At 40.1% G+C, this 57,671-nt stretch carries 60 protein-coding genes; 13 read left to right on the top strand and 47 right to left on the bottom strand.

Annotated elements, in window-relative coordinates; translation table 11 throughout:
* Positions 1-10 precede the first annotated feature (10 nt).
* From rpoD to IEV91_RS14415, 20 genes are all read right to left on the bottom strand, one after another.
* Positions 11-1,126, bottom strand: coding sequence for an RNA polymerase sigma factor RpoD (gene rpoD / locus IEV91_RS14510; RefSeq protein ID WP_188498142.1), 1,116 nt, complete (start codon positions 1,124-1,126; stop codon positions 11-13).
* Positions 1,127-1,159: 33 nt separating this feature from the next.
* Positions 1,160-2,971, bottom strand: coding sequence for a DNA primase (gene dnaG, locus IEV91_RS14505; RefSeq protein ID WP_308420040.1), 1,812 nt, complete (start codon positions 2,969-2,971; stop codon positions 1,160-1,162).
* A gap of 29 nt (positions 2,972-3,000) precedes the next feature.
* Positions 3,001-3,486, bottom strand: coding sequence for a YaiI/YqxD family protein (locus IEV91_RS14500; protein ID WP_188498140.1), 486 nt, complete (start codon positions 3,484-3,486; stop codon positions 3,001-3,003).
* Between the two features lie 178 nt (positions 3,487-3,664).
* Positions 3,665-4,477 carry a pyruvate, water dikinase regulatory protein gene (locus IEV91_RS14495; RefSeq protein WP_188498139.1) on the bottom strand — a complete coding sequence of 271 codons (813 nt, stop codon included), beginning with the start codon at positions 4,475-4,477 and terminating at the stop codon, positions 3,665-3,667.
* Positions 4,478-4,718: 241 nt separating this feature from the next.
* Positions 4,719-5,459 (bottom strand): DNA repair protein RecO, encoded by a 741-nt coding sequence (recO, locus tag IEV91_RS14490; protein WP_188498138.1) that lies wholly within the window; start codon positions 5,457-5,459, stop codon positions 4,719-4,721.
* A 15-nt stretch (positions 5,460-5,474) separates the two neighbouring features.
* On the bottom strand, positions 5,475-5,609 hold the full coding sequence (locus IEV91_RS14485; protein ID WP_188498137.1) for a YqzL family protein: 135 nt from the start codon (positions 5,607-5,609) through the stop codon (positions 5,475-5,477).
* A 106-nt stretch (positions 5,610-5,715) separates the two neighbouring features.
* Positions 5,716-6,627, bottom strand: coding sequence for a GTPase Era (era, locus tag IEV91_RS14480; protein ID WP_188498136.1), 912 nt, complete (start codon positions 6,625-6,627; stop codon positions 5,716-5,718).
* The gene (gene cdd / locus IEV91_RS14475; protein WP_188498135.1) at positions 6,620-7,024 is read right to left on the bottom strand and encodes a cytidine deaminase; all 405 of its coding nucleotides are present in this window, start codon (positions 7,022-7,024) and stop codon (positions 6,620-6,622) included. The genes era and cdd overlap by 8 nt, the downstream gene beginning before the upstream one ends.
* A 20-nt stretch (positions 7,025-7,044) precedes the next feature.
* The gene (locus IEV91_RS14470) at positions 7,045-7,407 is read right to left on the bottom strand and encodes a diacylglycerol kinase family protein (RefSeq protein ID WP_188498134.1); all 363 of its coding nucleotides are present in this window, start codon (positions 7,405-7,407) and stop codon (positions 7,045-7,047) included.
* 4 nt (positions 7,408-7,411) lie between these two features.
* Entirely contained in the window at positions 7,412-7,882 is a 471-nt protein-coding gene (gene ybeY / locus IEV91_RS14465; RefSeq protein ID WP_188498133.1) for an rRNA maturation RNase YbeY, read from the bottom strand.
* Between the two features lie 60 nt (positions 7,883-7,942).
* Complete coding sequence (locus IEV91_RS14460; RefSeq protein WP_188498132.1) at positions 7,943-10,132, bottom strand: HD family phosphohydrolase; 2,190 nt, start codon at positions 10,130-10,132, stop codon at positions 7,943-7,945.
* Positions 10,133-10,196: 64 nt separating this feature from the next.
* A complete protein-coding gene (locus tag IEV91_RS14455; protein ID WP_188498131.1) occupies positions 10,197-11,159 on the bottom strand; it encodes a PhoH family protein in 963 nt (320 codons plus the stop codon).
* A gap of 275 nt (positions 11,160-11,434) precedes the next feature.
* Complete coding sequence (gene yqfD, locus IEV91_RS14450; RefSeq protein ID WP_188498130.1) at positions 11,435-12,670, bottom strand: sporulation protein YqfD; 1,236 nt, start codon at positions 12,668-12,670, stop codon at positions 11,435-11,437.
* Positions 12,671-12,676: 6 nt separating this feature from the next.
* The gene (yqfC, locus tag IEV91_RS14445) at positions 12,677-12,967 is read right to left on the bottom strand and encodes a sporulation protein YqfC (protein ID WP_188498129.1); all 291 of its coding nucleotides are present in this window, start codon (positions 12,965-12,967) and stop codon (positions 12,677-12,679) included.
* A 100-nt stretch (positions 12,968-13,067) separates the two neighbouring features.
* The gene (locus IEV91_RS14440; RefSeq protein ID WP_188498128.1) at positions 13,068-13,241 is read right to left on the bottom strand and encodes a hypothetical protein; all 174 of its coding nucleotides are present in this window, start codon (positions 13,239-13,241) and stop codon (positions 13,068-13,070) included.
* Between the two features lie 22 nt (positions 13,242-13,263).
* The gene (locus IEV91_RS14435) at positions 13,264-13,716 is read right to left on the bottom strand and encodes a hypothetical protein (RefSeq protein WP_188498127.1); all 453 of its coding nucleotides are present in this window, start codon (positions 13,714-13,716) and stop codon (positions 13,264-13,266) included.
* Between the two features lie 55 nt (positions 13,717-13,771).
* Complete coding sequence (floA, locus tag IEV91_RS14430) at positions 13,772-14,758, bottom strand: flotillin-like protein FloA (protein ID WP_188498126.1); 987 nt, start codon at positions 14,756-14,758, stop codon at positions 13,772-13,774.
* Between the two features lie 230 nt (positions 14,759-14,988).
* Entirely contained in the window at positions 14,989-15,432 is a 444-nt protein-coding gene (locus IEV91_RS14425; RefSeq protein ID WP_188498125.1) for a GatB/YqeY domain-containing protein, read from the bottom strand.
* A gap of 15 nt (positions 15,433-15,447) precedes the next feature.
* Positions 15,448-15,621 (bottom strand): 30S ribosomal protein S21, encoded by a 174-nt coding sequence (gene rpsU / locus IEV91_RS14420; protein ID WP_188498124.1) that lies wholly within the window; start codon positions 15,619-15,621, stop codon positions 15,448-15,450.
* A gap of 300 nt (positions 15,622-15,921) precedes the next feature.
* Positions 15,922-16,326, bottom strand: coding sequence for an acyl-CoA thioesterase (locus IEV91_RS14415; protein WP_188498123.1), 405 nt, complete (start codon positions 16,324-16,326; stop codon positions 15,922-15,924).
* A gap of 84 nt (positions 16,327-16,410) precedes the next feature.
* Between IEV91_RS14415 and IEV91_RS14410 the strand changes: the two genes are divergently transcribed.
* Together IEV91_RS14410 and IEV91_RS14405 are read left to right on the top strand one after the other, a co-directional pair.
* Positions 16,411-17,337: a Na/Pi symporter gene (locus IEV91_RS14410; RefSeq protein ID WP_188498122.1), complete on the top strand. Its 927-nt coding sequence runs from the start codon at positions 16,411-16,413 to the stop codon at positions 17,335-17,337.
* Between the two features lie 32 nt (positions 17,338-17,369).
* Complete coding sequence (locus tag IEV91_RS14405) at positions 17,370-17,702, top strand: hypothetical protein (protein WP_188498121.1); 333 nt, start codon at positions 17,370-17,372, stop codon at positions 17,700-17,702.
* A 42-nt stretch (positions 17,703-17,744) separates the two neighbouring features.
* Here the strand turns inward: IEV91_RS14405 and deoC are convergent, their stop codons facing one another.
* From deoC to gpr, 12 genes are all read right to left on the bottom strand, one after another.
* Entirely contained in the window at positions 17,745-18,398 is a 654-nt protein-coding gene (gene deoC, locus IEV91_RS14400) for a deoxyribose-phosphate aldolase (RefSeq protein WP_188498120.1), read from the bottom strand.
* A gap of 112 nt (positions 18,399-18,510) precedes the next feature.
* A complete protein-coding gene (gene mtaB / locus IEV91_RS14395; RefSeq protein ID WP_188498119.1) occupies positions 18,511-19,857 on the bottom strand; it encodes a tRNA (N(6)-L-threonylcarbamoyladenosine(37)-C(2))-methylthiotransferase MtaB in 1,347 nt (448 codons plus the stop codon).
* Position 19,858: 1 nt separating this feature from the next.
* Entirely contained in the window at positions 19,859-20,626 is a 768-nt protein-coding gene (locus IEV91_RS14390; RefSeq protein WP_188498118.1) for a 16S rRNA (uracil(1498)-N(3))-methyltransferase, read from the bottom strand.
* Between the two features lie 17 nt (positions 20,627-20,643).
* Positions 20,644-21,579, bottom strand: a complete 936-nt coding sequence (prmA, locus tag IEV91_RS14385; RefSeq protein WP_188498117.1) for a 50S ribosomal protein L11 methyltransferase — start codon at positions 21,577-21,579, stop codon at positions 20,644-20,646.
* A gap of 17 nt (positions 21,580-21,596) precedes the next feature.
* Positions 21,597-22,736, bottom strand: a complete 1,140-nt coding sequence (gene dnaJ / locus IEV91_RS14380; protein WP_188498116.1) for a molecular chaperone DnaJ — start codon at positions 22,734-22,736, stop codon at positions 21,597-21,599.
* 248 nt (positions 22,737-22,984) lie between these two features.
* On the bottom strand, positions 22,985-24,829 hold the full coding sequence (gene dnaK / locus IEV91_RS14375) for a molecular chaperone DnaK (protein WP_188498115.1): 1,845 nt from the start codon (positions 24,827-24,829) through the stop codon (positions 22,985-22,987).
* 90 nt (positions 24,830-24,919) lie between these two features.
* Positions 24,920-25,549: a nucleotide exchange factor GrpE gene (gene grpE / locus IEV91_RS14370; RefSeq protein ID WP_188498114.1), complete on the bottom strand. Its 630-nt coding sequence runs from the start codon at positions 25,547-25,549 to the stop codon at positions 24,920-24,922.
* Between the two features lie 128 nt (positions 25,550-25,677).
* The gene (gene hrcA, locus IEV91_RS14365) at positions 25,678-26,712 is read right to left on the bottom strand and encodes a heat-inducible transcriptional repressor HrcA (RefSeq protein ID WP_188498113.1); all 1,035 of its coding nucleotides are present in this window, start codon (positions 26,710-26,712) and stop codon (positions 25,678-25,680) included.
* A gap of 86 nt (positions 26,713-26,798) precedes the next feature.
* Complete coding sequence (hemW, locus tag IEV91_RS14360) at positions 26,799-27,929, bottom strand: radical SAM family heme chaperone HemW (RefSeq protein WP_188498153.1); 1,131 nt, start codon at positions 27,927-27,929, stop codon at positions 26,799-26,801.
* 53 nt (positions 27,930-27,982) lie between these two features.
* Positions 27,983-29,809, bottom strand: coding sequence for a translation elongation factor 4 (gene lepA / locus IEV91_RS14355; protein ID WP_188498112.1), 1,827 nt, complete (start codon positions 29,807-29,809; stop codon positions 27,983-27,985).
* Positions 29,810-29,956: 147 nt separating this feature from the next.
* Complete coding sequence (locus IEV91_RS14350; RefSeq protein ID WP_188498111.1) at positions 29,957-30,370, bottom strand: DUF3679 domain-containing protein; 414 nt, start codon at positions 30,368-30,370, stop codon at positions 29,957-29,959.
* A gap of 110 nt (positions 30,371-30,480) precedes the next feature.
* Positions 30,481-31,587 (bottom strand): GPR endopeptidase, encoded by a 1,107-nt coding sequence (gpr, locus tag IEV91_RS14345; RefSeq protein ID WP_188498110.1) that lies wholly within the window; start codon positions 31,585-31,587, stop codon positions 30,481-30,483.
* A gap of 240 nt (positions 31,588-31,827) precedes the next feature.
* On the opposite strand from gpr, the gene rpsT reads away from it, so the two are divergent.
* Positions 31,828-32,094 carry a 30S ribosomal protein S20 gene (rpsT, locus tag IEV91_RS14340; protein WP_188498109.1) on the top strand — a complete coding sequence of 89 codons (267 nt, stop codon included), beginning with the start codon at positions 31,828-31,830 and terminating at the stop codon, positions 32,092-32,094.
* A 1,200-nt stretch (positions 32,095-33,294) separates the two neighbouring features.
* On the opposite strand, the gene holA is transcribed toward rpsT, so the two are convergent.
* Positions 33,295-34,302 (bottom strand): DNA polymerase III subunit delta, encoded by a 1,008-nt coding sequence (gene holA, locus IEV91_RS14335; RefSeq protein ID WP_188498108.1) that lies wholly within the window; start codon positions 34,300-34,302, stop codon positions 33,295-33,297.
* 328 nt (positions 34,303-34,630) lie between these two features.
* Here holA and IEV91_RS14330 point away from each other — a divergent pair, with 328 nt between their 5' ends.
* On the top strand, positions 34,631-34,765 hold the full coding sequence (locus IEV91_RS14330) for a YqzM family protein (RefSeq protein ID WP_188498107.1): 135 nt from the start codon (positions 34,631-34,633) through the stop codon (positions 34,763-34,765).
* 37 nt (positions 34,766-34,802) lie between these two features.
* Here IEV91_RS14330 and IEV91_RS14325 read toward each other — a convergent pair whose 3' ends face one another.
* From IEV91_RS14325 to IEV91_RS14315, 3 genes are all read right to left on the bottom strand, one after another.
* Entirely contained in the window at positions 34,803-37,073 is a 2,271-nt protein-coding gene (locus IEV91_RS14325; protein WP_268236402.1) for a DNA internalization-related competence protein ComEC/Rec2, read from the bottom strand.
* Positions 37,074-37,121: 48 nt separating this feature from the next.
* Positions 37,122-37,688, bottom strand: coding sequence for a ComE operon protein 2 (locus IEV91_RS14320; RefSeq protein ID WP_229745609.1), 567 nt, complete (start codon positions 37,686-37,688; stop codon positions 37,122-37,124).
* Positions 37,689-37,815: 127 nt separating this feature from the next.
* Positions 37,816-38,472, bottom strand: a complete 657-nt coding sequence (locus tag IEV91_RS14315; protein WP_188498104.1) for a helix-hairpin-helix domain-containing protein — start codon at positions 38,470-38,472, stop codon at positions 37,816-37,818.
* A gap of 103 nt (positions 38,473-38,575) precedes the next feature.
* Between IEV91_RS14315 and comER the strand changes: the two genes are divergently transcribed.
* Positions 38,576-39,427 (top strand): late competence protein ComER, encoded by an 852-nt coding sequence (gene comER / locus IEV91_RS14310; protein WP_308420041.1) that lies wholly within the window; start codon positions 38,576-38,578, stop codon positions 39,425-39,427.
* 200 nt (positions 39,428-39,627) lie between these two features.
* Here comER and IEV91_RS14305 read toward each other — a convergent pair whose 3' ends face one another.
* From IEV91_RS14305 to IEV91_RS14270, 8 genes are read right to left on the bottom strand one after another with little or no spacing between them, the layout of a single operon-like run.
* Positions 39,628-40,395, bottom strand: coding sequence for a class I SAM-dependent DNA methyltransferase (locus tag IEV91_RS14305; protein ID WP_229745608.1), 768 nt, complete (start codon positions 40,393-40,395; stop codon positions 39,628-39,630).
* Positions 40,373-40,735 carry a ribosome silencing factor gene (gene rsfS, locus IEV91_RS14300; protein ID WP_188498102.1) on the bottom strand — a complete coding sequence of 121 codons (363 nt, stop codon included), beginning with the start codon at positions 40,733-40,735 and terminating at the stop codon, positions 40,373-40,375. Before rsfS ends, IEV91_RS14305 begins: the two co-directional genes overlap by 23 nt.
* Before the next feature lie 19 nt (positions 40,736-40,754).
* Positions 40,755-41,345 carry a bis(5'-nucleosyl)-tetraphosphatase (symmetrical) YqeK gene (yqeK, locus tag IEV91_RS14295; protein ID WP_188498101.1) on the bottom strand — a complete coding sequence of 197 codons (591 nt, stop codon included), beginning with the start codon at positions 41,343-41,345 and terminating at the stop codon, positions 40,755-40,757.
* On the bottom strand, positions 41,338-41,922 hold the full coding sequence (locus IEV91_RS14290) for a nicotinate-nucleotide adenylyltransferase (RefSeq protein WP_188498100.1): 585 nt from the start codon (positions 41,920-41,922) through the stop codon (positions 41,338-41,340). The genes yqeK and IEV91_RS14290 overlap by 8 nt, the downstream gene beginning before the upstream one ends.
* A 40-nt stretch (positions 41,923-41,962) precedes the next feature.
* A complete protein-coding gene (gene yhbY, locus IEV91_RS14285; protein WP_188498099.1) occupies positions 41,963-42,256 on the bottom strand; it encodes a ribosome assembly RNA-binding protein YhbY in 294 nt (97 codons plus the stop codon).
* Between the two features lie 16 nt (positions 42,257-42,272).
* The gene (gene aroE, locus IEV91_RS14280; RefSeq protein ID WP_188498098.1) at positions 42,273-43,121 is read right to left on the bottom strand and encodes a shikimate dehydrogenase; all 849 of its coding nucleotides are present in this window, start codon (positions 43,119-43,121) and stop codon (positions 42,273-42,275) included.
* A 6-nt stretch (positions 43,122-43,127) separates the two neighbouring features.
* Positions 43,128-44,234, bottom strand: coding sequence for a ribosome biogenesis GTPase YqeH (yqeH, locus tag IEV91_RS14275; protein ID WP_188498097.1), 1,107 nt, complete (start codon positions 44,232-44,234; stop codon positions 43,128-43,130).
* Positions 44,235-44,236: 2 nt separating this feature from the next.
* Positions 44,237-44,752: a YqeG family HAD IIIA-type phosphatase gene (locus IEV91_RS14270; RefSeq protein ID WP_188498096.1), complete on the bottom strand. Its 516-nt coding sequence runs from the start codon at positions 44,750-44,752 to the stop codon at positions 44,237-44,239.
* Between the two features lie 736 nt (positions 44,753-45,488).
* Here IEV91_RS14270 and IEV91_RS14265 point away from each other — a divergent pair.
* The 4 genes from IEV91_RS14265 to IEV91_RS14250 all read left to right on the top strand — a co-directional run bounded on the left by IEV91_RS14265 (position 45,489) and on the right by IEV91_RS14250 (position 49,354).
* Positions 45,489-45,629 carry a sporulation histidine kinase inhibitor Sda gene (locus IEV91_RS14265; RefSeq protein ID WP_188498095.1) on the top strand — a complete coding sequence of 47 codons (141 nt, stop codon included), beginning with the start codon at positions 45,489-45,491 and terminating at the stop codon, positions 45,627-45,629.
* 1,093 nt (positions 45,630-46,722) lie between these two features.
* On the top strand, positions 46,723-47,193 hold the full coding sequence (locus IEV91_RS14260) for a hypothetical protein (RefSeq protein WP_188498094.1): 471 nt from the start codon (positions 46,723-46,725) through the stop codon (positions 47,191-47,193).
* A 57-nt stretch (positions 47,194-47,250) separates the two neighbouring features.
* Complete coding sequence (locus tag IEV91_RS14255; protein WP_188498093.1) at positions 47,251-48,549, top strand: ArsB/NhaD family transporter; 1,299 nt, start codon at positions 47,251-47,253, stop codon at positions 48,547-48,549.
* Between the two features lie 202 nt (positions 48,550-48,751).
* Positions 48,752-49,354, top strand: coding sequence for a nitroreductase family protein (locus tag IEV91_RS14250; RefSeq protein WP_188498092.1), 603 nt, complete (start codon positions 48,752-48,754; stop codon positions 49,352-49,354).
* 46 nt (positions 49,355-49,400) lie between these two features.
* Here IEV91_RS14250 and sigK read toward each other — a convergent pair whose 3' ends face one another.
* Positions 49,401-50,111, bottom strand: a complete 711-nt coding sequence (gene sigK / locus IEV91_RS14245) for an RNA polymerase sporulation sigma factor SigK (RefSeq protein WP_188498091.1) — start codon at positions 50,109-50,111, stop codon at positions 49,401-49,403.
* 254 nt (positions 50,112-50,365) lie between these two features.
* Between sigK and IEV91_RS14240 the strand changes: the two genes are divergently transcribed.
* Complete coding sequence (locus IEV91_RS14240; protein ID WP_188498090.1) at positions 50,366-51,433, top strand: thermonuclease family protein; 1,068 nt, start codon at positions 50,366-50,368, stop codon at positions 51,431-51,433.
* Between the two features lie 97 nt (positions 51,434-51,530).
* On the opposite strand, the gene IEV91_RS14235 is transcribed toward IEV91_RS14240, so the two are convergent.
* Together IEV91_RS14235 and IEV91_RS14230 are read right to left on the bottom strand one after the other, a co-directional pair.
* Positions 51,531-52,814 carry an MFS transporter gene (locus tag IEV91_RS14235; protein ID WP_188498089.1) on the bottom strand — a complete coding sequence of 428 codons (1,284 nt, stop codon included), beginning with the start codon at positions 52,812-52,814 and terminating at the stop codon, positions 51,531-51,533.
* A 185-nt stretch (positions 52,815-52,999) separates the two neighbouring features.
* Positions 53,000-53,140: a YrzI family small protein gene (locus IEV91_RS14230; RefSeq protein WP_188498088.1), complete on the bottom strand. Its 141-nt coding sequence runs from the start codon at positions 53,138-53,140 to the stop codon at positions 53,000-53,002.
* Positions 53,141-53,777: 637 nt separating this feature from the next.
* Between IEV91_RS14230 and IEV91_RS14225 the strand changes: the two genes are divergently transcribed.
* From IEV91_RS14225 to IEV91_RS14215, 3 genes are all read left to right on the top strand, one after another.
* Positions 53,778-54,974, top strand: a complete 1,197-nt coding sequence (locus IEV91_RS14225) for a coiled-coil domain-containing protein (RefSeq protein WP_188498087.1) — start codon at positions 53,778-53,780, stop codon at positions 54,972-54,974.
* A gap of 292 nt (positions 54,975-55,266) precedes the next feature.
* On the top strand, positions 55,267-56,805 hold the full coding sequence (locus IEV91_RS14220) for a hypothetical protein (protein ID WP_188498086.1): 1,539 nt from the start codon (positions 55,267-55,269) through the stop codon (positions 56,803-56,805).
* A complete protein-coding gene (locus IEV91_RS14215; protein ID WP_188498085.1) occupies positions 56,802-57,494 on the top strand; it encodes an OmpA/MotB family protein in 693 nt (230 codons plus the stop codon). The genes IEV91_RS14220 and IEV91_RS14215 overlap by 4 nt, the downstream gene beginning before the upstream one ends.
* Positions 57,495-57,671: the final 177 nt, after the last annotated feature.

Raw genomic sequence — 57,671 nt, 5'->3', positions numbered from 1 at the left:
ATGAGCTTTCCTATTCCAAAAAGTCTTTGAGTTGTTTACTACGACTAGGGTGTCTAAGCTTACGCAGTGCCTTAGCCTCAATTTGGCGAATTCTCTCCCGAGTGACTCCAAATACCTTTCCAACTTCTTCAAGAGTCCTTGTTCGACCGTCATCCAATCCAAAACGTAAACGAAGAACATTTTCTTCTCGGTCGGTCAGCGTATCAAGGACATCTTCAAGTTGCTCCTTAAGTAACTCGTAGGCTGCAGCATCCGAAGGAGCTTGAGCATCTTGGTCCTCGATAAAATCTCCAAGGTGGGAGTCATCTTCTTCGCCAATTGGTGTTTCAAGAGAAACCGGTTCTTGAGCAATCTTTAATATTTCTCGAACTTTATCAGGCGGTAACTCCATTTCTTTACCGATTTCTTCTGGCGATGGTTCACGTCCTAGGTCTTGTAACATTTGACGTTGAACACGAATAAGTTTATTAATGGTTTCTACCATATGAACTGGAATCCGAATGGTTCTGGCTTGGTCAGCAATAGCACGTGTGATCGCTTGGCGAATCCACCAGGTTGCATAAGTACTGAACTTATAACCTTTACGATAGTCAAATTTCTCAACGGCCTTGATTAAACCCATGTTTCCTTCTTGAATAAGATCTAAGAAGAGCATACCGCGTCCAACATAGCGTTTAGCGATACTTACAACAAGCCTAAGATTGGCTTCAGCTAATCTTCGTTTAGCTTCTTCGTCATCTTTTTCAATCCGCTTGGCGAGCTCTATTTCTTCTTCAGCGGAAAGTAAATCCACTCGGCCAATTTCTTTGAGATACATTCTAACAGGATCGTTGATTTTCACGCCAGGTGGTACACTTAAATCGTTGAGATCAAATTCCTCTTCTTTACTCTCAACACGAATTCCATTAGGTTCATTTCCCCCCTCAAGGACATCAATGCCTTGATCCCCTAGGAATTCGTAAAACTCATCCATTTGTTCTGAGTCTTGATCAAATGGCGCCAATTTCTCGGCGATCTCTGAATAGGTTAGCACGCCTCGCTTTTTCCCGAGCTCCACCAGTTTTTCCTTTACTTGATCAAAACTGAGTTCTTGCTCTGCTTGCTGTTTACCAGATTTTTCAGCCATTTGATCCCCCTCCTTCCAAACTCTGTTATTCCTTCAACGGTTTTCAAGCTGTTTTTTCATTGAGATAATCTCAGCGAGAATATGGGCAGCTTTGTCAAAGTCTTGGTTTCTTTCAGCGTCTTTCTTTTCTTTTTCTTTATTCTCTATTTCCACTTTCTTCGCGTGCTTATGCACTTGATCAATATAGTCGTCTATTTCCTGAGGTGAGACATCAGTATTCACTGACATCATTGCAATCTCTGTTGCAGCTGACTTGAGTTCTCGATCTTTTATCGTATGGATAAAGGTCGACACATCCGCTGATCGCCCTTCTGAATAAAACCCATATAAGTATGCCGCTAAAGCTTGATGAATATCACTATTAAACGCTCCGCCTAATCGCTCTTGAACTTGTTCGGCAACATCTGCATCGTGCATCATATGTGCCAAAAGGCGACGCTCTGCCATTTGATAAGCTGGGAATAGCGTTCTGTTTTTGGGTAATAAACGACTGTTTATCGTATTCGGTTTTGTTTGATTATGAGAATCATGTTGTTGTTTTTCATTACGATAAATTTGGTATTGCTGCTGTTTTAAAGCATCAAGGGAAATAGAAAACTCATCAGATAATTGGCGTAAATAGTGATCTCGCTCCACAGCCTTTTTTAGTTTTGCAATCTCATGTAATACTCTTTCGATATAGCGGAGCCTTTCTCCTTCATCATTTAAATTTTTTCCGTATCGAAGGTATTGCATTTTAAACGCCATAATAGTTAAACTGGCCCCTAATACATTATTTCGGAAATGTTCACCGCCATAACGATCAATGTAGTCATCGGGGTCCATACCCTGAGGCATTCTTGCTATTTTTATCGATCCATTAAAACTTTTGAGCATCTCCGCTGCTCGAAAAGCAGCTTCAGTTCCAGCCTGGTCCGAATCATAGCAAATAATAATGTTCTCCGTATTTCGTGATAATAAACTGACTTGTTCTGATGTCAAAGACGTCCCCATGGAAGCTACGGCGTTTTTGATACCTGCTTGATGAGCCTTAATGACATCAACATAGCCCTCAAACAAAATCACTTCACTTAACTGTTTAATGGTCGCCCGGGCAAGATGATAACCATATAGTATTTTACCCTTATGAAACACCTGAGATTCAGGGCTGTTCAAGTATTTAGGCTTTTGGTTGTCTAAAACCCTTCCTGCAAAAGCAACAGTTCGACCACGCTGATCATGGATCGGAAACATCACGCGGTGGCGAAAACGATCATAAAACTTGCCATCAAATTCTCGCTTTAACAATAATCCAATTTCAGCAAATTGTTCAGGAGAAAACTTCCTTTTAATTAGGAATTTAGCGGCTGTTTCCCAAGAATCTACAGCATACCCTATTTGAAACGTTTTAATAGTCTCAGGGTCGAAGTGACGTTCCTTTAAATAGCTTTGGGCTGCCCGGCCATAGCGTGAATCCAATAACAAATACTGATAAAATTTGGATAACAGTTCCATTCCATGATATAATGTCTTCGTATTATCATTCTTTAATGGATTCTGCTGGTTATAGTCCATATTAGGTAAAACAATGCCTGCTTTGTCAGCCAATAGAGCTATAGCTTCAGGAAAATCTATCCCTTCAATTTCCTGAATAAACGTAAAAATGTCGCCCCCAGCCTTACAACCAAAACAATGATACAGTTGCTTATCTTGTGACACATGGAATGAGGGTGTCCGTTCACTATGAAACGGACAAAGCCCGGTATTATCCCGCCCTTGTCTCTTCAATTGAACATATTCGCCAACAACCTCAACAATGTCCAGAGACTTTCGCACTTTTTCGATGGTTTCCTCATCGATTCTCACGATAAGCCCTCCTTTACACATTGAAATTATTAGCCGTGAGCCATGATCAATCTTTTCAAAGCCTTTTTAAAAGCGCTGCGATCTTCATTCGTAAATGGCCTAGGGCCTTTTGTATGTCGATGCGCCATCCGCTCGATTTTTGCCAAATAACGAAAATGTAAAATTTCCGCCATATCCTCTTCAACAATTTCCTTCCCGTTTGGAGTAAGGACATAAACCCCTCGATTCGTCAAGAGCCCTGCCAGACCCATATCCCATGTCACAACAACATCACCTGTTCTGACATGATTAACGATATATAAATCAGCAGCCTCCCGATCAGGATCGACCATTATCCAGTGACCTTTCTTTTGGTTCGAATAATGATTGTAAGAAGCGACATAGGTGACTTCAATATTATATGCACTTGCGACTTCAGAAATTTCATCCTTCACCGGACATGCATCAGCATCAACAAACAGGTAGAAGCTAAAGTCTTTGTCATTTTTTATAATTCTCTCGTCTTTTTCTACCATAATTACTTATTCGCGATCTCCTTACAAAAATCCTTCAAGGGATATCATGTTTTAATTTTTCGAAACTTGTCGAATGCTTGTTCGAAAAATAATCTATTCGTTATTTTTATCACAAATATGTATTATAATACATTAAAAACGTAAGATTCAACACTTTTTTGCTCTTTTCTCGTATATTTTACCGTTTTTGCGATTTGTAGAGCAATTCCATGACAATATTCGCAGTTTCTTCAACAGCGCGATTAGAAACTTCAATAACTTCACAGCCAATCCTTTGAATAATTTTTTCAAAATAGATGAGCTCTTTTTCAATTCTATCCAACTTAGCATAGCTTGCATCAGCATTTAATCCCAGCGCCTTTAAACGCTCTTTTCGAATGTGATTCAATTGATCAGGTTTAATGCGCAGACCAAAACATTTATGAGGATCTACCTTAAAAAGCTCTTGTGGCGGATCAATTTCTGGGACGATAGGCACGTTGGCCACTCGAAACCGTTTTAGAGCTAAATATTGCGATAGAGGCGTTTTAGATGTCCGAGAAACACCGATGAGAACAATGTCGGCTCGCAATATTCCTTTAGGGTCTCGACCATCATCATATTTTACTGCAAACTCGATCGCTTCTACCCTTCTGAAATAATCCTCATCAAGTTTATGAACCAAACCTGGTTTATATTTAGGATTGACTTGGAAGGCCTTTTCCATTTTGTTAATTGCTGGACCAATAATATCTATGTATTCGACATCGGATGCTATTGCCTTTTGTATCAGATAGTCTTTAGATTCTGGCACGACAAGCGTGAAAGCAATTATCGCGTTATTCTCTTTCGCCGCTGCTACAATTTCATTAATCGTCTTTTCATCATTGACATAAGGAATGCGTTCAATTTCAATCGTAGGAAGTTGAAATTGACTGACAGCTGCCTTAACCACCAGTTCTGCTGTCTCGCCAACAGAGTCAGACACAACGTAAATTAGATGCTTATCCATTTTCAAATCCTCTCTTTTAATCAATTCATAATGGTCCTTGTACAAATCATCCTATTGATTTTGTACTCCTTCTTTTTTCGGATTCTCTCGTTCCAACTGTGAGGCCGTTTAATTATTCATCCTCCCCAATAAGGCTCATGCTTAAAGGCTCTTTCTTTATATTTTTACACCGATGTCTAGAATCCCTTTATTTCAAGTGAAAAACCCCTGCTCAAGGAGAGCAAGAGTTCACTACACTTAATTATAGGTTTTCGATTTGTTCGATAAATCTTTTGGTTTTAAGATTTAAACCAGAATAGGCATCATAATAAGCATTAATGACCGATTTGATTTGCGCTCTTGTTTCTTTTTTTAATTCGATTTTTCCAATGCGATGAAAATCAATATGTTTAAACATTCTTAGTAATTTTACGGCTATAGAGGTTAAAGGGATTGCTCGAGGGTCGTTAATTATGCAGTTTTGACAAAGCACACCCCCCTGTTCAACCGAAAAGCCGCTAAGCGAATCAGGCCTTCCACAATGAACACAACAATCTACCTCAGCCTCTATGCCTAACAATGGCAACAATTTGATTTCATATATAAAGGTCAAGACTTGGGGGTCTTGACCACCATCCATAGCTTTTAAAATTTGAAAAACCCAATCATAAAGAAAAGGGTTATTGGTATCCTTCTCTGACAGCTTATGAATGACATCTACAATATAACTGGCATATGCCATGGGTACAATATCCGCTTTTATGTATCTGAAGGCGTCTAAGGGATCCGCTTGATGAAGCGTCCCCAGACCCCTCCCTTTATTAAACAAATAATGTCCATAAGTTAGAAATTGTGTGCCTGCTGAAAGTTTACTTCGCGGCTTTTTAGCGCCACGAGCCATGACACCAATCTTACCATATTCTTTTGTATATAATGTTACAATTCTGTTGGTTTCCCCATAATCCGTCGTATGAATAACAATACCTTCCGACTTATTTAACACACAGTTCACCCGCCATTAGTGTGTGGGCTGTTCATTTTGCGGTTCTTCCTCTTCCTTCTCAAAATCTCCATCATTTTCTACTTCTTTATAAAGCAGGTAGGTGTCAACATTACCAGTCATGCAAAAGACTTTCCATGTGAAATCTAACATGGGATTAACCACCTTTCTCACTTTATGATTATCCTATAACCATTAGGATTCTCTTTTTTGAGGAAAACATGATAAGGAAATTATGTAAATTACGGTCGATGTTGGCTTAATATTCTTCGTCGCTAAACCCGTAATCCTTTAAATAAAAGGCTTTGTCACGCCACTGTTTTTGAACTTTAACCCACAATTCCAAGTAGACTTTTGATCCTAATAAAGCGACAATATCCTTTCTCGCTCTTGTCCCAATCTCTTTTAGCATGCGACCTTGTTTTCCAATAATGATGCCTTTCTGAGAATCACGCTCAACAATAATAGCCGCGTGAATGTCAATCATATTAGCGTCTTTACGTTTTTCAATACTTTCGATCGTGACCGCGATCGAATGCGGAACCTCCTCTTCAGTTAAATGGAGGATTTTTTCACGTATAAGCTCAGAGATGATGAAGCGCTCAGGATGATCGGTCACTTGGTCATCAGGGTAATACTTTGGACCTTCCTCAAGGTAATTGCTCACTTCATTTATCATCGTATTCACATTATTGCCTTCCCGTGCAGAAATCGGAATAATTTCTTTAAAATCGAACAGTGAACGGTATGTATCAATGAGTGGCAGTAATTGATCAGGATGAATCTGATCAATTTTATTAATAATTAAAAACACCAGTGAACGGCAGCTTTTAAGCCTTTCAATAATAAATTCGTCCCCACGTCCAAAGCCCTGAGCTGCGTCAACCATAAACAAGACAATATCTACCTCATTTAAGGTCTGCATGGCTAAATTGGTCATAAACTCTCCCAATTTATGCTTAGGTTTATGAATTCCTGGTGTATCAATAAATATAATTTGTTCTGTATCCGAAGTATAAACCCCTTGGATTTTATTCCGCGTGGTTTGAGGTTTATTGCTCATAATCGCAATTTTTTGTCCGACAAGATGATTGAGTAAGGTTGATTTTCCGACATTTGGACGTCCAATAAGCGCTACAAAGCCGGACTTGAATTTCTTTGAATCAGTCATTTACATTCATATCTCCTGACTTAAAAGCACCTGGTAATAAGGCACTGACAGTGGTTTCTTGCACATCCCCTTTTAAATTGGTCAAATAGACGGGCATCTCAGGTGGGCAAAGCTCAGCAATCACTTGCCTACAAGCGCCACACGGTGATACAGGTCCAGGGGAATCTGCTGATACGGCCAAAGCTGCATAATCACGATCATTCTCAGAAAAGGCCTTAAATAAAGCTGTTCTTTCTGCGCAATTACACAAGGAGTAAGCCGCATTTTCAATATTAATCCCAGTATAGACTTTTCCAGACTTAGAAAGCAAGGCAGCGCCTACTGGGAAATGAGAATAAGGGACATAAGCGGTTTCCATCGCTTTTCTTGCTTGCTCCATCAATTGTTGTTTATCCATATTTGTCACACTCACTTTAATTAAAGATATTTGATAAAAATGAGACTTCCAACTACTACTGAAATGGCCGCACTCACTAGGACAGCTCCGGCCGCAATATCCTTAGCCTCTTTAGCCAAGGGATGTTTTTCGAGCGTCACAAGATCAACCACCCGCTCAATTGCCGTATTAACTAACTCCGTAATAATGACAAGAGCAATTAATAAAAGCAGTAGACACCAATCCGCGAGCGAAACATGTAAAATCAGCGCCGCTAAAAAGACTACCACAGCGGCAAAACAATGAAATCTCAGATGGTTTTCTTTTTTAAAAGCATGCTTTAAACCTGAAAGCGCATAGCCAAACCGTGCGAGAACACTTCGATTAAATTCCGGTTGGCTCATAAGATTATCCCCTTTTCAAGCCATAAGAGGACAAAATATCCTCCTGTAATGAGAACATTTGCTCTTCCTCTTCTTTCGTCATATGATCATATCCCAATAAATGAAGTAAGCCGTGGACAGCCAAAAATCCGAGCTCCCTTTCAAAGGAATGTCCATGTTCACTTGCTTGTTCTTCAACTTTTGGAATCGAAATAATCACATCACCAAGAATTCTTGGCACATCTTCTCCAACAATCTCAATTTCATCTGGCCCCTTTTCTTCTAAAGCAAAGGAGATCACATCTGTAGGCTGATTTTTATCCCGATAACGATGATTAATGTCTTGAATGGTTTCGTTATCTACGAAAGTTAATGAAAGTTCTGCTTCACCGATATTTAATTGCTCTGCAGCATGATTGAGTAAACCGGTGAGCATTTCAAAATAAGAAGGCTTTAATAAATTTTGTTCATTATTGTAATCAATGGTTAAAGGCAAGGACCTTTCCTCCTGTTCCTACAAGGCTATTGAAAGTTAGCCTCATGACGTTTAAACCGGTTAGACGGATTTCTTATCTTTTTCTTTCTTTGCCTCTTCTGGATATTCAATTCGAGAATGAAAAATACCATTTAACGTTTCAATAATTGACGTTCGAACAGCATGGAGCTCTTTCATTGTAATATCACAGTCATCAAATTGACCATCTTCCAATCGGTCATTAAAGATATTTTGCACAAGTTTCTCGATTTTTTCAGGTGTTTGCTTAGCCATGGAACGTACTGCCGCCTCAATGCTGTCTGCCAGTTCAACCACCGCGGCTTCTTTCGTTTGGGCTTTTGGTCCTGGATAACGAAACTCTTCCTCCAGTATGACATCTCCCATTTCTTCCTTAGCTTTATAATAAAAATATTTAAGTAAGGTTGTCCCGTGATGTTGCTCGGCTATATCAATAATCTCACGTGGAAGTTTATGCTCTCTTAATATCTTCGCACCATCATAGGGGTGAGCGATAATCACCGTTCGGCTCAACTGAGGAGATATTCGATCATGGGGATTGACCCCATTAAATTGATTTTCAATAAAAAAGCGGGGACGTTTGGTTTTCCCAATATCATGATAATAAGCAGCCACCCGTGCGAGGAGACCATTGGCCCCAATTACCTCACAAGCTCGTTCTGCTAGATTCGCAACCATAACACTATGGTGATAAGTTCCCGGGGCTTCTAGCAATATTTTTCTGAGTAATGGATGGTTAGGATTCGATAACTCAATCAGCTTCATGGGCGACAAGAGACGGAAGGTCGCTTCAAAAAACGGAAGAAGTCCTATCGTTAAAATAATTGACAAAAAGCCTGAGAGTAGAGCAAAGCCCGCCTCCATTCCCACGTTCACAAAATTCAGGTTGCCGTTTTTTATAAAAACAAGCAAAAGAACACTTAGAATATTGATAGCGGAAATAAAACATCCAATCTGCAAAAATTTTGGACGTGCATGATCTTTGCGAACAAGGAAAACTCCGGCTAAACATGAGAATAAAATGTACAGGGCCATTTCATAATCGAAGGTGGCTGACGAAAGCCCTGCTGTATCAAAGATAAACCCTCCGCATATGGCAAACACGATACTTGATATCATACTTAATCGTTTATTCAGTAGCATCGTAATAAGCAAAGATCCAGAGGCGATGGGAATCACTAAATCAAGATGATCCAAAGGCGTGGCTTGAAGCCAACTTCCAAGATAAAGAATCAACATCGTCATCACAAATATACACAAATAACTCAGATACGCATTTGGCGCTGTCGGAATTTTTCTGCTTAATACCCTAAATTCTGCGGCGATCATCGCCACTAGAAAGAGCACGAGCATAGTTAAACCAACAAAAGGAAAAATATTAAAGTGGTTGTCCATTAATCCGACAACCTCTAATTTATGTATCACATCTCGTGTGATGAGGTCACCTTTTTTTACGATGACCTCCCCTTGTCTTATAACCACGGGTTCAATCGTGTTCTCAGCATCTTCTTTATTTCGCTTCGTCGTTTTTGCATCAAGAACATAGTTTGGGACAATATATTGGACAAGGATGTCATTCAAAACATCATGTATGTTTTGGGAGATCACGGACGTCGGAATGGAATCCACTGCTTTTTCCTGAGTGTCTTTAAGATCACTCCACTTGATTTTATTACTCATTGTTTCATAAATCGTGGAACTGGTAATATCTCGTGTTCTAGAGAAATCTTCTTCCGAAAAAGTTAAAAGCTTAGATATCGTGTCATCCGGTAACTGATTATCCGTGGCATCATTTAATTTTGTATGTACAAGTTTAATTTGATCCTCAAGTGACAGTTTACTGTCTTTTTTTTTGTCTGAATCAGAGGTTGCATCATCCTTATCTTCGTCACTTTTGTTATTATCATCGCGAACTTCCTGTAGAACATTGAAAAGATCATTGGCCTTTTCGACTTGTATTAAAGCATCATCCTTATTATAAACATAAGAGGTTGGTGCTTCAGCTACAGCTTGTTTGCGCAGATCATTTGTCGCCTTTCTGTCAACCACTTCAATTGGAGACTGGATATCCTGTTTGGCGATTTGATGTAGTTTGATATCTAATTTATCAGGAACGGCAACCTTAAGCATCGAGATAAACATGACAATCCCAAGAGCAATGAGAACCAGCCAAGAAAATATTGAATGTTTTTTTAGATTATGCCAATAAGTGGACCACTCATTAAACTTCATTCCATGACCCCTCTTCTTTTAGCTCTTAACAATTTCTACTCTTTAATCTCTATAAGAAAAATGTTTATACCTCTTCTTCATAAGCTTGTATTATTTTTTGAACAAGCGGATGACGAACAACATCAACACGTTCAAGGAAAACAATAGAGACGCCTTTAACATTCGCAAGATGATCGCAAGCGATTTTAAGCCCAGAGGTTTTTCCTTTAGGTAAGTCTACTTGTGTGATGTCGCCTGTAATAATCATTTTTGAGCCAAAGCCTAAACGAGTCAAAAACATCTTCATCTGTTCATTGGTCGTATTTTGGGCTTCGTCCAAAATAACATAGGCTTCATCCAAAGTCCGACCACGCATGTAGGCAAGCGGTGCAATCTCAATGGTTCCACGTTCAACAAGTCTTGCAGTATGCTCAACTCCCAAAACATCATGGAGAGCATCGTATAGAGGACGTAAATAAGGATCGACCTTTTCTTTGAGGTCTCCAGGGAGGAACCCAAGGCTTTCACCAGCTTCTACAGCCGGCCGAGTTAAAACAATGCGTTTGATTCTCCCAGCCTTAAGAGCAGTAACGGCTAAAACAACCGCTAAATAGGTCTTGCCGGTCCCCGCTGGACCTACACCGAATACCATATCATGCTTTTTCATCGCCTGGACATATTTGCGCTGACCAAGAGTTTTCACACGGATTGGCTTGCCTTTAGCATTGGTTGTAATTTCTTCATCGTATAACCCGTCAAGCGCTTCCAGTCGTCCTTCTTCAGCTAACTGTATCGCATAAATCACATCTCTTTCACCAAAAGTGATGCCTTTTTTCACGAGGCTTAAAAGGGTTTTTAAAACCGCTTCAACAATGCTCACGTTCTTTGGTGTTCCTGAGACAGATACTTCTTCTCCACGCGTGACAATAGAGACCTCAAGCTTGTCCTCAATCATTTTTAAATGAGCATCACCCGGTCCGAATAGGGTGATGGCTTCATGCGTATTCTCTAGTTGGAAATTTATTGTTTCTAAAAGGTTTTCTGACAAATTCAATCAGTCTCCTTGATTATTTAATAGGGTCTTGCCATTAGTGTACCATATTCCTAAAGCTTAATTCCATTTTTCCTCAATTTTAAGTAGACCAAGAAATGGCATCACCTCTTCCGAAGTCCCAATAAAAAAGTTTTGCTACGAGGGGGGATGTCCCCTTCGTAGACCGTTAGAATAAACCTGGCGCCTGAAGTGGAGACAACACCTATTTGCTGACCAAAATTTCTTCTAAAAAAAGAACAACCACTCTTGGGCTGTTCGTCATCGGCAAACTATTGAGATTCCTCTTCTTCCTCATTTTTCTTCTCGATTTCCTTCTTTCTTTCCTTTGGTAGAAAGGATCTTGGCTCCGCAATGTCCTCATGAACAGTAAAAAAGATGGTTAGCATCAGTTTTCCATCTTTGATTCTTTTTGTTCTCACCTTTTCGTTAATGACTTTTGAACCCTCAGGAAGGCCAGCCAATAGATGGTTTTTCGCATCAGTTTTACCAATAGTCAAAGCTTCCGTCTCCGTTAAAGGGCGGCTTGTTTTATCATATTCTCTATACTCCGTTTTTTTATAACTTATCGGCAAGTCCCAAAATAAGAAATGGAGTTTTTTTCGATTCACTTCTTTTTTGTACTTATCAAAAGGTTTGCTCTTAAGCCCCCACAAGGGTGCATCCCAGCCAAATAGAGTAAGTTGGTGTTTGGTATATGTTGAGCCTGTATAAGTTTGATAAGAAGTATCTAAAGGAACTTCTGTCGTCGAGTGGTACCAAGTCTCAGCAATCACTTTACCTTTTGCAGAAACGAATCCTGGATCTTCTGTCTTACCAATGGTCCCTGAAACAAGGGTGTCACCTTTTTGAACAACCTGATCTGGTTCAACCATGGATTGCCCCTTCTCCACATAGACCCTCTGGATTGTCCCTTCTTTCGTCGCAACTAAATCTCTTGGTCCTGTTTCTTTCTCCTTTTTTGGCAGCTCTTTTTGCACAACATCAATTCGATAGGTTGTCCCATGTTTCGACACACCAACCCACGTCACCTTATTTAATTGACTACTTAATTCAGTTTCAATTGAGTTAAGGGAGGGCAATAGGAATTCAAGAGAACCGACGTGTATATGTTTCTTCTTCAAGATACTCTGAATTTCTTGTTCAACCTTTGGATCCGCACCATTAATATTAATAGCCCATACCATATTGGACAAAATAAAAATTATAGCAAAGGCTAGCAGGATGCCAATAACAATGCCTGACCGTGACATCAATCTTTGCAAAACAAAAGGCAACCCATAGCGGTCTTTAAAATGTACTCGACATTCCGTCTTTTTTAAAAGAGGTTTTAATGCTTTAACATCCCTCAACATGATGGCGCATTCTATTTTCTGTTCGTTTATCCGTTTAACATCCCAGATTTCGATGCCTTCTCTAACAGCTTGGTTAAGAAAAGGTTCGATTAACCTCCCCTTTATAATCACGGTCACATGGCCAAACCACTTTTCATTCCAACTCTTTTTCAATTCCTATCACCTCGATTCAATAAATTCTACCTTCTGAATAGTTCCTTCTAGTAAGATTTCTTCAGGTAGAATGGTTTTAAGAACAAAGTTATGTCCATGGATCAAAAGCTGCCCTACTTCTAGGGATAGCCGAAGTTCATCGTTAGAAAATGCCAGCACGCCTCTGTGATTTTCTATATAAATATGTAATTGACCAATGAGTGTAATTCTCGGAAGGTCTAATACAATATCTGAAGGTAAATCAGTATGATTAGCAAACCACGTTTTTAATTGGTTTTTCCATTTCCTGCTCGCCAAAGTCCACCACCTCTACTAACCACTTTATGAATAAAGTTCCCGGAGTATCACTCCGTTTCACAAGTCACTGATTATAAAGTTTATGTTTTGGCTTTTTAAGTTATATCAAAGAAAAAAGCAGGCAAGCACTTTTCGAATTGGAGTTTGCAGTACAGCCTTTTTCTTGTCCTTCAACACTCAGCACTACTGATTCACCTTTGGCGCCTTGTTCATTAACAAGCACAGCTTTTCTATTATCAAAATTAAAAAGCTGTTTCGGTATGCCATTAGACATACCAAAACAGCCTTGAGTTTTTTTACCTTGAAATGCGTCTATCTTTTCCAAAAGGTTTAAGCGCGCGTGGGCGGTCTAAAACCTCAGCTAATAGGACCGCTTCAGCCATTTTCTTTTGATTGAGCTTAAAATGAGCGGTTGATTTTCTTTTTTTAGACGGACTCACTAAAGGGGACGATCCGACTTGTCGACGGACGGTTGGTTGGACCCATTCTTCTTTCGGTTCATCCATTAAGACCGGGGGATCATCATCAGGAATAAAATCCGCCGTCTTCTTCTGATCCTCATACGATGAAAAGTAGGGAACCTCTCGTTCAATAAGCCTCTGCCCAGGCTCTTCTCTTGCGTCGAGAGGAACGCCAAAAGAAGGCTTTGGATGGGAAACCTCTTCATTTTTCTTCCCCTTCATCGCTTTTGCACTTCCTATAAACGCCCAAACAACAACCATAATCGCAATTGTAATAAAAGCAGACATCTAGTATGCCCTCCTTAATAGGTGGAAACGAACAAAGCGATAACTCCTTGCTTGCTTATTCAGTGTCACTGTCATTCATGTCCCCAAGAGAATTTCTCATGTTTGTATCTGCTTTAATATTGTTATAATTCATATAGTCCATGACACCCATTTTACCTTCTCTAAGAGCTTGAGCCATTGCCATAGGCACCTCAGCTTCAGCCTCTACTACTTTCGCCCGCATCTCTTCAACACGTGCTTTCATTTCCTGCTCTTGAGCAACAGCCATTGCTCGACGCTCTTCAGCCTTAGCTTGTGCAATGTTCTTATCAGCTTCAGACTGTTCGGTTTGTAAATGAGCCCCAATGTTCTTGCCTATATCGACGTCGGCAATATCGATCGAAAGAATTTCAAAGGCTGTTCCTGAATCCAAGCCTTTGCTTAAAACGGTCTTAGAAATAAGATCTGGATTTTCCAACACCTTTTTATGACTATCTGATGATCCTAAAGTACTGACGATCCCTTCACCAACCCGTGCAATGATGGTTTCTTCACCAGCACCACCCACGAGGCGGTCTATATTGGCTCGAACAGTAATTCTGGCTTTCGCTTTAACCTCGATACCGTCCATCGCCACACCCGAAATAAAAGGTGTTTCAATAACTTTTGGATTAACACTCATTTGGACAGCTTCTAAAACATTTCTCCCCGCCAAATCAATAGCGGCACATCTTTCAAAACTTAATTCAATATTCGCACGATGAGCTGCGATCAAGGCATTGACAACCCGGTCGACATTCCCACCTGCTAAATAATGACTTTCTAATTGATTCGTATTGATTTGCAAACCTGCTTTTACAGCCTTTATTAACGGATTAATCACGCGACGTGGCACAACTCGTCGCAGACGCATCCCTACCAAAGTAAAAATACCTATTCGCACTCCGGCAGCAAGAGCCGAAATCCAAAGCATAATAGGAACAAACGTAAAGAATATTGCTAATACAATAATGACCACAATCGCAATAAATAAAACGATAGCAGCTTCAGGTATACCCCCCATAAACTCTCCTCCTAATTGATCGACCTATAATGATATACGCTTCTCTTTGAAAAAGGTTTCAAAAATTCATATCGTGTGGACATGCGCATAGAAAACTAAGCTTCTGCCGAGTCCTCATTAAACAAGGAAATTTTTTCACTAAACCTTTCCATCTCAAAACAACTCATATTCTTTGAAAAAACTAAAAGACCGCCAAGCCAATCTTAGCGGTCTTAAAAATGATATATACTTTATGATAAGCGTGCTTGTACTAGGTTTTTCACTTGACTTCCATCCGCTCGGCCTTGAACTTTAGGCATGATGGCTTTCATGACCTTACCCATATCGGATTTCGTTTTTGCGCCAACCTCTACAAGCGTTTCATCAACAATTTGGCTTAGTTCATCTTCAGATAATTGCTCTGGCATATAACCTTCAAGGACTTCAATTTCTTTCGTCACTTTATCAGCTAAATCCTGGCGCTCTGCTTTCTCAAACTCTTGGAGGGAGTCTTTCCTCTGTTTGAGTTCTCTAGATAACACAACCAGTATTTCATCCTCAGAAAGATCCTTACCGAGATGAATCGCTTCATTTTGAAGAGAAGATTTAAGAAAACGAATAGTAGACAAACGTTCTTTATCTTTCTTCTTCATGGCTTCTTTCATATCTGCAGCCAATTGATCTAAAAGAGTCATCAGTACACCCCTTTATTATTTGCGGCGTTTCCGCGCAGCCTCAGATTTATGCTTGCGCTTAACACTAGGCTTTTCATAGTGTCGGCGCTTCTTAACCTCGGCCATGGTGCCTGACTTAGCTACTGAACGCTTAAAACGACGTAGTGCATCTTCTATGGTTTCATTCTTGCGTACCTTTGTTTCAACCATCTGTGTTTCCCTCCCTCCAAAAAGCAAACGCTTCTAAAAGGATGCGGTTTTCCGTTAATCCTTTAGCGCGACTCGTATTTTATATGCCTTTATAACACCTTTTCAAAATACGATGTCGATTGCCATTATATACGAAACCCGACCTTTGGTCAACTGAATCCTACGAATTGATTCATCCAAAATTGAGCAAAAACTATATTCCTTCAAGGGACACCATTTAAAAATCTTTTTTTATGTTAACAAAGTTGTACACTATTTACACTAAACCAAAACATGGAACCCCTTTCATTTTGGAGCTATTTAAACAAGATGTTCTTTCATCTTATCGATCCAACTCTCTGGAAGAGCAACACTCCTATTCTGCTTCACATCAAGAAGCACGACCACCGATTTCCCTTCAGCAATCTTTTTCTTTGTATCGGAATGATAAATCACATGCCTCAGTGTGAGACTCTTGCTCCCAATCTTTTCAACTAATGTGTTAATGTCGAGCTCATCATCAAAAAAAGCTTGACTAAAAAAATCACATGAGACAGAAACAACCGCTGCCTTGATGTGTTCATCAGACGTGTTGATGCTGATGCTAAGAAATTTTAAAAAATCAACACGCGCTTGCTCGATATAAATAAAATAACTGACATTGTTGACATGCCCAATGGCATCCGTCTCACTAAATCGCACTCTAACGGTTGTTGTTACTGCCATCTCGCTCACACTCCAATTCCGGTAGTACAAACTTGTCATGAAGTCCTGCCTTGTCCAATAGAATAGCAATGGGTGATACAATCTATGTACCAGATCTTAACGTCTTTCATTATTTATATTACGATATTCTTGTTTGGAATGACAGTCATGAAAACTGGATTTAAAAACATTTCAGAAACTGGCATTAAAAAGCTTCTCTACCACATGACGGATCATCCAATAAAAGGACTTATTGTAGGTACACTCTCAACGGCTTTATTACAGAGCAGCTCCCTCGTCACTGTAATTGTCATCAGTTTAACCATGACAGGTCTCCTGCAATTCAGACAAACTATAGGGATCATCTTAGGAGCCAATATCGGGACAACAGTGACAGGGCTCATCGCAACATTTGATATTGGCGAATTAAAATTTATTCTGTTGGCCTTTGGGATATTCCTTATTTTTCTTCCTTTCCAGCGAACGTTTGTCATCGGAACGGTGCTTTTTGGTATCGGCTGTATATTTATATCTATGGACGGGTTTAACAAGCTTGCTGAGCCTCTACAAAGCGTTGAGGTCATTAATAACATCCTCCTTATGGTAAACCATTCCATAGGCGCTAGCCTCTTGTTTGGAGCATTATTTTCAACATTGTGCCAATCCAGTTCGGCCACAATTTTAATTGCGATGGGCTTTATTAATCATGGCAGTTTGGCACTTGACTCTGCCATTTGTATCATGATTGGAGCAAATATCGGAACATGCACTACGGCTTTAATTGCTTGTATCGATAGTACTTCAGCAGCACGTTGGACAGCCTATACTCATACCCTTTTTAATTTATTCGGGGCCATTCTTTTCGTTCCGTTTATTTCTCTATTTACATCATTCATACTCACCTTTGTTTCAGAGCCAGATTCACAGTTGGCGTACAGCTCTATTATCTTTAATATCATCACGGCTTTACTTGCTCTGCCCTTCGCAAACCTCTATGGTCAGTGGGTTGAAAGACGGTTAAAACCTATTTAAAATAAGCCGTAAAAATTATGGAGGAGTATTGTATGAGGCGAAAAAATCGGAGATCATTTTTCACTTTAGGATGCATCCTCGCCTTGGGATGTTTATTCATCATCACTTGTATCCTTATTCCTGGGACCTCTAAGGAGCATCTGAATAAGGATGTTCAACCTATCGCTTCTAAGATGCCTAAGCGCACTTTTATTGAAAAGCCATCAATTAATGCCCCCAGCACCAATGAACAGACAAAGTCATCGATACCGGAAGGCGGCGTCCAGGAGCTTCCCAATACCCGACTTTCTGATCCTGTCATACTCTCAAGACTGCCCTATACTCACTATGAAAAGAGTCCACAAACCAACAAAGACCCACGATAATCCATTATCGTTGGGTCTTTTTCCTTAAATAGATTTGTTTCATTATTCTTCTGCTTTTACAATTGAGACGCCGCTACTTGCCCCAATACGACTTGCTCCTGCATCAATCATGGCCTGGGCTGTTTCCAAATCCCGAATCCCGCCAGAGGCCTTGACACCCATAAGATCTCCGACAGTCGCGCGCATTAATTTAACAGCCTCAATCGTTGCGCCACCAGATGAAAAACCCGTCGACGTTTTCACAAAGTGCGCTCCCGCCTCTTTCGATAATCGAGATGCGGTTTCTATTTCTTCAGATGTGAGTAAACAGGTTTCTAATATCACCTTAACAATCGCGCGTTCTTCTGTAGCTTCCACAACCGCCTCAATTTCTTCTTTTACAAGCTCCTGTTGGTCATCCTTTAATGCACCAATATTGATCACCATATCAATTTCTTCGGCACCGTTTTGAATAGCATTCACCGTCTCATAAACCTTAGTCTCCGTCGTGTTAGCACCTAAAGGAAAGCCAATGACGGTACAGACTTTAACTGGACTCTCGGCTAGTAGCTCAGCTGCTGTTTTTACCCAAAAGGGATTGACACAAACTGAAGCAAATTCATACGCTTTAGCTTCCTCACAAAGTTTTATAATGTCATGTCGCTTGATATCAGGTTTAAGTGCAGTGTGATCAATGTACTTTGCTATCTGACTCATCCCTCTTACCTCCTTAGATTTTAGAAAAAAGGGGTACGCTTCATTCCTTCTGCAGCTTATACTTCTGAGCTTTCAAAAAGAGAGACTCCAAGAGCCTCTCCTATATCCCTCATTATATAACTTGCTGAGCCTTTTCTTCATCCATTACGCGGACAAATTGCCCCTGACTATAAGGATAGCCCGCTTTTGTAATTTTAACCCGTACGAGCTTTCCTTCCATTTCAGGAGTCGCTGGAAAACGCACTTTAAGATAATTATCCGTATAGCCTACCCATTCTCCTGTGGTTACATCCTTTTTAAAGGGTTCCTCAGGGATAACTTCCAACACTTCATCCTCATACTTAGAAGCATATTCCTTTGCTAACTGATTAGATAACGTGATTAATTTGCGCACACGTTCATGTTTAACCTCATCTGGTACTTGATTATCCATCCGCGCAGCAGGTGTTCCCGTACGTTGTGAATAAGGAAAAACGTGAAGCTCGGCAAATTTTAACTCACGAATAAAATTATAAGTTTCTTGGAATTCCTCTTCAGTTTCCCCAGGAAAACCTACAATAACATCTGAAGTCAACGCAAAATCCGGCAAAGCCTTCTTAAGAGCCTTAATTTTCTCAGCATAGAAAGCCGTTGAATATTTCCTTCTCATCCGTTTCAAGACTGAATCTGAACCGGATTGTAATGGGATATGAAGATGACGGGCAATTAATTTTGAGTTATTAATCACATCAACCACTTCATCAGTGACTTGACTTGCTTCTATTGAAGAAATCCGTAAACGGGTCACACCTTTTACCTTCGCTTCTAGATCCCTTAAAAGCTGAGCAAAATTATAATCCTTCATATCCTCTCCATAACCAGCGGTATGAATGCCTGTTAAGACAATTTCCTTATAGCCAGCATCGACAAGCTGTTGGGCTTGTTCGAGGACAGCTTCTGGTTTACGAGAGCGTAAGAGCCCACGTGCCCACGGAATAATACAGAAGGTACAGAAGTTATTGCACCCTTCTTGAATCTTAAGGGATGCCCGAGTTCTATCAGTAAAGGCCGGGACTTCTAGTTCTTCATACACTTTTGCCTTCATTATATTGGACACACCATTGATCGGTTCACGTTCCGTTTTATACTCTTCAATATAGCCGAGCATCTTCTCACGGTCCTGAGTCCCAACGACAATATCGACTCCCGGAATCGCCATTACTTCCGCTGGTGATGTTTGTGCATAGCACCCCGTCACACAGATAACCGCATTCGGGTTTTTTCTAATCGCCCGCCGAATTACTTGGCGGCTTTTTTTATCTCCAGTATTCGTTACTGTACACGTATTGACTACATAAACATCTGCACTTGTCTCAAAATCTTTTCTTTCATATCCATGAGATTGAAAGAGTTGCCAGATCGCTTCTGTTTCATAATGATTGACTTTACAGCCTAGGGTATGAAAAGCAACTGATGGCATGTCACTCACCTCTTTGTAATTCATAATAAAATGATAGTGCGGATAGTAAATAGAGCGAAGCCGTCTCTGCTCTTAGTATGCGACGACCTAAACCGCAGGCCATAAACCCATGAGCCTGCAAGGCTTGGACCTCTCTTTCTGAAAGGCCCCCTTCAGGGCCGATTATGGCCAGTAGTGAAGCGCCCCTTGGCAGGCGCTCTAATAAAGTCGGTAATCCTGATTGCTTCCCCTGCTTGGCTTCTTCTTCATAAGCAACAAGACAAGCATCATATTGCTCACTTTCCTTAATAACCTCTTCAAGTGAAAGCGGACCACGAACACTAGGGACTTTCAAGCGATGGGCTTGTTCAGCTGCTTCCTTAGCTATTTTCTCAAGCCGTTCTCGTTTACGACTGATCTTGGCTCCGCCATCCCACTTGACAACTGAGCGTTCCGCTTGAAAAGGAATGAAGCTAGCAGCCCCTAGTTCTGTCCCTTTCTGAACGACCCAATCAAGCTTATCCCCTTTTACTAAGCCTTGGACGATCGTCACATTGATGGGCATCTCTGTTGGCGTCGCAAGCTTTTCTTTCACTATCGCTATGACCTCGCCTGCTGGCCCTTGAAGGGTTGAAATAACACATAAAAAGGCTTCTTCTGAAAAATTACAGACAATGACTTGATCATTCGGAGACATCCGCATCACTTTTTGAATATGACGGGCATCCTCACCTTCAATGCGTACAGTATCGTCTTCAAAATTGATATCAGGAACAAAATAACGTTGCATGATGTCCCCACCCTTCCTTAAAGCTTTTGGGCAACCACCGCTATCCACTCTTCCTCTTCTACCGTTTCTTGAATGGTAAAGCCAGAGGATAATAGCGCTTGTTCTACCTCAGGATATTTTCTCTTGATAATCCCCGAAGCAATAAATTTCCCACCAGACTTTAGAAGTGAATAAGCACCATCCGTAAATAATAGAATGATCTCTGCCAAAATATTAGCGACAATAAGATCATAATCTCCAGATAGTCCTTTGACAAGATCGTTCTGCTGAAGTGTCACCTTATCCGCAACGTGATTTTGTTTGACATTTTCTCTAGCAACACGAACAGCGACATCATCGAGGTCCACAGCTAATACAGACTCAGCTCCTAACTTCGCAGCAGCGATGCTTAGAACGCCAGAGCCTGTCCCAACATCAAGAACATGATTGCCTTGGGTAAGGTATTTTTCAATCATTTGCAAACAGAGGACGGTCGTCGGATGGGTGCCTGTCCCAAAGGCCATTCCAGGATCAAGTTCAATGATACATTCATTCTCTTTAATGGGTTCGTATGTTTCCCATGTTGGCGTTATCGTTAATCGTTCAGTAATGCGAGTAGGCTTATAGTACTTCTTCCATTCATCCGCCCAGTCATCTTCATTAACCTCATTCAAAGTGACCTTATGTGCCTCATCGAATCCATGAAGTTTTAATTGATTTAAAGCGCCTCTAATTTGATCAATTTTAGGGACTAAATCGTCATTTACCGGTAAATAGGCTTTGACAATAACTCCATCAGTGGGGTAATCTTCAGGATCCAGTTCATAGATCTCACCATATTGTTCTTCCCAATTTTTATTCAAATCCTCTGGGTCTTCGATAACAACCCCACCAGCCCCGGCCTCATGGAGGATATTAGATACTGCTTCAACAGCATCACGTGTTGTTTGAATCGAAACCTCCGACCACTTCATTGTAGCCAACTCCATTCTTAATCCGCTTTAAACGCTCGCTTTACTTTTGAGAAGAAATTTTCATTTTGAACTTCCGTTAGTGGTGTACCACTAATTTCGGCAAGCTGTTTAAATAATTCTCTTTCTTTATCCGATAAATGCTTCGGCGTCACTACATTCACTGTCACATGTTGATCACCTTGGCCGTACCCACGAACATTTTTAATCCCTTTGCCTTTAAGACGGAAATGGGTCCCCGTTTGCGTACCTGCTGGGATTTTCAATTTCACTCGTCCGTACAACGTTGGGACTTCAATCTCATCCCCCAGTGTCACCTGTGCAAAACTTAATGGAATCTCACAGTAGACATCGTCACCATCTCGTTCAAAGAATTTATGTGGTTTGATATGAAAGACCACATATAAATCTCCCGAAGGGCCGCCATTACTTCCCGCTTCACCTTGGCCAGAGATGCGAATTTGTTGACCTTCATCCACACCTGCTGGAATTTTGACATGGATGGTTTTATTTACCTTGACTTTACCGTCACCACCACACGTACTACATTTTTCTTTGATGATCTTCCCTGTGCCTTGACAATAGTTACAGACACGGCGATTGACAATGCGTCCAAAAGGTGTATTTTGCTCCACATTCAGTTGTCCAGAGCCGCCACAATGTGAACAGGTGTCTGGTGTTGTCCCTGGCTTTGCTCCTGAGCCATGACAGGTCTCACACGTTTCTTCTCTTGGGATTTTAATATCTGTTTCCTTACCAAAAGCCGCCTCTTCAAAATCTATCGTCATGGTATATTGAAGATCGGCTCCTTGCCGAGGGGCATTAGGATCTCTCCGGCGCGAAGAGCCTCCTCCTCCACCAAAAAACATATCAAAAATATCGCCAAATCCACCAAAATCAGCCCCACCAAAACCTTGGCCACCGCCAAACCCTTGATTAGGGTCGGTATGTCCAAATTGATCATAATGAGCTTTCTTTTGGTCGTTACTTAATGTCTCATACGCTTCTTTGACTTCTTTAAATTTATCGGTTGCCGTTGGATCATCTTTATTTACATCGGGATGATATTGTCGGGCAAGTTTCCGATAGGCTTTCTTTATGTCTTCCTTGGAGGCATTACGGTCAAGGCCTAATACTTCATAATAGTCTCGCTTGCTCATAGTTTTCACTCCCGGCATCTCTTCACATAAAATTTATCATATCATTTCCTCTATTACTTACGCAACACTTCTCCATGGCCCTTCACTACTTAAAGGCTGAGAGGACTTTACAAAAAGATCTCCTATTTACTCCCTTTTAAAGCTTAAACTTACCTGATTTGTGGTGCAATAGCTCTCAAAGTGGAAAAAGTCAAAGCCAAACGAGAGCCGGCTTTGACTTTTAGAATTATTCGAGATGTTGATGTGGTTTAATTCTTCTTGTCCTCATCATCATTAACTTCTTCATAATCAGCATCAACAACATTATCGTCTTTCTTTGCGGAAGGGTCTTCAGCCCCTTGTCCTTGAGCCTGTGCTTGCTGTGCTGCTTGCTCATAGAGTTTAACGGAAAGTTGTTGAACCACTTCTTGAAGATTATCTTTTTCCTTCTTAATGGCTTCTAAATCGCTACCTTCAAGCGCCTTTTTAAGAGAGTCCTTAGCTTCTTCTGCTTTTTTCTTCTCAGCTTCATCGACTTTATCTCCGAGATCTTTAAGCGTTTTGTCAGTAGTAAAGACAAGTTGATCTGCTTCATTACGAAGATCCACTTCCTCTTTACGCTTTTTATCGGCCTCTGCATTTTCTTCAGCTTCTTTGACCATTTTTTCAATTTCGTCGTCACTTAAACCTGAAGATGATTTAATCGTAATCGATTGCTCTTTATTTGTCCCTTTGTCCTTCGCTTTAACATTCACAATACCGTTAGCATCAATTTCGAAGCTCACTTCAATTTGTGGTACGCCACGTGGAGCTGGTGGAATATCTGTGAGTTGGAAACGACCTAAAGTTTTGTTGTCGGCAGCCATTGAACGTTCCCCTTGTAAAACATGAATGTCAACAGAGGTTTGATTATCAGCAGCCGTTGAGAAAATTTGGGACTGACTTGTAGGAATGGTCGTATTGCGTTCGATTAATTTAGTAAAGACGCCACCCATGGTTTCAATTCCCAAAGAGAGTGGTGTAACATCAAGAAGAACGACATCCTTTACATCACCAGCAAGGACACCTGCCTGGATCGCTGCACCTAATGCAACCACTTCATCTGGGTTGACCCCTTTATGAGGATCCTTACCTGTGAGCTTTTTAATCGCTTCTTGAACCGCTGGGATACGAGTAGATCCACCGACAAGAATGACTTTATCAATATCGCTTGAGGATAACCCTGCATCTGAAAGAGCTTGACGTGTGGGACCCATAGTTCTTTCAACTAGATCAGCAGTAATTTCTTCAAACTTTGCACGTGTTAAGTTCACTTCAAGGTGTTTAGGCCCTGTAGCATCCGCAGTAATAAATGGGAGAGAGATTTGGGTTTGAGACACGCCCGACAAATCTTTCTTCGCTTTCTCAGCAGCATCTTTTAAACGCTGTAACGCCATCTTATCGTTGGCTAAATCAATGCCATTTTCTTTTTTGAATTCTTCAATAAGATAATCAATGACTTTCTGATCAAAGTCATCACCACCAAGCTGATTGTCACCGGCGGTTGACTTAACTTCGAAAATACCGTCACCAAGTTCAAGAACAGAAACGTCAAAAGTACCGCCACCAAGGTCATAAACAAGAATCGTTTGGTCTTCTTGACCTTTATCAAGACCATAAGCAAGAGAAGCTGCTGTTGGCTCGTTGATAATTCGAAGGACTTCAAGACCCGCGATTTTACCTGCGTCCTTTGTTGCTTGACGTTGGGAGTCATTGAAATAAGCAGGGACAGTAATAACCGCTTGTGTGACCGTTTCACCTAAATAGCTTTCAGCATCGGATTTTAGTTTTTGTAAAATGATCGCCGAAACTTCTTGTGGTGTATACTGTTTACCTTCAATCTCAACTTTATAATCTGTCCCCATATGACGTTTAATAGAGATAATAGTATTTGGGTTTGTGATCGCTTGACGCTTTGCCACTTCACCTACTTGGCGTTCGCCATTTTTAAAAGCAACCACTGAAGGTGTTGTACGGTTCCCTTCAGGGTTAGGAATAACGGTTGCTTCGCCGCCTTCCATTACAGCAACGCAAGAGTTTGTTGTTCCTAAATCAATGCCGATAATTTTACTCATTTGAACAATAACCTCCTAGAATTCCATAAAGATTTTTTAGATATTTACATTTATCGTTTACCTTCGGATTAAAGATAAATTCTCTAGCTACTAAGAACTCACCTTAACCATCGCCGGACGTAGAACTCGTCCATTCAATTTATAGCCTTTTTGCAAGACCTGGATCACGGTATTTGGCTCATGATCCGGACTTTCATCCTGCATTACCGCTTGCTGCTCGTTGGGATCAAAAGGTTGATTTAAACCGTCGATTTCCTCAACCCCTTCTTTCGTCAGGGCATCCACCAATTGACGGTAAACCATCTCAACTCCCTGCTTCAAGCTTTTCGCATCCTCTGTTTCCACGTCACTTTGTAACGCACGCGAAAAATTGTCTGCGACCGGCAATAAATCTTCAACAAGTGTTTGTGCTCGAAACTGTCGGTCTTTTGCTTTTTCTTCACGCACCCGCCGCTTGAAATTCTCATAGTCTGCTTGAACACGTAAGAGTCTATTATTTAATTCCGTTTTTTCTGCTTCGAGTTGGGCAATCTGTTCTACAAGATGATTTTGTTCATCATTGTCATTATTTTCTTCGTTATGTAAGGCCTCATTGTCTTCTGACTGCCTGTTCTCAACCTCACGTTCTTCAGATGTATCAGTTTCCACTAAACTATCATCCTCTTGAGCGTTGCCTTCTTCTTTTTCAACAACTTCTTCATGTAAGTCCTTTTCAGACATCGTCTGTCACCTCCAAAACAATAAAGGGTACAATTAGAAGTCATGAGAAAAGAGCAACCACAATCCACAGTTGTGGATGCCTCATCTCAAAACCTTTATCCAATCATTTGTTTACACTATTCCCTTGTTTAATATCCTTGATACCGCTCTGTCAATGATTTAGACAAACTTCTAGAAACAATATCAAGTAGCGTTACCACCTTTGGATAGGTCATCCGAGTAGGTCCAATGACAGCTACCGTTCCTAAATGTTCACCACCAATAGAATAGGAGGCCGTTAACACACTACAGTTTTTGATTTCATTGAAATCATTTTCTTGACCAATTTTAATATGGATACGAGAATCGCCAATCGGTTTTAAAAGATCATAGACAATGTCTTTACGCTCTAATGCATTTAAAAGCGGCAGAACTTTATCAATGTCCTTAAACTCCGGTTGTGCCAACATATTCGTTTTACCCCCATAATAAATCTGATCCAAAGGGTGATAAGAAAGAGCCTCATTAAGCATTTTTATCGCCAATTGATATTGAGATAAATGCTGGCGAAGAACATCCTTTATTTCGCGATCAATAGCGAATTTAATTTTATATAAAGGCGTTCCTTTGAGACGAACATTGAGTATATTGACAAGTTTTTCAATCTCTTGCGGTTGAATCCCTTTTGGCAAGGAAACGGTCCTATTTTCAACATGACCCGTATTGGTAATGATGATTAAAACAGAGGTCTCCGCGCTTAAACTAATCATTTGAATATGTTTAAGCTTTGTTTCCAATACTTCAGGCCCTAACACAATGGACGTGTAGTTTGTAAAATCTGAAAGAATATCGGCCGTTCCTTGGATGAGTTTTTCCAACTCATAATACTGCTCACGGAAGGCCTTTTTGATATCCACCATTTCTTGCTTTGAAAGCATCGCAGGAGACAACAAATGGTCAACATAATAACGATAGCCTTTTTCTGATGGAACCCTACCAGATGAACTATGTGGTTTTTCAAGATACCCTAGTTCTTCCATATCCGCCAATTCATTTCTAATGGTCGCTGAGCTAAACTGCACATCATCCCTCTTAGAAATGGCGCGTGAACCTATAGGTTCTGCAGACTTTATATAGTCGTTAACAAGAAGCTTCAACAAAAATAATTGGCGTTCTGTCAACATCACCAATCACCTCTGTTAGCACTCTATGATGTCGAGTGCTAATTCTATTCTAAAATTTATCAATGTTTGTCGAGTTTGTCAATAAATTAGACCAAGAAAGCTTCAAACACTTCGTTCCCGAGAAACACCCCTTTTTCCGTTAAAGAGATATGCTCTTTATCTTCATGTAATAACCCTTTTTTCACCAGATTTGCAATGACGTCTTTATAAAAATAATCAAGGGAACGGTGATATTTTTCCTCAAAGGTCTTTTTATTAATCCCTCTTAATTTACGAAGGCCAAGAAACAGTTCTTCTTCAACTTTTTCTTGAAGTGTTACAGAGTGACGCTCCACCATCGCATGACCTTCTGAACGGACTCGAGTGATGTACCCTTTGACTGCGCGCGCATTCACCACTCGCTGCCCTTGAATATAGCCATGGGCACCAGCCCCAAACCCATAATATTCTTCATTATTCCAATAAATAATATTGTGACGGCTTTCGTATCCTGGCTTGGCAAAGTTACTGATTTCATATTGCTCAAAACCTCTGTCTCTTAAGACCTTTATAAGCAGTTCATACATTTCTGCTTCAATGTCCTGCCCCGGCAACTTGAGCTTCCCCTGTTTCATACGATGGTAAAAAATCGTTCGAGGCTCAACTTGCAAGGAGTAAATAGAAATATGTTGTGGATCCAATTGCATGGCTGCATGAAGAGAGTGCTCAAGCTGTGCTCTTGTCTGGCCTGGAAGCCCGAACATTAAATCGACGGATATGTTATGAAATCCATAATCTTTTGCTAATTGAACAGCTGCAATTGCAGATTCACGGGAATGCATGCGACCAATCGCTGCCAACAAAGTATCATCGAACGTCTGAATCCCAATACTAAGCCGATCCACTCCCGCCCTTTTCATGGCCTCAAGTTTGGCAATATTAAGGTTTTCAGGGTTAATTTCGACTGCAAACTCTGCTGTCTCTTCATGATAGAGATGCTTACGAATACTTTCTAATAGCCTTGCAAAATGCTCATCTTGGAGGACGGTGGGTGTTCCCCCGCCAATAAAAATAGTCTCGGGGCGTACACCTCCCGCCTGAATCATGGTCGTAGCCATTTCAAGATCTAAGGCTTTGAGATAATCCTCAACAGGTTGATTCTTTATAAAATATTTATTGAAATCGCAATAATAACAGATATGCTCACAAAAAGGAATGTGGACATAAGCGCCTTTAATCATCGCGTCCGACCTCCTTTTCCCCCAAGAAGGCATTCAGTGGATTCTTAACTCTATTTATTTGAATCATCCAAACGCAAAACAGCCATAAACGCTTCTTGAGGTACATCCACTTTACCCACTGTCTTCATTCGTTTTTTACCTTCTTTTTGTTTTTCAAGAAGCTTCCGCTTACGGCTAATATCCCCACCATAACATTTAGCCAAAACGTTTTTCCGCAAGGCCTTAATGGTTGAACGTGCGACAATCTTTTGACCCAGTGCGGCCTGGATCGGCACTTCAAATTGCTGCCTCGGGATCAGCTCTTTGAGTTTTTCTACAATCGCCTTACCACGTGGATAAGCAAAATCTCTATGGACAATGATGGATAATGCATCAATTTTTTCCCCATTTAGTAAGATATCCATTTTAACAAGCTTTGAAGGTTTATATCCAATAAGCTCATAATCCAATGAAGCATAACCTTTAGTGTTTGATTTTAAATGATCAAAGAAATCATACACGATTTCGGAAAGTGGGATATGATAAATCACATTAACCCGATTTTCATCAAGATATACCATATCAATAAACTCACCGCGTTTATTCTGACAAAGTTCCATGACAGCACCCACATAATCATTGGGGGTCATGACTGAGGCTTTGACATAAGGCTCTTCAACATTTTCGATCATTTTACCCTCAGGCATTTTAGACGGGTTATCAATTTCAATAGTTTCACCGTTCGCCATCTCCACCTTGTAAATAACACTCGGTGCAGTCGTGATTAAATCGATACCAAATTCTCGTTCAATACGTTCCTGAATAATTTCCATATGGAGTAAGCCTAAGAAACCACAACGAAAACCAAAGCCAAGAGCTTCGGAGGTTTCTGCTTCATATTGTAGAGAGGAATCATTAAGTTCCAAGCGCTCTAAAGCTTCACGCAAGTCATTATAGTCATTGGAATCAATGGGATATAGCCCGCAAAATACCATCGGATTCATGCGTCTATAACCAGGTAAAGGCTCAGCCGTTGGATGAGCGGCACTAGTAATGGTATCACCTACACGTGTATCAGAAACATTCTTAATAGCAGCCGTGAGATAACCCACATCTCCAACCGTCAATTCATCCTTCGCCACCGGTTTTGGGGTAAAGACACCAATTTCATTGACTTCGAAGCTTTTCCCTGTCGCCATCATTTTAATGTGATCCCCAACCTTCACCGTTCCATCAATAATTCTGATATAGGTGACGACACCTCTGTATGGATCATACAGAGAATCAAAAATTAAAGCTTTCAATGGCGCATCAGGATCACCTGTAGGGGCTGGGACCTTTTCAACAATCGCCTCTAAAACATCTTCAATGCCCAGACCTGATTTGGCAGACGTCAATACTGCTTCTGATGCATCGAGTCCAATGACATCCTCAACCTCTTGTTTCACACGCTCTGGTTCCGCACTTGGGAGGTCGATCTTGTTGATGACTGGAATAATTTCCAAGTCGTTTTCTAATGCAAGATAAACGTTAGCGAGTGTCTGTGCTTCAATACCTTGTGCCGCATCTACAATTAAGAGTGCGCCCTCACAAGCTGCCAAACTCCGTGAGACTTCATAACTGAAGTCGACATGTCCTGGTGTATCTATTAAATGAAAAATATACTCTTCGCCATCTTGGGCTTTATATGTTAATTGCACCGCATTTAATTTAATCGTTATCCCACGCTCACGCTCTAAATCCATGGCATCAAGCATTTGAGCACGCATTTCTCTTTTCGTCAACGCACTGGTTGATTCTAAAATGCGATCCGCTAAAGTTGATTTTCCATGATCAATGTGGGCGATGATGGAAAAATTCCGAATCCGTTTTTGTCTATTTCTACGATCCTCACTCATTATGTATCCTCCTGCCATTATGCATAAACAAAATTATAACAATAGCCATAAAGCTTTTCAATAAAAGCTTTATGGCTATCAAAGTAAACCGTCCAGTGTGATTTAGATGGGCATATAAAGGGCTTCCGCGATGTTATACATTTTAAGTTATAAAAAAACGTTAATAACACTATTAAAGACAGAGGCTGTTACTTCTATTCCTTTAGTAAAAACGCCCGATACCCCTTGACCGACTTTATCCCCTAATTCTGAGAAAGGATTAAACGTTTCAATATCATTTAAATGTTGTATTCTATCTTCTATTGAAGGTTCAGCACTCGTTGCTTTCGCCTTTTTTGGCGTTTCCACCTCTTGGTCGCTCTTTTGAGTAGTGGTCACTGGTGTCTCTTCTGAATGAGACGTTAACTGAGGGATATTAAAATCCAATAATGAGGTCTTGTCCTGTGAGTTGTCCAGTCCTTTCATGTCAATCATATTATCTTTGGTCAATTCCATGCCATAAAGTAACGCACAACACAGAAGAGTAATTAATAGCAATGATTTTAACATGAAAGTTTTCACGGCTTATCCCCCATTATAGCTTGTCCTCATTTACAGACTATGCTGCATCTTGTACAATTAGAACTCACTTAAGCATATTATGGACGGTTTTTGCCTTTCACATACTTATTTTAATGGGTATAAGCCCCAAGATTATCTTGATTGATATTTTTATGCAATGCTGCATTTAATCCACTGGCTAAGACGTTCGCCATATCTTCTATAAATGTATCCACTTCCTTAGGGGTGACCATCATGTTGTGACCTGTGGGACCAAGGACTTCACGAATCAGTTGTTGTTTCTCCTCGTCTGATAAGCGACCGACCAACCCTAAAAACGAACCGCGCTCTTCTTCTGAAGGCAGATCCTCATCGGTATAGGTCACACGTTCACCAAAATTCATCCCAGACGGTGTTAGTGCCTTTGAAGGTTTTCCATTTTCCCGAAGTTCTCGTCCAAAATGCTTCAAAATAAAGTCCAACGTATCACTGGTGATAGTGACAGCATCAACAACGGTCGGAATACCAATAGCAAATACCGGAATCCCTAGAGTATCTATACTTAATTCCTTGCGGTTATTGCCAACACCAGAACCAGGATGAATCCCCGTATCTGAAACCTGAATCGTGGCATTGATCCGTTCAATAGACCGAGAGGCAAGGGCATCAATAGCGATAATAAAATCGGGTTTGGTTTTTTCAATCACGCCCAAAATAATGTCGCTTGTTTCAATGCCTGTAATTCCCATGACCCCGGGTGATATCGCGCTCACTGGGCGATAGCCTTCTTGTACTCGATAAGGTTGAAGAGCAAAGAGGTGCTTGGTCACCAGAATATTTTCAATGGCATGAGGTCCCAAGGCATCCGGGGTCACATGCCTATTTCCAAGACCAACCACTAAACAAGAAGCCTCTTCAGGAATATGATGTTCTTCAATAAAAGCCGCAAATGTTTTAGCGAATACTCTTTCCACCACTTCTTGTAATTCAGTATCTTGCTTCCTTATCCCTTGAACTTCATAAGTGAGATAATGACCGGGTTTTTTTCCAATCCGATCAGCGGCATCAGCATCTATCTTCATTCTCGTTAATTTAATGCCTTCAATCTCTTCTTCCTGTATTGTTACCCCTTTAATTTCTGGGGGCTTAGTGGTTTCTTTTTCTTCTAAAATTTCTCGAGCTTCAATCGCCAAATCTGTCCGCACTTTATAATTTTGCAGATCTAAGTCGCGAGCCATCTTCATAACCCCTTTCAAAACCATAATCTCCTCTTAAATTAACCGCATTGTTTCTTTTTCATTCAAAAAAAGCCGTAATCAAGGAATTTGTCTAAGGGATTTGTTGCAATTCACTGCTTGCTTTGATACAATACAATCTGTTGAATAACGCCTCTAAAGATAAGCTCTAAACATATACATTTTTGTGAAACAAGCTTTATTTCGAGGATTATCGGAAAACCGCTTTAAGGGGGTGAAAGCATGCCAAACATCCAATCAGCGATTAAACGTGTGAAAAAAAGCGAAACTAGTCGTGAGCAAAACCAATCAGTGAAATCTGCAATGCGCTCTTCTATTAAATCTTTTAACAACAAAGTTGAAGAAAAAGACGTAGAAGGTGCAAAAGCCGCTTTCTTATCTGCAACTCAAAAGCTTGATAAAGCCGTTAACAAAGGTCTTATCCATAAAAACAAAGCTGCTAGAGAAAAAGCTCGTTTAAATCAAAAATTAAACGAAGTCAACGCATAATGAACATAAAAAAGCATCTCTTATTGAAGAGATGCTTTTTTGTGTGCCTTTTTCTGGCTCTATTATATGTGTCTGGTTCTTCAAATAATTAAAAATGCCGCTTTACGTAGGGCGATGAAAGTCTTAATTGAAGGAAATGGCGACGTAACTCACCACACATAAGCACCACTACGGAAATACACTACGCTTTCCGCGGGCGGCTGGTGAGCCTCCTCGCGCTCCGTAAAATACCGGGATCCCCGAAAAACGCTTTTTGTTTTTTGGGGTGAAATAGGGGTCTCACCTAGGCCACTGCTCCCGTAGGACTAAGGAAGGCGACTAGGAGAGTAATCATCGCAGAAAAATTGTGGATTTTACGATTTTTTGAGTCTACGTGTATTTCCTCCGCTAGTTTAATGCATAACGATAAACTAACCGCTTATCATTTGTTTATTAAAAATTAACTAAAAATCGCTAGACACTCGCACAAGAGGTGCTGTACTAACAAAAGAAATGCCACACTCGCAAAAGCCAGCCACTACTCACAAAAGACGCACGAATCAAGGCTGAAACTAACAAAACAGCGTGTGTACACACATAAGATGCCGTTGACTAACAAAAAACTCAACAGCAATCATGCGGATTGGAGTGAAAGGCGCTCTGGCTCCTTCGGGAACGGGGCCAGCGCGACTTCACGAATACACTTCGAGTTGTTCCGAGAAAGCTGACGAAGCTATACGAGTAGACGCAGGTACATGAGATTTGTTGTATAAAGAATTGGGAACACAAATATAAAAACCAAGGAACTTCAGTTGAAAACGTCACGTCCGTGTGACAACACCGAAGCTAGCACATCAATACCCCCAAAAAGTAAACAACACTTTTCGGGGACCCCGATTACCACCCCAAAAAGTAAAGAGCACTTTTCGGGGACCCCGATTACCACCCCAAAAAGTAAAGAGCACTTTTCGGGGACCCCGATGGTGGGTCCAACACCGATCCTACCCAAATCAAAAAATCGTAAGAGCACGATTTTTCTGCGAGGACTAATCTCTTAGTCGCTTTCCTTAGTCCTATGGGCATGAGGAAAGCGAGCGACCTGGAGCGGAAATCCCCACTATTAACCCCTCATAACGCTTCTCAAGTTACGTCGGAATCTATATGAATAGCGACTGATGATACAGAAATAGCTCTCTGGTAATTCATGAGAATTCTCTTGGATTATAGAGAAACTAATTTTTGTATGAGGATTTGGAGGCCGACAACCTTATCCATAGTTCCTGTTTTCATCGAGACATCCGTATCGGAACAAAATGTTAATGCTTTTTTTAGTGCAGATTCTCCATACCGGCTGATTTGACTCGAAGCGATTTTCACAGCATATGGATGAAGGCGTAAACGGGAAGCGATTTGTTTTTGTGTAAATCCTTGTTTTTGGTAAAGATCAGTTTGCAAAGCGATGCGAAATTGTCGAGTAATCAGTGCCAATAATTTGACAGGTTCTTCTTTTTGATGAATTAAATCGGCAAGCAATCGAAAAGCCTCTTCCGGCTTTCTATTCATAATTTTATCCACCATTTGAAACACATCACTTTCCAGCGTTCGTGCCGCTAAGCGATCAACAAGTTCACGGTCAATCACTTGCTCCCCCGCAGCATAAAGGGTCATTTTTTTCACTTCATTGACTAAAATGGACGCGTTGGTTCCACTCACTTCCAGCAGGCGTTCATGACCTTGCCGAGTATACTCTGTGCCATTTTGAGCTGCCTCATCACTTAAAATTTGATAAAGCATTGAATCATTGATGGAAGTAAACTCAAAGACCTCTGCTTGTTTTTCTAATGATTTAACTATCTTTTTTCGACGATCAAGCTTCTCATAAGGAGCGATAATGATCAGGACCGTATCCGGTGATGGTGACTGAACATATTCCGCCAATCGGTCCATGTCATGTTCAACTTTACGCTTTTTGGTATCTCCGGTTAGGAAAAAGGCATTCTCAATAATAACCACCCTTTTCTCAGCCATAAAAGGTAAAGTATTGGCATCTTCAATAGCAACCTCAACAGGCTGCTCCTCCATGTTATATTTGGACATATCAAAAGCCTGATCTTCGTGAGTAATCGCAAGGCTAATAATTCTTTTTTGTATGGTTTCAATAAGATACTCTTCAGTACCATAAATGAAATAAATCGATTGAAGGGGGGGCTTAATCTGTAACTGGGCCAAAATAAAAACCTCTTTTCCAATTTAAATGTAACGTAAAAAGAATGATTGGACAAGGGTTCTCAGGGCAAAAAATTAAGGGTTAACGAGGCTCCGTTAACCCAGAGGATTTATATAAACGCCTCTTGACAAAGCCTAGGACAATGCCAAGTGACGATATCTTCACTCTCTTTTCTTTCTCTTCAATATGGTATCCTATGCGCTCAAAAAGTATGGGTGACAACACTTACTAATCCCTATGAAATAATGGAAATTGGATTTTATTTTGGTTTTGTTTTATACTAATTTTAGAATCAAATGAAACGATTACAAAATGAAGGGAGGGGCTCTTGTGAACGATTTTGAAAAAGATGTCCAAGATAAAGGGAATGACTTTCTTGATGCTATGAATGGCTTCACCTATTCTTTTCTTTTCTTCATTGTCATTTTCATCATCGGCATTGTGATCAAAGAAGTCATGACCTGAGTACATACAAAACTCGCCGAGAATGGCGAGTTTTTTCTTATGGTTTTACAGTCTTAATACTCAACACTTTTTGTGATGTAAATTCAATGCGGATCGCACCCTTTTGGTCTGTTCTTAACGTTTTGATGTTCTGTTCCTCTAACCTTTTAATGACCTCATTACTGGGATGACCATAATGATTATTTTTCCCAACTGAAATTATAGCCAATTTAGGAGAAACCGCCTTTAGGAATGCCTCTGAGGAGGAAGTCTTGCTTCCATGATGCCCTACCTTTAAGATATCTGCGTCGATATCTTGCCATTGTGAAAGCAACCCACGTTCACCCTCTTGATCCAAATCTCCCGTGAATAACCAATTTAGCGATCCCATGTTCACTCGTAAGACCAATGATTGGTCATTAGTATCCTTACCCTTGGTTTCCGGCCACAAAACCTGAAAATGTGATTGCCCAACAGACCATTGCTCCCCAGCCTTAACACGAATTAAATGTGTTCCTGAATTGCGGAGACTCTTTAGCCAATCCCTCTCGGTTTTTGTTGGGGTAAAAAAATTACTGACCATAAGTGATTTAATGGGAATGTTTCCAATGAGTCCTCTGATCCCTTCCATATGATCAAAATCTCGATGTGTGATCATCACCGCAGTCAATTCGTGAATGCCCAACGCTTTTAACTGTGGAAGAATAACTTCTCGCCCAACATTATATTCTCTTTTTTTCTTTTGCCATTGGGCTTTTGGGTAAGGCAACGATCCACCTGTGTCAATAAGATACACGCCTTGATGGTGAGGGAGTACAATAAGAGCAGCATCCCCTTGTCCTACATCTATAAATGTCACTGATCCTCGTGGCGAAATTTCCATTGAAAGCCAATGAATCAAAGCGATCCCTAAAACAAAACTGATAAAGATAAACGCTATGGCCCAATGATTCACTTTTTCCCATAAGATAAACACAGCTAGAATACCTAGAATAAGTAAAGTCATCCCAACTATTGAAGGTTTTCCAATCGATAGCGTCAAGCTCGGAAAAGTGTTCAACAAGGTCAACACTTCATTCATATACCTCACCACAATATTAAGACCGCGGTTAATAAGAGAACCTATTGAAGGGACACTTAAGGTCAAACATAAAGTGAGCCATGCTCCCGGGAGAATAATCAACGAAATAAGGGGAATATAAATTAGATTGAGAAGAAAACTTAAGAGTGATACTGTGTAGAAATTATAGAGTAAAATCGGAAGTGCAATCACTTCTGCTATTCCAGTTGTGATAAAAATCTGCATGATACTAGAATAACTTCGGTGTCTCATGGTTTCGACTGAGACAATAAGAGCAAATGTAATCAAATAAGACAGTTGAAAACCAACAGAATAGAGTGTATGGGGTTGGAATACTAACGTGAATAAACAAGCTAGCGCTAATGAGGTTAATGGGGAAAGCTTAATCTTACTTAGAGGCGCACTGAGAAGAAAGGCTGCCATCAAGGCTGCTCTTATTACTGAAGGTGTACATCCTGTTAAAAGGACATAAGCAGGCAAAACGACTAGCAATAAAAAAAGATGAACATGTTGTTTAACAAATCCGAGTCGCAAAAGACAAAAATAAAGCAGGCCAATGAGGACACCAACATGAAGTCCTGAGACAGCAAGCAAATGAATTAAACCAAGGTTCTGATAAGCATCCAGTAAATCTGGATTGATATCATCCTTATCGGCAAAAACCAAGGCGTTGACCATGTTTGCCCATGGTTTTGGAAAGTGTGAGCTTACAAATCGGATTCCCTTTTGCCGACCACGCTTAAGCCGCTCAAACACGGTTAAAGAGGGGGGATCATAGCATTGATCATAAGATGCCAACTCCCATTCCCAATAAATCCCTTGATGTTTTAAATACTGTCGATAATCAAAGGCATCAAAATTAGAAACGGGGTCTGGCCTCTTTAGTGTTCCATAAAAATGACAGACTTGAGCGATTTTTAAATGAGCATCTAAGAACTGCTTGTCCTCTTTTGATTTCATTTTATAAGTGACTTGTACCCGTTCTTTCCCATCTAATAAAACAGTTGTCCTCATCGTATCGCCATCAATCAACACCCGATCATCGAGTTGAACCCTCTGATTCATGCTCCCAGCCACTAATCGTGTAGGATGATCTTGCAGCACACTATCCAAGGTGAAAAATAAAAAAACAGCTAGGAAAGCCAAGGCAAAACCGCGATGCTTGCTCAACAAGTAAATGAAAATACCCCCTAAGGCTAAAAGAAACCATATCAGCCTTGAAGAGTGGTCAATCGCCAAAATGGCCATCATTGCGGCTAGCACTAAAAGATAACAATATCTTATAACGAGAGACATTTATAATTCTTTGGCAAACAGAGCCTTTGCTCTTTCATAATGTTTCTTTAGTTGTTCACTATCCATATTTTGAGCTTCTAGCGCTTGCAACAACTCAGCCACAAAAGTCAGTTTATCTTGGGCATAAACATCCTCTAACGGTGTTTCAAAAGGAACATGAATCGTTTCCACTTTTGCTGCTTCAAAAAGCTCCACAGCGTACGGATGATTTTTATAGTCATTAGCATAGTAAACTTTTTTAATTCCTGCTTGTATAAGTGCCTTACAGCACTGTAAACACGGAAAATGAGTCACATAAATTTCGGCATTTTGCGTCGGAACGCCGAACTTAGCACATTGAAGAACCGCATTCATTTCAGCGTGAATGGTTCGAACACAGTGACCGTCAATGACATAACACCCTTCATCGGTACAATGTACGCCACCAGAGATTGATCCGTTGTATCCCGCCGCTATAATGCGTCGGTCACGAACAATCGTTGCCCCAACGGCTAAGCGTGTACATGTACTTCTGTTTGCAATCAAATGGCTTTGTGCCATAAAAAACTGATCCCATGATAGTCGCATTGTCATCCTCCTTTTACATAACCCTATTGTATCGACCTTAATTCTCATCCGTCAACACTAGCCTCTATAGTGATGGAAATAAAACAAACAAGGTCATGAAGGTCATTAAGTTTCTTATCACACTTCGTTAATTGAGCGTCACCACTGCTTTCATTTTTTCTAAGGACTTTTCACCAATCCCTGAAACATTAACAAGGTCTTCAATTTTCTTGAAAGCGCCATGTTCTTTGCGATACTCAAGAATGGCTGCAGCCTTGGAAGCTCCAATTCCTGGGATGTCTTGAAGTTTTGTCAGATCAGCCGTATTAATATTGACTTTAGTTGCAGCTTCCTCTCCCTCTGCCGGCTCAGTTGTTTCCTGAGCTGATGCTGGAACGTCAGTCTCTCCCTCTACTGGAATATAGATCATCATTTCATCGACCACTTTTTGAGCCAGATTAACCCTTTTCTTATCGGCGTGTGCACTTAATCCGCCTGCCTTTTTGATAGCATCCACAATCCGTTGTCCCGTTCTCAACTCATACACTCCCGGTGCGTTGACCGCCCCTTCAATATCGACCATAAGAGACGCCGTTTGTTCCTCCTCTGTTTCGTTTGTTGTTGCTTTCGCTTCCACTTTTCCATCCTGGCTGTCTTGTGTGGTGGTCTTAGGTGTTGTTGAATCTTGGGTCATGATTTCCTCCCATTGTGAAGTGTTCTCTTCCTTGTGATGAATCATATAAAAAATAATACTTATAACACCCGCAACACCTACAATGAGGTAAAGCCATTTAACTTTAGTCACAGAACTCCTCCCTTTTTACCAATCATAATTGAACAAAAAAGTTCATAGAGTAATAAAAGTCATTCAGGTGTGGAAGCTTACCATCGAAAGTCGTTAAGAATCTATAAAGGAGGCGAAAGAGATGAATATCGGTGTCATCGGAACAGGGAATATGGGGACTATAATCATTGAATCTCTCATCGAAGGCTCCGTTCTATCACCTTCGCAATTATACATTACCAATCGAACGCTCGAAAAAGCTGAAAAAATTAAACAATACTATCCAGAAATTAAGGTTTTAAATAACGTAAAAAGCGTCGCACAATCAACAGATATCCTATTTATTTGTGTTAAACCCCTCCAAATAGAACCTCTTTTAAACACATTAAAGACTGATTTAACAGATGAACAACTTTTAGTCTCCATTACTAGTCCTATTACCGTCTCTCAACTAGAATCTGCGGTGCCATCTAAAGTAGCGAGAGTCATCCCAAGCATTACTAACCGGGCCTTATCAGGTGCAACCTTATTCACCTTTGGCGATAGATGTGATGAAAGGGACAAAGTCAAACTGAAAGGGCTTTTCGAAAACATTTCGACGCCCATCATGATCGATGAACCTATTACCCGCATTGCTTCAGATTTATCAAGTTGTGGACCTGCTTTTATGAGTTTTCTCCTTGAAAAAATGATTAACGCAGCCGTGTCTGTAACAGAGATCTCTAAAGAACAAGCGATAGCACTTACAACTGAAATGATGATTGGTTTTGGAAAACTTTTAGAGAAAGATTTTTATACCCTTGAAACCTTAAAGCAAAAGGTCCATGTCAAAGGTGGAGTAACAGGAGTTGGTTTAAAGGTATTAGAAGATCATACAGAGGGAATTTTTGAAAAAGTATTCGCAGAAACACAAAATAAGTTCAAAGAAGATCACGCCGTCGTCGATGTGCAATTTTCCCAAGAGGTGAGTGAATAAAACGGAGCCTGTGGCATTTTGAAGATCGATTCATTATAAAAATTCTACATTGAAATCCAATATCCTTCTTTATTTTAAAAAGACCTCGGTATTTTTACCCAAATAAAGGACACCATGCTTTTCACTTTCTATAAGAATAAGAACCTTGGCTCGTCCTAAACCAAGGTTCTCTTTCGCGTGCTTGTAACTCTAAAATAGGATCACAATTGCTTAATGGCTGTGAATAGCCATCTTTCCGCTTCATCAAGCGGGACTTGTGGATCAAAATCGCCGATTAAAGAAAGGAGTTTAAACCCTGCCGTCTCTAACATTTGAACAAAAACATCAATGGGATACGTTCTTTGATAGTGCGATTCATCAAACCGCCTATACAACCCAGAAGGCTCCTTTACGAAAAAACTTAAATCATGATAGACACTATGCCTTTCCTCACCAGGAAAGCATTCCCAAATATAAGTAATGTCCTCTTCGACAGAGCCAAAAGTTTGCCCCGAAAAAAGCTCATCCACTTTCAGCGTGGAATGCACATCAAAGCAAAAAAGCCCCTTTGGTTTTAAGTGATCATAAACACTTTGAAAGCATTGAAGCACATCTTCGGGTTGCTCCAAGTAATTTATCGTATCACAAAAAGCAGTGCCAATATTAAATTGCTCAGGGAGATCAAGAGTTCTAATATCCTGTTGATACAGAGGAACAGCAGCCCCTTCCTGATCTAGCTTCGCCCGCGCAACGGTTAGCATGTCTTCGGAAAGATCGACGCCTACGACATGAAACCCCGCTCTTTTCCACATCACCGAGAGCGTGCCTGTCCCACAACCCAAATCTAATAGGGAAAGACCTTCAGGTGATTCACCCTGAATCGCTCGACCCAAATAAGCTGCCCACTGATCGTATGGCGCCTCCGCCATGTAGTGATCATATAAAAAGGCTAATTTCTGGTAAGCATCAGACATTGAGGTTTGACTCACCTTCAAAAGCTTCTCGAGGCGCGTCCCCCCACAGCTTTTCTAGTTGATAATACTCCCGATCATCCTTATGAAAAACATGAACAATAACATCGCCAAGATCTATCAAGACCCAACGAGCCGTATCAAAGCCTTCCATACGCCGTACATTAATCCCACTTTTATGAACACTATCCCTGATGTCACGAGCGATGGATTGCACTTGACGATCAGAGTTTCCGTGACAAATTACAAAGAAATCACTCATGACCGAAATGCCCCTCATATCTAATGTGACTATATCTAGTGCCCGTTTATCATCAGCAATTTCCATAACGAAATTTGCGAGTTCTTTTCCATTCATTCCTTGTCAATGCCTCCCTTTATTTTTCCTTTAACTGAAGTTCCTTCCCGACCTTGGTCACTAAATCATTGTAAGCATGAATCGTATCAGGAAATACAGATGCATATTTTCCGACTAAATATTGAATAGTATTGGCGAGCGCTTTGGCAACGGCTTGATCTAAATCACTTTCAGCCAAAGTTCTAACTTCATCAACACCAGGAAAATGACGACCCGGTTCAATGTAATCGGCTAAAAAAACAATTTTCTCTAACAAGGACATCCCTTCACGCCCTGTCGTATGATAAGTAATAGCGTTGAGAATATCCATATCTAAGATCCCAAGGTGTTCTTGGGCATAAACAGCTCCGACGGGGGCGTGCCAGATTGAGGGATGATAATGCAAAAAAGTATTAGGAACCTCAGGATGTTGCGTAATCGTTTCATAAAGTTCTTGTTCAGAAAAATACTTTGCAATATCATGAAGGAGGGAAGCAAGTTCAGCTTTCTGAGGATCTTCCCCATATTTTTCTGCTAACACAATGGCTGTATCCGTAACCCGAAGCGTATGCTCATAGCGCTTTTCCGGCAGCCGTTCTTTGATGATTTTTAATACTTCTTCTTTAGTCATACAAGCCGTTCTCCTCTATATAATTTTTCACTGCAACAGGCAAAAAATAATGCCACGGTTTCCCAGTTCTGTATCTCTCCCTTATCATGCTTGATGAAATTTCAATCAAAGGCATATCGAAATATTGGATGTTCATCCCTTCAATAGGGTGTAAAGGGACTCCCGCACGTTTTGTTGCTAGAAAATTCACACTGGTTTTGAGCTCTTCGAATTTATACCACTGCGGTAAATCGTTGACCATGTCTCCACCGATAATAAAGTAAAAAACATGGTCCGGATATTGCTCTTTTAAGATCGCTACCGTATCGTATGTATAGGACTTCCCTTCACGTTCATATTCAACCAAGGAAAGCCGAAATTTTGACTCCCCTTCTATGGAAAGACGGACCATGTCAATTCTTGATTGTGCGGAAGAGATTCTTTGTGAGTGTTTCCGTTCCAAATGAGGTGGAATATAACTTGGAAGAAACCAGACCTCATCAAGATCTGCCGCCTCTGCGGCTTCTGCTGCCAGTATGAGGTGTCCAGTATGAGGGGGATCAAAGGCCCCTCCAAATAATCCAATTCTCTTTACCATGCTGACCGCCCCTTACATCAACGCCTTCTATAGCATTGCTTTATCTCGGAAGTTGAAGATTGGGATTATTTTCCGATTTCTTATACAATGTAATGACATTACCTAAAACTTGTACAAATTCTGCCTCTGTTTTTTCTGCTAAAACCTGCCCCGCTTCGTTAGGATCTTCAATGGCATTTTGTAATACACTTATTTTTATGAGTTCCCGAGCTTCTAAAACATCGTTAATTTCTTTAAACATCGTTTCATGAAGCCCCGCTTTACCGATTTGGAAGATCGGCTTTAAGTGATGGGCTTCTTTTCTGAGAAATCTCTTTTGTTTTCCTGTTAACATGAAGTCACCTCTTGAATTATTCTTGCTTATTTCCGTTTAAATACTCCACCAAAAGTGTTTCCACTCCATCTACCTCTGGCATGTTTCCGAACCAATGCTTAAAGGCCAGTGCGCCTTGATATACAAGCATCGGAAGACCATTTAGCGTCTGACACCTTTTACTGTCCGCCTCTTTAAGCCAAAGGGTTTGTAGAGGCTTATAAATGAGATCTACACAAAAGGTCCCTGGCATCACATGTCTCAAGCTGAGAGGAATATGATCGGGAAAAGGCTCCATCCCCACAGATGTCGCATTAATGACTAATTGATAGTCTGCAAGCCCCTCCTCTGCTTGAGAGAGGGATAGCGCCGAACTGGCTGTAAATTCTTTCGCCACTTCACTTAAAGCCTCAGCCTTCTCTTGCGTACGATTTGTAAAATCAAGACGCTTAATCCCTGATTTAGCTAAAGCAAATCCTACCGCACGGGCAGCCCCGCCCGCCCCTATAATTAAGGCTTGGACTTTGTCGGTTAACGAAAAACCGGCATGAAGGAGACTTTGGATAAAGCCTTCCCCATCCGTATTTGTCCCCGTTAATTTTCCGCCATGATTAATCACCGTATTCACAGCACCGATAAGCTGTGCCTTTTCATCCACTTCATCTATTAATGAAAAAATAGCCACTTTATGAGGCACTGTCACATTAAATCCGAGCCACTCTGGCGAACGAAATTTTTTAACAGTTGCTTTTAAAGTGTCTGGTGGCACTTCAAGCATCTCATAACGATTATCAAGCTTATATTTATTGAACCATGATGTATGCATGACAGGTGATAAACTATGCTTTATGGGATAACCTATGACCCCTAACCTTGATTGTCCCACTCACTTTCACCCCTTTATAATCGAAGGACGAACAGTCACCCTTACGCCTTTTGGGGCGTAGGCTCTAACCTGGGCCCCACGGCCTTTGACTGTAATCCATCCTAATCCCGAAAATACAACGTCCGTGTTTTCACTCTTCAGAGCAAAATCATGAGGAACCAAAGGACCGAACCCTTCAGCTTCCTTTGGAGGCACTAATAACTGCCCCACTTGTTCTTCGTACAACGCATCCGCGTTTTCCATTTTTGTTCTATGAATATAAAGCTCATTTGATACATAACACACTAGAGAGCGACGATCTGGCCCAATATAATCTAGACGCGCTAGTCCTCCAAGGAAAAGTGTTTGTTTTTCATTTAATTGATAGACCTTTGGTTTGATTTCTTTTTTTGGCGTAATGATTTTTAATTCATCGTAATCAACATAATGTGCCATTTGATGGTGATTGATAATTCCTGGTGTATCCACTAGAGATTGACCATCCGATAAGGGCAAATCAATAAAATTAAGCGTTGTCCCTGGAAATTGTGAGGTTGTCATTTTAAAGCGATCATCCCCACCAAGTCTTTCGATCAAACGATTAATAAACGTGGATTTCCCGACATTGGTCGCCCCCACAACATAAACATCCTTGCCCGCACGATAGTGATCAATGGCCGCCGCGAGATCATCGACCCCTAGACTCGTTTCTGCACTCATTAAAAAGATATCTAATGGACGTAAGCCGAGATCCTTAGCTGCATGGTGCATCCAATTTTTTAATTTATCTAAGTTCGTTGACTTTGGCAATACATCCGCCTTATTCCCTACTAAAAGCACGTCATTGTCACCAACAAAACGGTGGAGTCCAGGAATCCAACTGCCATTAAAATCAAAAATATCAACAATATTGACAACAAGTGCTTCCGTATCGCCAATCTTTTGTAAAAGCTGAATAAAATCATCATCTGTTAATGAAATATCAGGAACTTCATTATAATGTTTTAGTCGAAAGCACCGTTTACAAATGACAACATCTCTCTTTAAGGCAGAGGCCGGTGCATACCCCACGGCCTGTTCATCCTCCGTTTGGATCGCAATGCCACACCCTGCACAAAATACTGTTTCAGCCAAAACTAATCCTCCCAATCAATAAGACCTTTTCTTCTTAGTTTAGATAAAATTATTCTTTCTAGTCTTCGGTTAAAACGCGTGGCTAGCCCATCTGATTGCGCCACTGGTACAACTAAAATGACGTGGACGCCTAAACGCCTTGCACCTAGAACATCTGTTAATAACTGATCTCCAATCACAACCACGTTATCCTTGACTAGCCCCATTTCACGAATTGCGCGCTGAAAGGCTCGAGTCATTGGCTTTCGGGCCTTCGAAATAAAAGGAATGCCTAAAGGCTCGGAAAACGAGCGCACTCTTTGTTCATGATTATTAGAAACAATGGTAATAGAGATGCCTGAGTCTTTCATTTTTTTAAACCACTCGATCAGCTCTGGCGTTGCCTCAGGCTTGTCCCATGCAACTAATGTATTATCCAAATCAGTAACGATTCCTTTAATATTATGTTTAATGAGTTCATCCGGAGTTATTTCGTATATGCTTTTTGCATGTTGACTAGGTAAAAACTTCTCTAACAATCACAACACCTCAAGTATCCTATTTTAGAATAAAAACTTGCTTTAGCTAAACGTTCCCCCATCCTATATCACCATGGCTAAGTTGTATAAGAGAGTCGCCACTCCCTATTTCAAAAGATCGTGTGAAAAGTACGAGCAACCTTTGTTCTGTCCTTGATTTTAGGGTTAACCTTCTTAAAAAGCAAGCTAAGCTTTCCATTCTGTCTCATTTCTTTATTAAAATTGTGTTTCTTGATAACTTTTTATCGACATATCTCTAAAAAAAATTTAAGAATATATACAAATTGACAAAACCCATATCTTTTAAGAAAATAAACCATTATATGAGAAAAACTTAGAACTATTCTAAAAACAATTCGACAAATACCGACTCTTTCATCAACCTGTGGATAACCTTATGCACATTATCAACTAAGATATTACTAGGTTTTCAAACTCTATCTACAGAATACCCACAGGTTATCCACCACAACATGTGGATATCGGAACGATTGTTCTTACAAGATAATCATGGTACAGTTTATATACAAGTTATCACTCTTTAGATGTGAGTTCAAAAAAGTGGACAAGGTGCCATAGATGAAAGGCATTCGACGATAAAAGGCATTGCCCCTGTACAGAGTCGAGTCTCTCACTCTCTATGAAGATCTGCATGATTTGAACTCCCCCTTTGATTTTAAAGAATCTAACCTATCCTTTTATTAACTCTGGAGGTGGATCGCACAAAGCGGAATTTATGGAAAAACTATCAGATGATCTTCTTATCGAATCTTATTTTAAAGCAAGAGAATTGCAGCTTAGTAGTGATTTTATCACACTCATTGAACATGAAATCAAACGACGCTCACTCGACAATGTGATTCAACAGCTTTCATAATACGATACGAAACGTAGACTTATTGTCAACTACTGTTCGAAGGCTTAGATACTTTCTCTAAAAACTCGCTTAACGCGAGTTTTTTATTTTTATTTTAGTACAGAAAATCAAAAGGCTTAATTATACATTTAGGGTATAACAACAATTTAAAGTTTCTATTATTAAATGCGAAGGTTTTCTAGCTGACCATTACTTACTCCGGAATTGAAGGAAACTGCGACGTAACGGGTAGGGGGGCGGAGCTGATAATGTGTGATTTCCGCTCCAGGTCGCTCGCTTTACTCATGCCCACAGGACGTGGGTAGGATCGGTGTTGTCACAGGACGTGACGATTTAACCGATCGTCCTTAGTGGCCTCAGCTAACTTGGGAATGGATTAATGGGTTTCCCAAGTGGATCTTCGGACACGTGCTACTCCCGAAGGAGTCTCACGCCTTACGCTCCAATCCACTGGATTGCTGTCGATGCTTTTCTCAACTGGTATTAATGTTGGTAGAATTAGCGTTGTCACCTCCTGCCTTTCTCTCACACGGTTCTTGCGTATTTCCTTCGTTTGATATGAATCGTGAACTCAAAAACAATCTTACTTAGCGTAGGCAGAATACGTAGACTCCTGTGGGAACAGCACGTGTCTGAAGACCCCTAGATCACCCCAAAAAACAAAAAACGTTTTTCGGGGACCCCGGTTGGTGGGGTGTCCGTGAGGAGGCTGAAGCCGTGCCCACGGAAAGCGAAGTATTCTGCTGAAGCGGTAATTTAGCACCAAATAAAGTAAGGTATGAGATGCCAACGCCGATCGAATTTACGTCGCAATCTATAGCAATTCCGTTTTTTATGTTTTTTCAAGTCTCGCCATTTTGGTTTTAAAACCTTATTATTGGTTACATTATTTCCCAACCCAAACATTGACTTAAAACCAAAGAAAAACTCACAGAACCCTTGATATTCGCTTATTTTTCTTCAATGGCTTATTTTTTTATATAAATTTTTCTGTATATGAATAAGGGTATCATTTGGGTTATAGACATAAGATAGGTTAAAATAAAGGACATATAAAGATATTTAGAGTTAAAAATAGTCTGGAGGCGATGATTTGAAGAATGTAGTCATAAATAAAGTGGTTAAATATATCTTTACAGAAGATCAATTGCGCGGTCTATGGCGACGTTCCGAGCACGAAATAACGTACGATGATTTGACTAATGAGCAAGTCATTAAATTGGCAAAAGGCATTATGAAGAAGGCCTCACATAGTGAACTTGAAGAATTCACTATTGATTCACAGTGGCGCCTACCCTCTGATATGACAGGTAAAATTATTGCCCAGGATGATTCTGATCCTACCGAACATATCGAAATCATTGATACTGATTTGTCCGATATGGCCTTAAATGACATGGTTATTGACCGGTTGATGAAAGTAAAATGTTCGACTTGTGACTTCCAATTTTATATTGACAATCTTGAAGAAGACGTCACAAAGCTTCACTGTCCACAATGTGAAGGAAAGGTTATCACTATCCACCGCGAAACAAAAACTCTAAAAAAAGAGGACGAATCATAATAAACACGCGTTCTGCAAACCGATAAGTCAAATAGAAAAGGAGCGTGATGGAGGAATATGCAGTTCACAATTGCTATAGTCATCTTTTTGATTACATATGCCTTTATCATCACAGAAAAATTAAACCGGGCGGTCATCGCTTTAGCCGGTGCTGCCTTAATGATTTTCTTTGGAATACTTAATATTGATCAAGCATTTGAACATATAGAATGGGGAACCATTACCCTACTTATAGGAATGATGATTCTCGTTGGGGTCACAAATAAAACGGGTGTCTTTCAATTCACAGCTGTCTGGGCTGCCAAATTAGTTAAAGGTCGACCGATTCGAATCTTAATTATTCTTTCAATTCTTACCGCCATAGGTTCAGCCTTTTTAGATAACGTGACAACCGTCTTGCTCATGGTTCCTGTCACTTTCTCTATTACACGAATTTTAGGGGTCAATCCTGTTCCTTTTTTAATCTCTGAAGTTTTATTTTCTAATATCGGCGGAACTGCAACACTTATTGGTGATCCCCCTAACATAATGATTGGACAACAAGTTGAACATTTAACGTTTAATGCCTTTATCCTTAATCTTACCCCGATTATTATTGTTATTGGGGCAGTCACAATGCTCCTTCTTTACTTCTTCTATCGCAAACAGCTTGTTGTAGATGAAGAAAAACAAAAGAAATTAATGGCACTTAATGAAAAAGAATTTATTAAAGATCCAAAATTAATGACGAAATCACTCGTTGTTCTTGGCTTAACGATTCTAAGCTTTCTTCTCCATGCCCTTATTCATGTAGATCCGGCTGTCATTGCTGTTTCAGGCGCAACGTTATTAATGCTTATTGGAGTTAAGAGTAATGAAGTCGACGAAGCATTATCCGCCGTTGAATGGGAAACCATCTTTTTTTTCGCAGGACTTTTTACATTAGTAGGTGGCTTGAGGGAAATCGGTGTTATTAAAGAATTGGCCAAGCTTGCTCTTGAGCTTACAGGTGGGAACATCACTGTAAGTACCATGCTTGTCCTTTGGGTGTCAGGATTTGCTTCTGCAACCATTGATAACATTCCTTATGTCGCAACCATGATCCCCCTCATTAAAGATATGGCTGAAGGGATGGGGTATGCGGTCGATTCTCCTCATATTAATGCGCTTTGGTGGGCACTTTCATTAGGAGCTTGTCTTGGTGGTAATGGGACACTCATCGGTGCTTCTGCTAACGTCGTCGTTGCAGGAATGGCTGAACGGGAAGGCCATGGTTTTTCCTATTTAGATTTTCTTAAAATTGGTGCCCCCATCACCATTGTTGGTTTGTTACTCTCTACCGTCTATATTTACTTTAGATACTTAATTTTTTTATAAGCACCTCGAAGAACCTAGAGCTTCATTTGTCTAGGTTCTTTTTATTTTACATATTTCCTTTATTCTTGCTCCATTATAAAAGGGATCTTTCTTAATGATTGTTTACAAAGTGAAGGCAAGCAGATCATTTGATTATAGTATAATGGCTGTGATTAACTAAAACAGGATATATAAAAATGAATGGTGCAAAGGAGGAAACACCTTGACAAATACGGCCCAAGAGAATCAAACTCAGCGCCAAAATGATTATGCTATAGATTCTATTTTTCTTAATCGCTGGTCTCCAAGAGCTTTTCTTGATAAAGCAATACCAGAAGACGTGCTCTTTAGTGTCTTCGAAGCAGCAAGATGGGCACCTTCAGCCGCAAATATGCAGCCTTGGCGTTTCATCATCGCTCGCAATGACAACGACAAAGAAAAATTTTATTCCTTTATAAAGGAAGGCAATCTTATTTGGTGTAAAAAAGCTCCTGTCTTAGTCGCAATACTTTCTCAAAAATCATTAGACGGAAATCCTAATCGCTTTCACTCATTTGATGCCGGAACAGCCTGGGGCTATTTAGCGCTTCAAGCGAAAATGAACGGACTAATGACACATGCTATGGGCGGATTTGATCCTGAATTGGCGAAAAATGTTTTAAATATTCCTGAGGACTTTGAAGTCAATGCTATTGTTGCTATCGGGTACCAAGGTCCTGCCGATGAACTTCCTGAGCCTCTTAAGGAAAGAGAACATCCCTCTGGTCGTCTTTCCCTCGAAGAACTTCTTTTTGAAGGAAACTTTAATCAACCTACAGGGAAGTAACATGCAACAAAAGCCGAAACCATAATTAGGTTCGGCTTTTGTTATGTTAATGACTTCTTTTATAAGGCTCTCGATAAAACTCATTAAAGAGTTTCATCAACGCTCTTTTTTCAATTCGCGAGACATAGCTTCTTGATATGTTCAGCTTTTTCGCAATCTCTCTTTGTGTCAATTCCTTTTTACCATCAAGTCCAAAACGTGCAATGACGACCTCTTTTTCTCGGTCATCCAAAATGTGTAAAAACTCATAAATTTTCTTTTTTTCAATACGCAAAGAAATTTCATCAACAACGTCTTTATTTTTTGATTTCAAAACATCTATTAAACTAATTTCATTACCTTCCTTGTCTTGGCCGATGGGATCGTTTAATGAAACATCTTTATTGGTTTTTTTCATACCTCTCAAATGCATGAGAATCTCATTCTCAATACATCTTGCTGCATAGGTCGCGAGTTTCGTTCCTTTTCCAGGTGAATAGCTCTCAATTGCTTTAATCAACCCGATGGTCCCAATTGAAATTAAATCCTCAGTATCTTCTTTTGTATTCTCAAATTTTTTGACGATGTGTGCAACCAGTCGAAGGTTATGTTCAATAAGTTTATTCCTGGCTTCCTCGTCCCCTTCTGCCATTCTTTGGATACACTCGCGTTCTTCATCTTCTGGAAGCGGTTGGGGAAAGGCATTGTTTTTTACATAGGACACAAACAGCCAGAATTCCTTGAATAAGTATGCGATACTTCCGATTATTGATAACAACGTACCACCTCCACGGATTTCACCCTAACCCCTTCTAACAGTCTATGTTATAAGGGCTTGGTCGGTGTCTGTCCAGGAATGTCAGTATTTGGAGGGAGTCCACCATTTTCTATGTTTTTTAGTTTTAACTTCACATTCTATGTTATGATTTTAATCGGAGAAAGAGCTACATTTTAATTTATGCTACAATGTGGCCTGCAGCGGTTATTCTTTTTTAACCAACCTTTATTACATCAAGAAAAGGACTGAACAAGGTGATCTGTTTTTTAATCATTTTATTTTTACTTTCATTGCTTGGTGGTTTAACTTTTAGAAAACCTGGCTTATTGCCAAGCCTAAGTCTTCCTTATAAGGTCTTCCATAAATTTGTATTTTCTGACGTTATAAGGAAGAAGCGACAATCCTTCTACCGTTATTTTAGCTTTTTAGTGTTACTCTTGTTTTTAGTTGGCTGTAGCGCAGCCACAACAAACACGTTATCACAAAAAAATACCCCCTCTTCAGATGACAAAACAATTCAAACGGCAACATCTTCTCCACCTTCCGATCTCGTATCAGCGATCGTTTCCAAAAATGTGGATGGAGACACTATTCATGTCACGCTCAATGGGAAAGATGAAACCATCCGTATGCTTTTAATCGATACACCTGAAGATGTTGATCCTCAGGCACCGGTGGAACCCTATGGATATGACGCCGCCAATTACGCTAAAAAGAAGCTTCCCGTGGGTAAAAAGATCTATCTTGAAATAGGAAAAAAGGGCTCCGAAAGAGATAAGTATAATCGTCTCCTCGCCTATGTCTATATCACGCCTAAAGATATGTATAATGAAGATGTCGTGAGAAAAGGATTGGCTCGTGTCGCATATATCTATCCGCCCAATACCGATCATCTTTCTCTTCTTAAAAAAGACCAAACCTATGCTAAGGAGCATCAACTCGGTATTTGGAGCTTAAGCGGTTATGTCACGTCAAGTGGTTATAGTCATTCACTTTCATGTGATTATGCGTCAAAGCATCATTATTCTACTCGTACTTGTGATACTTCTACAACAAAGTCTTCAAATACTCTAAGTCAAAAGAAAGACGCTTCAGCAACGAACGAAACCGGAACTTCAAAAACTACGACGCCCGCTAAAAATAACACGTCTGACGACAGACAAACCAATGTGAGTTGCAAGGGAAAAATTAAAGGGAATAAGAACAGTAAAATATACCATGTTCCTGGTGGGGCTTTTTATGATAGCACACAAGATAATATTGTGTGGTTTTGCTCAGAGGCCGATGCTGAAAAGGCCGGCTATCGTAAATCAAAAAGATAACCCATTCTATATTCACCAAGCACTACTAACGACAAATAAGAGAAGCTCAGAAATTGGGCTTCTCTTATTTTTTTAAACAATGTTCCTCGTTCCTAGGCTATACTTTTCCTATTTGAGTCGCTTCATTCTTTTGGATATGGTCAAAGCGATCTGCAAGTCGGGGTAAAACCAACGTGTAATATAAGGCGATAAGGACAATAATAGCCCCCACAACGAAAAAGAGTCCTTCTATTGAAAGTACTGATGGATAAAAAACGGAAATTCCTGCTAATGTTAAGGTTTGCGAAACCATCATTAAAGGATTAATAATCCCTTCAACCCTCCCCATCATTTTAGGGTCTACAATTTTTGGCATCCAACCGCCAATCGCGATGTTTGCAAGCGGCAAGAAGAGTGCGGCTAAAAACACAAACACAAGATAGACCAAGAGCGTATCAGCAAAAGCAATCGCTCCTATAAAAATCCCACTAATGAGCAAACCTGCGGCTAACAAATGATAAATCTTAAACTTTTCAGCAATGGCAGATGCAAAAATACTCCCAATGATCATGCCTAACCCAAAGACAATCCCTTCCCAAATCGACCAATGTTCATAGGTCACGGGGGCCAGTTTATATTTCAAGATAAACATTGTGGAGACACTGATAGCACCATTGACGATTCCCAAGACGAAAAAACCGATGATTAAAGCGAACAATAATCGATGTCTTATTGAATAGAGTAATCCCGAAACAAAATCACTTATCATCATCTTTGGCTTGAGATCCGTCCATTTATTCATACCATTCGGGAGACGGACATCACGCTCTATCTTACAAAACAGAATGAGCAGGCCCGAAACAATGTAAGATATCCCATCTATTAAAAGTGCGCCTTCAACACCAACCATCCAATAGGCGACAATGCCAAGGCCACTACCAAAGAGCATAAAAAGACTTGACATCATTTGGTTGAGACCAGCAGCCGTCGTATATTCTTTTTCACTTAATATTCCTTGTACCAGTGCTTGTTCTGCTGGAAAGAAAAACTTTGAAACAGCACTTCTTAAAAAAAGTAAAAAGAAAATTAATGGCATCCACCCAACCATGATGGTAACGATGATGATAAGTGACAGTCCAGCGTTTATCCACTCACAATTGGCCGCAATCTTTTGTCTGTCCATCCGATCAGCAAGAACACCAACAATAAAGAAAACCACTAATGTTGGAAGAGAATACATCATTTCAGTTAAAGAGACATAGAACGGTTGCTCACTAAAACGATCAAGCAAATAAAAACTAAAAGCGGTCATTCCAATGACTGAACCCATTCTAGAGGTAAAAGCAGCTAAGAACATTCTTGTGAAATTCATTTTTTTAAATACTGAAAAAGTATTGGCCATTATTTGATCTCCTATCGCCTTCTTTTATTTCCATTTATTATAGGATATATTTCCTATGCAGAACGCCCTCCTTTGGCATTGTTTTCTCTCCGTCCCGAGACGTACTCTCATCATTCACTAAATAACTTTCACTTTTACAACAAACAAAGGAAAAGCCCTTTGACTTTTCCTTTGTTTCCAAAAACCTATCTAAGGTTTTGTGCCAGCTTATCTAAAATTTCATTACGAACATGTTTCATATGCGCTTCATGCATGTAGTGATGCGCTGATTTTTTTTGTTTACGAATAGAGAACGTAAGGGTTAATGATAAAACATTCATCTTCATTACCAGATCCCCCCTCTCTTGTACATTTTCGTTTCATTTAAAATCTGTCTCCTCCTCAAACCAAGCTCTTTTTGTAATGGTGTTAAACATGATGCATAATTCCTCCTTTTCTTAAAATTATATATAAAAAGACCATAGGAATTTTATCCCATGGTCTTTTCTACCAATCGTTAAGGGCACAAAAAACCACGAGTCACTTGACCCGTGGTTGGTTATCTTATTCTAATATTACAATTAAAGATTCCATCCATGGAGTCGAGCGTTTAAATATACATATGCTGTTGTTTGAGATGATTTATTATTCAATACAAACATCATGTTACTCAACCTCCATTTAAAATGTTTTTACAATCTGTGAGTAGTATAAATGGTTTTTAAGGAAAAGTAAACCCCTATTACCAAAATTTAAGCAAAATTCACCAACATTATAATTTTTTGCAACCACTCACCCTATTCTAGCCCCAATTTTCAACAAAGTATTAGATAATATTTCATTATGTTACAAAAAAGCACGATTTTGAAATATAACGTTACCAACACGTAACCTCACTCGTCCATTTCCCCTGCTATAATAGGCTTATACATAATATTGGTTATCGACCGGTATAAAAGTCCCATATTTCAAAGGGGGAGGAACATGGGGAAGAAATTAAATGTAAAGGTTGCAGGTTTGTGTGTAGGCTGCCTAATGGTTATTACACCGCTTACAGCATCTGCCGAATCAAAAAGCGACCTTAACAATCAGAAGCAATCTATTGCTGAACAAAAGCAAAAGGTCCAGGGGGATCTTGATCAAGTCAATCAAAAGATCCAAAAGCTTACTGGACAAATTTCTAAGAAGCAAATCGCGATTGGTCAAACGCAGGATGAGGTTGAAGCAGTAAGAAAAGATATTAGTAAAACAAAAGCCCGCATCGCTGATCGTGAAAACCTACTTAAGAAACGATTGAATTCAGTCTATAAACAAGGTGATTCTTCACTAAGCTATCTTGAAGTTCTTTTTGGTTCCAAGGATTTTGGTGATTTCATCAATCGTGCCACAGCTTTATATAAGCTTAATAAAGGCGATCAAGAAATGATTGAAAAACAAAAAGAAGATCAAGAACTTTTGAAAAAAGAAGAAGCTAAAGTGAACGACAAGCTTAAGAAATCACAGGAAGATCTTAATGATCTACAAAAACTTGTCGGAACGATTGAAGACCTTCAAAGTCAAAAAGAAGCCGCTTTAGCAAGCCTTAATAGCAAAGAAGACTCGATCAATTCTAAATTAGACAAGCTTGCTAAAGAAGAAGCTGAAAAGAAAGCTGAAGCTCAAAAACAAGCTGAAACAACTGCAAAAACCGCGGTTGCGACATCTTCCTCTTCTCAGAAGAATAAAACATTGAGCGCTTCGAACACCTCTTCTTCAAGTAGCGATATTAAACAATTTGCTTACACTTCCTCTATGACGAGCGGTTCTGTTTCCGATCTTATTAATAGTGGAAAACGATTCATAGGCAATACAACCTATGTCTTTGGTGCTATGGATCCTGCTGGGCATAAATTTGATTGCTCTGGTTTTGTTAACTGGGCCTTCCAACAAATTGGCATCAATTTAGGGGCTCGTTCCACTTCCGGTTTGCAATATGTAGGAAGTCAAGTTTCTGCTAGTAGTATGAAACCTGGTGACCTTGTGTTCTTTGATACGTATAAACATAATGGTCATGTTGCTATTTATATCGGTGGTGGCCAGTTTATCGGATCACAAAGCAGTACAGGCGTTGCGATTGCGTCTATGGGAAATAGCTATTGGAATGCCCATTTCCATGGTTATGTTCGACGCATTCTTCAATAAAAATGAATTAAAATTAAGTTTTGAAACCTTCACATCCCCACGTGAAGGTTTTTCTATTCTTCTAAATCTTCTCTAGTATTATCATTCCACGTTCTAAAGTTATTAAACCTTTAAATTTGTACTTACTAGTATTTATGTCTAAAGCCACGAAAACATGTCTTTATCTTTTAGAAACACAATGGCATTCTCATTTATGAATGTGAGTCACTCCGCTTTTCAATATAAAAAATTTAATTTTGTGTTCAAGTCCTCCCTCTTCAAACATATGCATGAAATAATGGAGGTGGTCAACTTGAATCTTACAGCCATCATTGTTGGTGCCATCGGTCTTCTCTTACTTATTGGAATCATCACTCAAATACAGACAAGTCAACTTCTCAGACGTTGGATTGAGGATATCAAAAGCCAAAATTCTACGTCACTAAACCTTCGTACTCCTTGGTTACGAGAGACCTTTGAGGAATACAAAACCTATCGGTTGACAGGAATAGAAATAAATTCACAGGCATTAGTCGAAAAAAATTTATTTAATGAGAAAGTATGGTTAGCTGGCGTCATTAAGGCCCCGATCGGGAATATAACCAAGATGGTTAGTCACCTACCTTCCTTCACAATTATTTTAGGCGTTCTCGGTACCTTTCTGGGATTAACCTTCTCAATGTTTTCCATGCAAGATACTTTACTTACCTTAGGCGACCAGACCGGAAATGGGAACTTATCCGTCGATAGCATTGTGTCAGCCATCGCTTCCCCTTTTAAAGGCATGAGTCTTGCATTTATTACAAGCATTGCAGGCATCGGTTCTGCTTTTATTCTTAACCTTATCCAAGCTGGTTTTCTATCAGGAGGACGTTCTATTTCCTATTTAACACAAAACCTACTCACAGAATCTGAAGCCCTCCTCGATCATAAGTATGAAGCCCAACTGCAGTCTGATAAACCAAAGGACTCCTTTGAAAAAATTCTTGATCGCCTCGCCAATAAAATCGGTGAAAGTTTCCATTCTACAATTGGTGACTTTAATCGTGATATGGTCCATTTTACCGAACGGTTAGACGCCTCAATGCAAGAACTGCAGAACTTGATTAATAACGAAAAGCAACGCTCCACCCTCTTTTTAGAAGCCACTCAAAGCATGGAAGCCTCAGGAACGACTTTTGAGAGAGCAACCAAACTGTTTGAAGAAACTAATCAGGGGGTTTCCGGGCAAATTCACAGCTTAAAAGAAGCCATTGAACAAACACTCAAACGCATGGAGACACACGAAAAACGCATGGAGCAAGCTTCCAAGCAAACACAAGGACATCTAGATCAAAGTAATAAAAGGATTGAAGAAATCAGCCAACAGTTTTTACGCGCCTTGGATCAACAAATGGATAGTTATCAAGATAAGTACGACCATGCCTCCTCTACCCTACAACGGCAGCAAGAAGATTGGCTTTACCAACATCAAGAGATGAATAATCGGTATGCAGAATCAACAGATACCCTCTCAAGTGGTCTCGACCAACTTGAACGTTCTTTATACCAAATGTTTGAAAAGATCAAGCGCGAAGTTCTCGAACAGATAAAATATCAAAATGATCGCCAAGCCCAGATGTTCACTCAAAACGATCATAGGCAAGACACGCGGGACATCATTCGTCATCTAGAGGCCCTTTCTTGTAGTTTTGAAAATCTGAGTCACGGAATAGATCGTAATTCAAGTGACAGTGTTCGTTACATGCAAGAATTTTACCAACTGCTGACGCGTATTTCTCAACACCTCGAACAGCAGGCTCTGCAGCAAAGGCCATCCCATGGGCTACCAAGCCGGGTGATTGATACATGAAACGCCGTCAACGAAGATTTCTAGAAGAAAGAGTCGAGGAGCACTACTGGCCCTCTTTCACTGACATGATGTCAATGGTCGTTCTCGTCTTTCTCTTTATTGCGATTATCGCTTTTGTACAAAGTATTTATAATGCATATGAACAAACGCAAGTGCGCCATGAGCTATCTAAAGCGACCAATATTAAAAAGCATATTTCAGATGTCATCAATAAGAAACTGGAAGATCAAGTGGGCAGGGATAAGATCATTCGAGGACCGAATAACACCATTTCGATTCAAGGGAGTGTTTTATTTGATTCTGCAAGCTCAGAGATCAGTACTAAAGGAAAGACCGTATTAAAAAATGTCGCAGATGGTCTTGTGGAGATCATTAATGATAAGGATTTGAGCCAGTACATTTATATCATTCAAATTGAAGGGCACACAGATGATGTCCCTTATGACAACTGGACCCTTTCATCTGAACGCGCTGTTTCTGTTTTAAAATATTTGCAAACGGCCAACCCAAAACTCAGTGAAGATGACTATGCTAAATATCTTGCAGTCACGGGCTATTCCAAATATAAACCTGCTGTTAAAGGAAATACTGAAAGCGATCGAAGTAAAAATCGCCGCATCTCTTTTCAAATTATTCTAGACGATAACAAATGGCAAAATAAAATTAAAGATATTATGTTAGATAAATAGCTGCACACCTTTGAGAAGACACGAGGAAATTCCTTGGAAAGCAAGCCTTTTAGAAAAAAGCCTTCGCATTTAATCCATTTAATAACAGAGCCTTCTATTGAAGTTGGTTTTAAAGGTTCTAAGTCAAATGTTGGGGTAGGAGTAAAGCTCCTACTCTTTATCCCCACTTAAAAATCT

It is taken from the genome of Pullulanibacillus pueri (genome assembly GCF_014639255.1).
In the GTDB taxonomy this organism is placed as follows: domain Bacteria; phylum Bacillota; class Bacilli; order Bacillales; family Sporolactobacillaceae; genus Pullulanibacillus; species Pullulanibacillus pueri.
This window is presented reverse-complemented; position numbering and strand designations above follow the sequence as displayed.

Bases quoted from the DNA above. Each gene is read 5' to 3' on its own strand.
- rpoD (WP_188498142.1), bottom strand. From the start codon at position 1,126: ATGGCTGAAAAATCTGGTAAACAGCAAGCAGAGCAAGAACTCAGTTTT.
- IEV91_RS14500 (WP_188498140.1), bottom strand. From the start codon at position 3,486: ATGGTAGAAAAAGACGAGAGAATTATAAAAAATGACAAAGACTTTAGC.
- IEV91_RS14495 (WP_188498139.1), bottom strand. From the start codon at position 4,477: ATGGATAAGCATCTAATTTACGTTGTGTCTGACTCTGTTGGCGAGACA.
- IEV91_RS14485 (WP_188498137.1), bottom strand. From the start codon at position 5,609: ATGTTAGATTTCACATGGAAAGTCTTTTGCATGACTGGTAATGTTGAC.
- era (WP_188498136.1), bottom strand. From the start codon at position 6,627: ATGACTGATTCAAAGAAATTCAAGTCCGGCTTTGTAGCGCTTATTGGA.
- cdd (WP_188498135.1), bottom strand. From the start codon at position 7,024: ATGGATAAACAACAATTGATGGAGCAAGCAAGAAAAGCGATGGAAACC.
- IEV91_RS14470 (WP_188498134.1), bottom strand. From the start codon at position 7,407: ATGAGCCAACCGGAATTTAATCGAAGTGTTCTCGCACGGTTTGGCTAT.
- IEV91_RS14460 (WP_188498132.1), bottom strand. From the start codon at position 10,132: ATGAAGTTTAATGAGTGGTCCACTTATTGGCATAATCTAAAAAAACAT.
- IEV91_RS14440 (WP_188498128.1), bottom strand. From the start codon at position 13,241: ATGTCTAATGGCATACCGAAACAGCTTTTTAATTTTGATAATAGAAAA.
- IEV91_RS14435 (WP_188498127.1), bottom strand. From the start codon at position 13,716: ATGTCTGCTTTTATTACAATTGCGATTATGGTTGTTGTTTGGGCGTTT.
- floA (WP_188498126.1), bottom strand. From the start codon at position 14,758: ATGGGGGGTATACCTGAAGCTGCTATCGTTTTATTTATTGCGATTGTG.
- IEV91_RS14425 (WP_188498125.1), bottom strand. From the start codon at position 15,432: ATGACTCTTTTAGATCAATTGGCTGCAGATATGAAAGAAGCCATGAAG.
- rpsU (WP_188498124.1), bottom strand. From the start codon at position 15,621: ATGGTTGAAACAAAGGTACGCAAGAATGAAACCATAGAAGATGCACTA.
- IEV91_RS14415 (WP_188498123.1), bottom strand. From the start codon at position 16,326: ATGGCAGTAACAACAACCGTTAGAGTGCGATTTAGTGAGACGGATGCC.
- IEV91_RS14410 (WP_188498122.1), top strand. From the start codon at position 16,411: ATGTACCAGATCTTAACGTCTTTCATTATTTATATTACGATATTCTTG.
- IEV91_RS14405 (WP_188498121.1), top strand. From the start codon at position 17,370: ATGAGGCGAAAAAATCGGAGATCATTTTTCACTTTAGGATGCATCCTC.
- deoC (WP_188498120.1), bottom strand. From the start codon at position 18,398: ATGAGTCAGATAGCAAAGTACATTGATCACACTGCACTTAAACCTGAT.
- mtaB (WP_188498119.1), bottom strand. From the start codon at position 19,857: ATGCCATCAGTTGCTTTTCATACCCTAGGCTGTAAAGTCAATCATTAT.
- IEV91_RS14390 (WP_188498118.1), bottom strand. From the start codon at position 20,626: ATGCAACGTTATTTTGTTCCTGATATCAATTTTGAAGACGATACTGTA.
- prmA (WP_188498117.1), bottom strand. From the start codon at position 21,579: ATGAAGTGGTCGGAGGTTTCGATTCAAACAACACGTGATGCTGTTGAA.
- dnaJ (WP_188498116.1), bottom strand. From the start codon at position 22,736: ATGAGCAAGCGAGACTATTATGAAGTATTAGGCCTTGACCGTAATGCC.
- dnaK (WP_188498115.1), bottom strand. From the start codon at position 24,829: ATGAGTAAAATTATCGGCATTGATTTAGGAACAACAAACTCTTGCGTT.
- grpE (WP_188498114.1), bottom strand. From the start codon at position 25,549: ATGTCTGAAAAGGACTTACATGAAGAAGTTGTTGAAAAAGAAGAAGGC.
- hrcA (WP_188498113.1), bottom strand. From the start codon at position 26,712: ATGTTGACAGAACGCCAATTATTTTTGTTGAAGCTTCTTGTTAACGAC.
- lepA (WP_188498112.1), bottom strand. From the start codon at position 29,809: ATGAGTGAGGATCGTAGAAATAGACAAAAACGGATTCGGAATTTTTCC.
- gpr (WP_188498110.1), bottom strand. From the start codon at position 31,587: ATGGCTCGCGACTTAGATCTGCAAAATTATAAAGTGCGGACAGATTTG.
- rpsT (WP_188498109.1), top strand. From the start codon at position 31,828: ATGCCAAACATCCAATCAGCGATTAAACGTGTGAAAAAAAGCGAAACT.
- IEV91_RS14325 (WP_268236402.1), bottom strand. From the start codon at position 37,073: ATGGCCATTTTGGCGATTGACCACTCTTCAAGGCTGATATGGTTTCTT.
- IEV91_RS14320 (WP_229745609.1), bottom strand. From the start codon at position 37,688: ATGCGACTATCATGGGATCAGTTTTTTATGGCACAAAGCCATTTGATT.
- rsfS (WP_188498102.1), bottom strand. From the start codon at position 40,735: ATGAATGGAAAAGAACTCGCAAATTTCGTTATGGAAATTGCTGATGAT.
- yqeK (WP_188498101.1), bottom strand. From the start codon at position 41,345: ATGACTAAAGAAGAAGTATTAAAAATCATCAAAGAACGGCTGCCGGAA.
- IEV91_RS14290 (WP_188498100.1), bottom strand. From the start codon at position 41,922: ATGGTAAAGAGAATTGGATTATTTGGAGGGGCCTTTGATCCCCCTCAT.
- yhbY (WP_188498099.1), bottom strand. From the start codon at position 42,256: ATGTTAACAGGAAAACAAAAGAGATTTCTCAGAAAAGAAGCCCATCAC.
- IEV91_RS14265 (WP_188498095.1), top strand. From the start codon at position 45,489: ATGGAAAAACTATCAGATGATCTTCTTATCGAATCTTATTTTAAAGCA.
- IEV91_RS14255 (WP_188498093.1), top strand. From the start codon at position 47,251: ATGCAGTTCACAATTGCTATAGTCATCTTTTTGATTACATATGCCTTT.
- IEV91_RS14235 (WP_188498089.1), bottom strand. From the start codon at position 52,814: ATGGCCAATACTTTTTCAGTATTTAAAAAAATGAATTTCACAAGAATG.
- IEV91_RS14230 (WP_188498088.1), bottom strand. From the start codon at position 53,140: ATGAAGATGAATGTTTTATCATTAACCCTTACGTTCTCTATTCGTAAA.
- IEV91_RS14225 (WP_188498087.1), top strand. From the start codon at position 53,778: ATGGGGAAGAAATTAAATGTAAAGGTTGCAGGTTTGTGTGTAGGCTGC.
- IEV91_RS14215 (WP_188498085.1), top strand. From the start codon at position 56,802: ATGAAACGCCGTCAACGAAGATTTCTAGAAGAAAGAGTCGAGGAGCAC.